Source organism: Bordetella sp., assembly GCF_057362025.1.
Genome location: NZ_JBMQQZ010000097.1, coordinates 1 through 57,671 on the forward strand (window position 1 = coordinate 1; position 57,671 = coordinate 57,671).

Annotated in this window: 48 protein-coding genes, 1 tRNA gene and 1 pseudogene (1 of these 50 running past the window's edge); 19 read left to right on the forward strand and 31 right to left on the reverse strand. The window is 64.4% G+C overall.

The window, feature by feature from the left end; genetic code table 11:
* The 9 genes and pseudogenes from ACO1P8_RS21625 to ACO1P8_RS21665 form a co-directional block, all read right to left on the reverse strand.
* Positions 1 to 1,179, reverse strand: a pseudogene (locus ACO1P8_RS21625) (phosphoribosylformylglycinamidine synthase); the annotation flags it as partial.
* An 89-nt stretch (positions 1,180 to 1,268) separates the two neighbouring features.
* A complete protein-coding gene (gene greB / locus ACO1P8_RS21630) occupies positions 1,269 to 1,826 on the reverse strand; it encodes a transcription elongation factor GreB (protein WP_094842615.1) in 558 nt (185 codons plus the stop codon).
* A gap of 96 nt (positions 1,827 to 1,922) precedes the next feature.
* Positions 1,923 to 2,771, reverse strand: a complete 849-nt coding sequence (locus tag ACO1P8_RS21635; protein ID WP_486297919.1) for a 3',5'-nucleoside bisphosphate phosphatase — start codon at positions 2,769 to 2,771, stop codon at positions 1,923 to 1,925.
* 40 nt (positions 2,772 to 2,811) lie between these two features.
* The gene (locus tag ACO1P8_RS21640; RefSeq protein ID WP_486297920.1) at positions 2,812 to 3,744 is read right to left on the reverse strand and encodes an alpha/beta fold hydrolase; all 933 of its coding nucleotides are present in this window, start codon (positions 3,742 to 3,744) and stop codon (positions 2,812 to 2,814) included.
* A gap of 116 nt (positions 3,745 to 3,860) precedes the next feature.
* Positions 3,861 to 6,428 carry a DNA internalization-related competence protein ComEC/Rec2 gene (locus tag ACO1P8_RS21645; RefSeq protein WP_486297921.1) on the reverse strand — a complete coding sequence of 856 codons (2,568 nt, stop codon included), beginning with the start codon at positions 6,426 to 6,428 and terminating at the stop codon, positions 3,861 to 3,863.
* Positions 6,429 to 6,762: 334 nt separating this feature from the next.
* Positions 6,763 to 7,101, reverse strand: a complete 339-nt coding sequence (locus tag ACO1P8_RS21650; protein WP_486297922.1) for a DUF4148 domain-containing protein — start codon at positions 7,099 to 7,101, stop codon at positions 6,763 to 6,765.
* Positions 7,102 to 7,330: 229 nt separating this feature from the next.
* Positions 7,331 to 8,140 carry a TatD family hydrolase gene (locus tag ACO1P8_RS21655; protein WP_486297923.1) on the reverse strand — a complete coding sequence of 270 codons (810 nt, stop codon included), beginning with the start codon at positions 8,138 to 8,140 and terminating at the stop codon, positions 7,331 to 7,333.
* 24 nt (positions 8,141 to 8,164) lie between these two features.
* Positions 8,165 to 8,839 (reverse strand): lipoprotein-releasing ABC transporter ATP-binding protein LolD, encoded by a 675-nt coding sequence (gene lolD, locus ACO1P8_RS21660; protein ID WP_486297924.1) that lies wholly within the window; start codon positions 8,837 to 8,839, stop codon positions 8,165 to 8,167.
* Complete coding sequence (locus ACO1P8_RS21665) at positions 8,832 to 10,064, reverse strand: lipoprotein-releasing ABC transporter permease subunit (protein ID WP_486297993.1); 1,233 nt, start codon at positions 10,062 to 10,064, stop codon at positions 8,832 to 8,834. Before ACO1P8_RS21665 ends, lolD begins: the two co-directional genes overlap by 8 nt.
* A 163-nt stretch (positions 10,065 to 10,227) precedes the next feature.
* Between ACO1P8_RS21665 and ACO1P8_RS21670 the strand changes: the two genes are divergently transcribed.
* From ACO1P8_RS21670 to ACO1P8_RS21690, 5 genes are all read left to right on the forward strand, one after another.
* Positions 10,228 to 11,181 carry a hypothetical protein gene (locus ACO1P8_RS21670; RefSeq protein ID WP_486297925.1) on the forward strand — a complete coding sequence of 318 codons (954 nt, stop codon included), beginning with the start codon at positions 10,228 to 10,230 and terminating at the stop codon, positions 11,179 to 11,181.
* Complete coding sequence (gene recJ, locus ACO1P8_RS21675; RefSeq protein WP_486297926.1) at positions 11,163 to 12,863, forward strand: single-stranded-DNA-specific exonuclease RecJ; 1,701 nt, start codon at positions 11,163 to 11,165, stop codon at positions 12,861 to 12,863. The genes ACO1P8_RS21670 and recJ overlap by 19 nt, the downstream gene beginning before the upstream one ends.
* Before the next feature lie 107 nt (positions 12,864 to 12,970).
* Complete coding sequence (locus ACO1P8_RS21680; RefSeq protein WP_486297927.1) at positions 12,971 to 13,432, forward strand: NUDIX hydrolase; 462 nt, start codon at positions 12,971 to 12,973, stop codon at positions 13,430 to 13,432.
* Between the two features lie 156 nt (positions 13,433 to 13,588).
* Positions 13,589 to 15,310 (forward strand): Hsp70 family protein, encoded by a 1,722-nt coding sequence (locus ACO1P8_RS21685; protein ID WP_486297928.1) that lies wholly within the window; start codon positions 13,589 to 13,591, stop codon positions 15,308 to 15,310.
* A gap of 10 nt (positions 15,311 to 15,320) precedes the next feature.
* Positions 15,321 to 16,814, forward strand: a complete 1,494-nt coding sequence (locus ACO1P8_RS21690) for an energy transducer TonB (RefSeq protein WP_486297929.1) — start codon at positions 15,321 to 15,323, stop codon at positions 16,812 to 16,814.
* A 102-nt stretch (positions 16,815 to 16,916) separates the two neighbouring features.
* Here the strand turns inward: ACO1P8_RS21690 and ACO1P8_RS21695 are convergent, their stop codons facing one another.
* Positions 16,917 to 18,224 (reverse strand): MFS transporter, encoded by a 1,308-nt coding sequence (locus ACO1P8_RS21695; RefSeq protein WP_486297930.1) that lies wholly within the window; start codon positions 18,222 to 18,224, stop codon positions 16,917 to 16,919.
* A gap of 365 nt (positions 18,225 to 18,589) precedes the next feature.
* Here ACO1P8_RS21695 and prfB point away from each other — a divergent pair.
* The 3 genes from prfB to lysS all read left to right on the forward strand — a co-directional run bounded on the left by prfB (position 18,590) and on the right by lysS (position 22,034).
* A protein-coding gene (gene prfB / locus ACO1P8_RS21700; protein WP_486297931.1) for a peptide chain release factor 2 occupies positions 18,590 to 19,694 on the forward strand; the annotation gives its coding sequence in 2 pieces (ribosomal slippage) (positions 18,590 to 18,670 and positions 18,672 to 19,694; 1,104 coding nt in all).
* Positions 19,695 to 19,749: 55 nt separating this feature from the next.
* Positions 19,750 to 20,505, forward strand: coding sequence for an SDR family oxidoreductase (locus tag ACO1P8_RS21705; protein WP_486297932.1), 756 nt, complete (start codon positions 19,750 to 19,752; stop codon positions 20,503 to 20,505).
* Between the two features lie 8 nt (positions 20,506 to 20,513).
* Positions 20,514 to 22,034, forward strand: coding sequence for a lysine--tRNA ligase (lysS, locus tag ACO1P8_RS21710; RefSeq protein ID WP_486297933.1), 1,521 nt, complete (start codon positions 20,514 to 20,516; stop codon positions 22,032 to 22,034).
* On the opposite strand, the gene ACO1P8_RS21715 is transcribed toward lysS, so the two are convergent.
* The 11 genes from ACO1P8_RS21715 to uvrB all read right to left on the reverse strand — a co-directional run bounded on the left by ACO1P8_RS21715 (position 22,000) and on the right by uvrB (position 31,816).
* On the reverse strand, positions 22,000 to 22,923 hold the full coding sequence (locus tag ACO1P8_RS21715; protein ID WP_486297934.1) for a methylglyoxal synthase: 924 nt from the start codon (positions 22,921 to 22,923) through the stop codon (positions 22,000 to 22,002). The genes lysS and ACO1P8_RS21715 overlap by 35 nt on opposite strands.
* 77 nt (positions 22,924 to 23,000) lie before the next feature.
* Entirely contained in the window at positions 23,001 to 23,195 is a 195-nt protein-coding gene (iscX, locus tag ACO1P8_RS21720; RefSeq protein ID WP_094842632.1) for a Fe-S cluster assembly protein IscX, read from the reverse strand.
* Positions 23,195 to 23,536 (reverse strand): ISC system 2Fe-2S type ferredoxin, encoded by a 342-nt coding sequence (fdx, locus tag ACO1P8_RS21725; protein WP_094842633.1) that lies wholly within the window; start codon positions 23,534 to 23,536, stop codon positions 23,195 to 23,197. Before fdx ends, iscX begins: the two co-directional genes overlap by 1 nt.
* Before the next feature lie 25 nt (positions 23,537 to 23,561).
* On the reverse strand, positions 23,562 to 25,427 hold the full coding sequence (gene hscA / locus ACO1P8_RS21730) for a Fe-S protein assembly chaperone HscA (RefSeq protein ID WP_486297935.1): 1,866 nt from the start codon (positions 25,425 to 25,427) through the stop codon (positions 23,562 to 23,564).
* Positions 25,428 to 25,494: 67 nt separating this feature from the next.
* A complete protein-coding gene (hscB, locus tag ACO1P8_RS21735) occupies positions 25,495 to 26,013 on the reverse strand; it encodes a Fe-S protein assembly co-chaperone HscB (protein WP_486297936.1) in 519 nt (172 codons plus the stop codon).
* Between the two features lie 3 nt (positions 26,014 to 26,016).
* Complete coding sequence (gene iscA / locus ACO1P8_RS21740) at positions 26,017 to 26,340, reverse strand: iron-sulfur cluster assembly protein IscA (RefSeq protein ID WP_094842636.1); 324 nt, start codon at positions 26,338 to 26,340, stop codon at positions 26,017 to 26,019.
* A gap of 1 nt (position 26,341) precedes the next feature.
* Positions 26,342 to 26,728, reverse strand: a complete 387-nt coding sequence (gene iscU / locus ACO1P8_RS21745) for a Fe-S cluster assembly scaffold IscU (protein ID WP_486297937.1) — start codon at positions 26,726 to 26,728, stop codon at positions 26,342 to 26,344.
* 78 nt (positions 26,729 to 26,806) lie between these two features.
* Positions 26,807 to 28,018, reverse strand: a complete 1,212-nt coding sequence (locus tag ACO1P8_RS21750) for an IscS subfamily cysteine desulfurase (protein WP_486297938.1) — start codon at positions 28,016 to 28,018, stop codon at positions 26,807 to 26,809.
* 22 nt (positions 28,019 to 28,040) lie between these two features.
* A complete protein-coding gene (gene iscR / locus ACO1P8_RS21755; RefSeq protein ID WP_094842639.1) occupies positions 28,041 to 28,589 on the reverse strand; it encodes a Fe-S cluster assembly transcriptional regulator IscR in 549 nt (182 codons plus the stop codon).
* 403 nt (positions 28,590 to 28,992) lie between these two features.
* Positions 28,993 to 29,484, reverse strand: a complete 492-nt coding sequence (locus ACO1P8_RS21760) for a low molecular weight protein-tyrosine-phosphatase (protein ID WP_066351875.1) — start codon at positions 29,482 to 29,484, stop codon at positions 28,993 to 28,995.
* Between the two features lie 304 nt (positions 29,485 to 29,788).
* A complete protein-coding gene (gene uvrB / locus ACO1P8_RS21765; protein WP_486297939.1) occupies positions 29,789 to 31,816 on the reverse strand; it encodes an excinuclease ABC subunit UvrB in 2,028 nt (675 codons plus the stop codon).
* Between the two features lie 77 nt (positions 31,817 to 31,893).
* Between uvrB and ACO1P8_RS21770 the strand changes: the two genes are divergently transcribed.
* Positions 31,894 to 33,099, forward strand: coding sequence for an amino acid aminotransferase (locus tag ACO1P8_RS21770; protein WP_486297940.1), 1,206 nt, complete (start codon positions 31,894 to 31,896; stop codon positions 33,097 to 33,099).
* Between the two features lie 153 nt (positions 33,100 to 33,252).
* Positions 33,253 to 33,903: a transcriptional repressor LexA gene (gene lexA / locus ACO1P8_RS21775; protein WP_486297941.1), complete on the forward strand. Its 651-nt coding sequence runs from the start codon at positions 33,253 to 33,255 to the stop codon at positions 33,901 to 33,903.
* Between the two features lie 60 nt (positions 33,904 to 33,963).
* Here lexA and lon read toward each other — a convergent pair whose 3' ends face one another.
* From lon to tig, 4 genes are all read right to left on the reverse strand, one after another.
* Positions 33,964 to 36,414, reverse strand: coding sequence for an endopeptidase La (lon, locus tag ACO1P8_RS21780; protein ID WP_486297942.1), 2,451 nt, complete (start codon positions 36,412 to 36,414; stop codon positions 33,964 to 33,966).
* A gap of 176 nt (positions 36,415 to 36,590) precedes the next feature.
* Positions 36,591 to 37,889, reverse strand: coding sequence for an ATP-dependent Clp protease ATP-binding subunit ClpX (clpX, locus tag ACO1P8_RS21785; protein WP_486297943.1), 1,299 nt, complete (start codon positions 37,887 to 37,889; stop codon positions 36,591 to 36,593).
* Between the two features lie 97 nt (positions 37,890 to 37,986).
* Positions 37,987 to 38,643, reverse strand: coding sequence for an ATP-dependent Clp endopeptidase proteolytic subunit ClpP (clpP, locus tag ACO1P8_RS21790; RefSeq protein ID WP_094842645.1), 657 nt, complete (start codon positions 38,641 to 38,643; stop codon positions 37,987 to 37,989).
* Positions 38,643 to 39,953: a trigger factor gene (gene tig, locus ACO1P8_RS21795; protein ID WP_486297944.1), complete on the reverse strand. Its 1,311-nt coding sequence runs from the start codon at positions 39,951 to 39,953 to the stop codon at positions 38,643 to 38,645. The genes clpP and tig overlap by 1 nt, the downstream gene beginning before the upstream one ends.
* A gap of 219 nt (positions 39,954 to 40,172) precedes the next feature.
* Here tig and ACO1P8_RS21800 point away from each other — a divergent pair, with 219 nt between their 5' ends.
* On the forward strand, positions 40,173 to 40,751 hold the full coding sequence (locus ACO1P8_RS21800) for a TIGR00645 family protein (RefSeq protein WP_486297945.1): 579 nt from the start codon (positions 40,173 to 40,175) through the stop codon (positions 40,749 to 40,751).
* 151 nt (positions 40,752 to 40,902) lie between these two features.
* Here the strand turns inward: ACO1P8_RS21800 and ACO1P8_RS21805 are convergent, their stop codons facing one another.
* Both ACO1P8_RS21805 and ACO1P8_RS21810 read right to left on the reverse strand, forming a co-directional pair.
* Positions 40,903 to 41,109 carry a cold-shock protein gene (locus ACO1P8_RS21805; RefSeq protein ID WP_086065757.1) on the reverse strand — a complete coding sequence of 69 codons (207 nt, stop codon included), beginning with the start codon at positions 41,107 to 41,109 and terminating at the stop codon, positions 40,903 to 40,905.
* 624 nt (positions 41,110 to 41,733) lie between these two features.
* A tRNA-Leu gene (locus ACO1P8_RS21810) sits at positions 41,734 to 41,820 on the reverse strand.
* A gap of 44 nt (positions 41,821 to 41,864) precedes the next feature.
* On the opposite strand from ACO1P8_RS21810, the gene dapC reads away from it, so the two are divergent.
* The 5 genes from dapC to ACO1P8_RS21835 are packed head-to-tail and all read left to right on the forward strand — an operon-like array spanning position 41,865 to position 47,895.
* Entirely contained in the window at positions 41,865 to 43,064 is a 1,200-nt protein-coding gene (gene dapC, locus ACO1P8_RS21815) for a succinyldiaminopimelate transaminase (protein WP_486297946.1), read from the forward strand.
* 20 nt (positions 43,065 to 43,084) lie between these two features.
* A complete protein-coding gene (gene dapD / locus ACO1P8_RS21820; RefSeq protein WP_486297947.1) occupies positions 43,085 to 43,906 on the forward strand; it encodes a 2,3,4,5-tetrahydropyridine-2,6-dicarboxylate N-succinyltransferase in 822 nt (273 codons plus the stop codon).
* On the forward strand, positions 43,906 to 45,045 hold the full coding sequence (gene dapE / locus ACO1P8_RS21825; RefSeq protein ID WP_486297948.1) for a succinyl-diaminopimelate desuccinylase: 1,140 nt from the start codon (positions 43,906 to 43,908) through the stop codon (positions 45,043 to 45,045). Before dapD ends, dapE begins: the two co-directional genes overlap by 1 nt.
* A gap of 7 nt (positions 45,046 to 45,052) precedes the next feature.
* Positions 45,053 to 45,949 (forward strand): 50S ribosomal protein L3 N(5)-glutamine methyltransferase, encoded by an 897-nt coding sequence (gene prmB / locus ACO1P8_RS21830; RefSeq protein WP_486297949.1) that lies wholly within the window; start codon positions 45,053 to 45,055, stop codon positions 45,947 to 45,949.
* Positions 45,946 to 47,895 (forward strand): ABC-F family ATP-binding cassette domain-containing protein, encoded by a 1,950-nt coding sequence (locus tag ACO1P8_RS21835; RefSeq protein ID WP_486297950.1) that lies wholly within the window; start codon positions 45,946 to 45,948, stop codon positions 47,893 to 47,895. The genes prmB and ACO1P8_RS21835 overlap by 4 nt, the downstream gene beginning before the upstream one ends.
* 97 nt (positions 47,896 to 47,992) lie before the next feature.
* Here ACO1P8_RS21835 and ACO1P8_RS21840 read toward each other — a convergent pair whose 3' ends face one another.
* A complete protein-coding gene (locus ACO1P8_RS21840) occupies positions 47,993 to 50,278 on the reverse strand; it encodes a UvrD-helicase domain-containing protein (protein ID WP_486297951.1) in 2,286 nt (761 codons plus the stop codon).
* Complete coding sequence (locus ACO1P8_RS21845; protein ID WP_486297952.1) at positions 50,275 to 51,483, reverse strand: DesA family fatty acid desaturase; 1,209 nt, start codon at positions 51,481 to 51,483, stop codon at positions 50,275 to 50,277. The genes ACO1P8_RS21840 and ACO1P8_RS21845 overlap by 4 nt, the downstream gene beginning before the upstream one ends.
* A gap of 338 nt (positions 51,484 to 51,821) precedes the next feature.
* Here ACO1P8_RS21845 and ACO1P8_RS21850 point away from each other — a divergent pair, with 338 nt between their 5' ends.
* Complete coding sequence (locus ACO1P8_RS21850; RefSeq protein ID WP_486297953.1) at positions 51,822 to 52,145, forward strand: hypothetical protein; 324 nt, start codon at positions 51,822 to 51,824, stop codon at positions 52,143 to 52,145.
* On the opposite strand, the gene ACO1P8_RS21855 is transcribed toward ACO1P8_RS21850, so the two are convergent.
* Positions 52,117 to 53,478 carry an RsmB/NOP family class I SAM-dependent RNA methyltransferase gene (locus ACO1P8_RS21855; RefSeq protein ID WP_486297994.1) on the reverse strand — a complete coding sequence of 454 codons (1,362 nt, stop codon included), beginning with the start codon at positions 53,476 to 53,478 and terminating at the stop codon, positions 52,117 to 52,119. The two genes, ACO1P8_RS21850 and ACO1P8_RS21855, sit on opposite strands and share 29 nt — an antisense overlap.
* Before the next feature lie 163 nt (positions 53,479 to 53,641).
* Entirely contained in the window at positions 53,642 to 54,256 is a 615-nt protein-coding gene (gene purN / locus ACO1P8_RS21860; protein WP_486297995.1) for a phosphoribosylglycinamide formyltransferase, read from the reverse strand.
* 121 nt (positions 54,257 to 54,377) lie between these two features.
* On the opposite strand from purN, the gene ACO1P8_RS21865 reads away from it, so the two are divergent.
* Positions 54,378 to 55,346 carry a bifunctional riboflavin kinase/FAD synthetase gene (locus ACO1P8_RS21865; protein ID WP_094842657.1) on the forward strand — a complete coding sequence of 323 codons (969 nt, stop codon included), beginning with the start codon at positions 54,378 to 54,380 and terminating at the stop codon, positions 55,344 to 55,346.
* Positions 55,336 to 57,671, forward strand: the 5' portion of a protein-coding gene (gene ileS / locus ACO1P8_RS21870) for an isoleucine--tRNA ligase (RefSeq protein ID WP_486297954.1). The gene runs 529 nt beyond the window's last position; only the first 2,336 of its 2,865 coding nucleotides appear in the window; the start codon lies at positions 55,336 to 55,338; its stop codon lies off the right edge, out of view. The genes ACO1P8_RS21865 and ileS overlap by 11 nt, the downstream gene beginning before the upstream one ends.

Here is a 57,671-nt window from a genome sequence, read left to right on the forward strand (position 1 = left end):
GTTGAACGCGGCGCCGCCGAGCGGGCCGTCGATCATGATGGAGAGCGGGGACGCGATGCGGTCCGGCAAGCCATGATGGTCGGCTTCCCAGGGCTGCGGCGCGTCATCGAAACGCAGATGGGAAACGGTAAAGCCCGTCAGTCCGGCCTTGGGTTTGGAGCCGCGGCCCGTCGCGCCCTCGTCGCGGATTTCGCCCCCCGCGCCCGTCGATGCGCCCGGAAACGGGGCGATGGCGGTGGGATGGTTGTGGGTCTCGACCTTCATCAAGGTATGGACGAGGGCGTCGCGGCGCTTGTACGTTAACGCATCGTCCGCCGTACCGGCGACGCCCGCATGGAAGCGTTGCGCCGCCCCCCCTTCCATGATGGCTGCGTTATCGGAATACGCCACCACGGTGCCGCCCGGCTGGGCGGCATGCGTGGCGCGGATCATGCCGAACAAGGTCTTGTCCTGCGGCTGGCCGTCGATGACCCATTGGGCGTTGAAGATCTTGTGCCGGCAATGTTCGCTGTTGGCCTGTGCGAACATCATCAGCTCTACATCCGTCGGATCGCGTTCGAGCCGGGCGAAGGCCTCGGCAAGATAGTCGATTTCATCGTCGGAAAGCGCCAGCCCGAGGGCGGTGTTGGCCTGCTCCAGGGCGGTGCGGCCCTGCGCCAGCACCGGCACGGTGCGCATGGAACGCCCTTCCACCGGCGCAAACAGAGCCTGGCCATCGAACTGGGCGTCCACCACGGTTTCGATCATCCGGTCGTGCAGGCAGTCGGCCGCGCGGGCCAGCATGGCATCGTCGAAGGCCTTCGCCCCCAGCAGGCCGCGTTCCGGCGTCAGCATATAGCGCACGCCCCGCTCGATGCGGCGCACACCGGCGAATCCGCAGTTGTGCGCGATATCGGTGGCCTTGCTGGCCCAGGGCGAAATCGTCCCCAGGCGGGGGATGACCCGCAGCACCAGGGCCTTGGCCGGCTCGGCCCCATCGTAGGGATCGCCGTAGTCGAGCAGTTCCGCCAGCCTTTGCTGGTCCGCCGGGGCGAGCGCCGTATCGCACAGCACGAAATGCTCGTAGCGGGCCGCGATGTCCGCCACCGGCAAGCCGGCCTGTTTCAGGTGGGCGAGCAGGCGCTCGCGACGAAAAGAGGACAGGACAGACGAACCGGGAAGGTACTGAACGATGGACACGATGGGCGCCGTAGAAGGAGGGGCAAAACCAGGATTTTACCCGTTACGGCCACCGCTTTCGCCGGGTAGGACGGTTTTGTCCCGCGCCCTCAGGCGGCGTCCGGATATCGCACTTCCAGGATCTCCAGCGACTCCACGCCCCCTGGTGTGCGCAGCGTCACGGTATCGCCCTCGCGGGCCTTCAGCAAGGCCCGGGCCACCGGCGAAATCCAGCTGATCTTGCCGGCCAGCGGCTCGGCCTCGTCCACGCCGACGATGGTGACCTCGTGCTCGTCGCCCGCCTTGTCCATATAAAGAACCGTGGCACCGAAGAACACCTGGTCCCGGTTGGGCTGCACCGCCGGGTCGACCACCTCTGCAATGTCCAGGCGCCGCGTCAGGAAGCGCATGCGGCGGTCGATTTCACGCAGGCGCTTTTTGCCATACAGGTAATCGCCGTTTTCCGAACGATCGCCGTTCGAGGCCGCCCACGACACCACTTGCACGACCGACGGGCGCTCCACGTTCATCAAATGCACCAGCTCGTCGCGCAGGCGGGCATAACCCTGCGGCGTGATGTAGTTCCGCGTGCCGGGCGGCAGGGCCTGCGCATGCGGGATGTCGTCGTCTTCGTCCTGTTCGGACTCTTTCACAAAGGCTTTATTCATGGCGGACTCGGATGCCTGGTCGCAAAACGGTATGCGCGGGGTATCGATATGGCGTACGGCGATTGCGATGGAGCGCCTGGCAGGGACGCCGGTGTATCAAACCCAGTCGTGCCAGACTGGCTTCAGGTCGGCCGGCAGAGGCGGAAGGCGCCCCAGGTCGACGCGACTTTCGTGCGGACTGTGGAAGTCCGACCCACGCGACGCCAGCAATGCGCGCTCCCGGGCGACCTCGGCATACCGCCGGCATTCGTCGGCGGTATGGCTGCCGGTGGTGACCTCGATGCCCTCGCCGCCCAGTGCCTGGAATTCGTCGAAAAACGCGGCAAACTGCAGCGGCGTGTACTTGTAGCGGCCGGGATGGGCGACGACCGCGCGTCCGCCCGCGTCGTGGATCCAGCCGATCGCCTCGGACAGGGTTGCCCACTGGATGGCGACCTGGCCCGGGCAGTCATCGCCCAGGTATTTATTGAAGACCGTCTGGACATCGGGGCAAAAGCCGGCTTCCACCAGGTAGCGCGCGAAGTGCGTGCGACTGATCAGCTCCGGATTGCCGGCGAACGGCAAAGCCCCCTCGAAGGCGCCGGGCATGCCCATCGCCGCCAGTTTTTCGCCTATCCTGCGGGCGCGGTCCGCGCGGCCGGCCCGGGTGCGGCGCAAGCCTTCGCGCAAGCCTTGATGCTCCGGGTCGAATCCCAGGCCGACGATGTGGACCGTCTGGCCGGCCCAGGTGACGGAGATCTCCACGCCGGTAATGAACCGCATGCCGATCTCCCGCGCCGCGGCCGCCGCCTCGGCCTGGCCGCCGACCTCGTCGTGGTCGGTCAGCGCCCAGACGTCCACACCGTTGGCGTGCGCGCGCAGCGCCACGTCGCGAGGCGACAAAACGCCGTCTGAAACGGTGGAATGGCAGTGCAGGTCGACGTTGAGAGCGGGAGTGGGTTGCATGGAGCTATTGTAGGCGCCCAGCTCGCCTCGCTCCAGAGAGTCAGGCCGGTTCGCGTAGAAAAGCTGCGACCGGGTCGATCTGCGCATCATCCATCAGGGTCGGCGCATGCCCGACGCCGGGCACCTCTACCGCCCGGGCGCGGGAATTACGCCGCACCATCTCGGCGGCGGTTTCGGCACTGAGCAGATCCGATTGCTGCCCCCGCATGACCAATATAGGACAGTCGATGGCCTCGTAGGAATGCCACAGCAACTGTTCGCCGGCCGCCATGGCGGCGTCGTCCTGTGCCGCGAAAGGCATGGCCAGGCCCAGGTCGTAATGCTTGATCCAGCGGTTGCCTCGCTGCAGGAATACGTGGCGCGCCAGCTCGCGCCACTGCTCATCCGTATGGGTGCCGAAGGATGCCGCCACCTGCCGAAGGTAAGCCACCGCGTCGTCAAAGGAGGCAAACTCCTGCTCTTCCCCCACGTATTGCCCGATCCGCGCCAGCGCATCGGCGGCCAGTCGGGGGCCGACGTCGTTCAATACCATCTTGTCCACGCGCAAGCCGGCCTTGCCCAGCCGGTCGCCGCCAGCGCCCTGGCGTGCCTCGCGCATCCGCGTGGAAATGGCGGCCGAGCCTGCCAGCACCATGCCGATCAGCCCGCCCATCGAGGTGCCGACCCAATGCAGCGTCCCAGGGCGCAGGCGCGCGATCAGCGTCACCATGTCGGCCACGTATTGGGGCACGGTATAAAAGGTAGGGTTGAGCAGCCAATCGGAGGCGCCCCGCCCCACGACGTCCGGGCACACCACACGGTAATCGCCGGACAAGCGGCGCGCCAGGGTGTCGAAGTCGCGCCCGGTACGCGTCAAGCCATGCACGCACAGCAATACCCTGTCGTTGGCAGGGTCGCCCCATTCCCAGTACGCCATGCGATGCATGCCCGCCGGACTGGCACAGGTGACGAAATCGAGACGCGGATCTTGCATGGGCGCTCCAGAGGTAAGCCGGGCCAGGCCGCCGGCCACGACTATGTTATCCCAGGACCTGGAGGCTGCTTCGCCGCCGGGCGCGCGTGCAGGCCTGGCGCCATCCTGACCCGGATCTACATTGCCGCGTGCCAATAGCGACCCGCCGCCTCGCGTTGCCCGTGCACCGCCAAACCCTGCTCACGGGAGGCCGCGATGACGGCGCCATGACGATCCGTACGCCAGAAAGTCGCCCCGGCGCGGCGCCAGCGACGCTCGACCGATGGCGCCGGATGGCGGAAGCGGTTCATGTAGCCCACCTGCGCAATAACGTGATCCGGCTGCGATGCCTCCACCAGCGCGACGCCGGACGAGGTGCTCGAACCGTGATGGGGGGCCATCAGCACATGGATGTGGGGCACGGTATAGGCAAACCGACGCTCCTGCGCTGTACCGACATCCCCGGGAAGCAGCGCGGCATGGTGCCGTCCCTGCACCAGCAGCACGCAGCCCCCCGCGTTGGAGCCCTTGCCGGATCGCCGGCGTGTCGCGCCGCGCGCCGACGGCCCTGGGACCGCGGCCGTGGACGCTGCCGGCCTGCCGCCTTTCCCGCCCTCTGCCCTGCCGATTGGATGCAGGAACGAAAAGCGCACACCATCGGCCTCCCATGCCTGGCCAGCTTCGCAAAGACGGCGGTCCGCGGGCATGGGAGCCTCCGCGGCGGTCCCGCGCACACGCGCCTCGCGGCGCAGGCGTGCGCGCAGATCGAACGACGTATAAACCTCGTGTACCGGCACCGCGCGAAGCAGGGAATCCAGGCCGCCGGCATGATCCTGGTCCCCATGGGAAATCACCAGCGTATCGATGCGATCGATCCCGCGCGCGCGCAAATAGGGCAACACGACCCGTTGCGCGCCGTCGGTACCGTTGCGGTGCAGCGGGCCGGCGTCGAAAACCAGCGTGCGCCGTGCCGTTTCGATCACGATCGCCCCACCCTGCCCGACATCCAGCGCCGTCAGGCGCCATTCGCCTTCGGCCGGACGCGCGGGCCGCCAGCAAAGGGCAGGCACAAGCAGCAGCCAGGCCCAGCGGCGCGAGGCCATGCCCGAGGGCAGCAAGGCCCATGCGATCCCGCATGTGGCCAGCGCGAGCAGCACTGCGGGCGGCGCCGCCACATCCAGCACCGCCCATTCGTGACCTGCCAGCCACGCTATCCACCGCATCGCCATGTCGAACACCCAGTGCGCGGCGTGGCCGGCCCAGGCCGCGACGCCCTCCGCGCCGGGCATCGCGCACAACGCGGCGCACAGCAGCGCCAGCGGTGTCACCAGCAAGCTCACGGCCGGAATGGCGACCGCGTTGGCCAAGGGCGAGGCCAATGCGACCTGCTGCGTCAGGAAGGCCAACACGGGAGTCAGGCTGAGCGTCACCACGCATTGCAGGCGGCCGGCCAGCACCCCGCCGCGCAGCCACCCGCGCCAGCGCGATGCCCCGGTGCTCGACGCGTCCTCGACCCTCGCAGCCGATGAGGCCTGGGCAGCCTGCCCCCAGGCCAGTACGGCTGCCACGGCACCGAAAGAGAGCCAGAAGCCCGGTGCGATAGGCGCCCAGGGGTCGAGCGCGACCACCGCGCACGCGGCCGCCAGCAGCGTCGCGCCCCACGGCAGCGGCAGCCGCAACAGCGCGGCGGCCCCCGCTACCGCCAGCATGAAAAACGTGCGTCGCGCCGGGATGCCCCACCCTGCCAGCAGGCAATACAGCCACGCCACCATCAGCGCCGCCGCGATTCCCACCAGTTGCGATGGCCATCTTTCCGCCAGATACGCGCCGCGCCACCGCAACCGGCGCCAGCACCAGCCCACGATACCGCCCGCCAATCCCGCCACCAAAGTCACATGCAGGCCGCTGATCGACACAAGGTGCGTGATGCCCGTCGCATTGAACACCCGCCAATCCTCGCGCGATACGCCAGCTTGATCGCCCAACGCCAACGCGACGACGACGGGCCCATAGCGTGCATCGTCCAAAACGGCCCGCATCCGCTCGCGCAATACATGCCGGGCGCGATGCACCGCGACCATGCCGACCTGCCAGCCATCGTCCGATAGCAATCGCGGCGTGCCCCGCACGGTAGCCGTCGCGCGCACATTGCGCTGGAACATTCGCGCCTCGCCATCGGCGGCGTGCGGATTAAGCGCGGCGTGCGGACGCTTCATGATCAGGGCCGCGCGCCACTGCTGGCCGGGCATGACGGATTGCTGTTCCGCGGTAGCCCCGCGCATGGGCAATGGCCACGAAACCCGTATATGCCCCGGCATGGCCGCAGAGCCCGCGTCCAGGACGCGCGCGTCGAACCGGACCGCGTCGGCCGATAGTTCGGCCAGCGAAACCACCCTGAACGCTACCCGGAAGACCTGGTTTTCGTGATCCGCGGCGAGTGCATCTTCAAGACGCGCACGTCCACGCTCGACCGCGTACAAGGCACCGCCGCCGGCCGCGCAGGCACAGAGCAGGGCCGCGCAGACGCAACGCCGTGCGGGCGGATTCCCGCCGGACCTCGCGGCCGCGACACGGTATCGAAACCAGGCAAGCATGACGATTGCCACGGCCAGCGGCAATGTGGCGTGCGGCGGAGGCAGGGCCGGCAATGTCTGCACTCCCGCCACCGCGGCGATGAAGGCCACCATGGCCAGGCGGCCTTCCATCCGCATCTCCCGCAACTGCACGGCAAGATGCTATCCGGAGCCGCGGCGCGGAATCGAATAGGCGGGACCAAAACAGCACCATGCCGCCATCCCGTAACGGATCCGCGCCCTCCTTCGCACCAATACAGACGGCCCCGCTTACGCGGGGCCGGGTACTGCACGAGAGGACTTACAGCATCCCCGCCTCTCATCGGGGAACCACACGGACAGCAATCCGCATGGCCAGGACTTCCTGGTCAGGCACACAGGCGTGCCTGACCCGAAAGCAGATGTTGGGTCGACCGAAGCGGCAGGCCGAAACTCACAGGCGCCACCGGTTCATGACCCGGGCGCCTCAGGCGCCTTGGAAGGGCTGGTTATCGATGTCGCCGAAGGCGATGTCCGTGGCGCTACTACGGTGATCCACGCCGGCGGCGACTTGCGCGCGGGTCACGCCGCTGTCCTGCTGGGCGACGAAAGGCGCGTTGTCGGGGTCGCTGTTGCCGGTCAGGCCGGCGGCGCGGGCTTGCGCCAGGTCAGCCAGCACCTGGGTGCGGCTCGCGCTCGCCTGGTCCTGTCCGTAGGTGCCCTGGAAGGGCTGGTTGTCCGAGTCGCCGCGCGGGGTCTGCGCCTGGGCGGCACCGATGGCGGCAAACGACAGAATCAACGCGGTAGCAATAGTCTTGATCTTCATGGCAGTACTCCTGGTCCTGGATAGTTTGGAAAGGGCCGGATACCGTGCTCTACCGATGGGCCGAGGTTCGCGGTAACCGTTGCTGTTTCCCCCATGAGCTGCATTCTGCGCCGCCCACACATAGGTATAAACCCGGATACGCGAAAATCATCTTTCCAAATACCGCAGCAATTCAATGTTGAACTGCTGCATTACGACCAGATTCCTTTTCTTCACACCATGAAGAAGATCAGCCGACAACCGGCACCAGGCGGGGCAACACCCGCAAGGCGGTGGAGGCGGTCCCGGCAGCCACCGCCGTCGCATTCGTGCCGCGCAATTCCGCCAAGGCCTGCGCGACCCCCGCGACCTGCCCGGGGGTATTGCGCCTGTCCGGCTCATGCAGCCATGCGGGCGGAATATCCGGCGCATCGGTTTCCAGTACCAGATGCTCCAGCCCCAGGTGCTGGGCGTGGCGCCTGATCTGCAAGGCACGAGGAAAGGTCATGGCCCCGCCGATGCCCAGCGCGAAGCCCTGGTCGATGAACCCCCGCGCCTGCTGCTCGCTGCCGTTGAAGGCATGCGCGATCCCGCCGCGCAGGTTGGGATGGCGGCGCAGATGCTTGAGTACGATGTCCTGCGAACGACGGACATGCAGCAACACCGGCAAGCCGAACTCCACGGCCAGGTCGAGCTGCGCCGCGTAGAAACGCTCTTGCTTGTCGCGCGGCTCTCCGCTGGCGATTTCCTTGACGAAGAAATCCAGACCGATTTCGCCGATGGCCACGAAGCGCGGATCGTCCATCGCCGCCTCGACGGCTTGCCGCAGGAAGGAAAGATCGTCATCCCAGGCAGCGCCCACGTACAAGGGATGGATGCCTAGCGCATAGGCGCCTCCCGGCATCGCATGCGCCAGATCGCGCACGGTCTGGAAGTTGGCACGGCCGATCGCGGGTATCACCACGGCGCGCACGCCGGCCTCGGCGGCCTGGGCGATTACCTGGTTACGATCGTGGTCGAATTCCTGGGCGTCGAGATGGCAGTGGGTATCGATCAGCATGGGCGCTCCTGCGAACCGCTGCCACTACACCAGACGGCCCTGCTCCATGGCGAGTTGCCTATCGGCGCGTCCGGCCAGTTCGCGGTCGTGCGTGACGATAGCAAAGGCCGTACCCGATTCCTTGTTTACCCGCGTCAGCAATTCGAACATGCTGTGGGCAGTGTTGCGATCGAGATTGCCCGTGGGTTCGTCGGCCAGTACGCATACCGGGCGCGTCACCAGCGCGCGTGCCAGCGCCACACGCTGGCGTTCGCCGCCGGATAATTGGCTGGGGAAATGCTGCGCCCGCGCCGCCAGGCCGACCTGTTCGAGCACCGCCTGCGCCTCTTTGCGTGCGCTTTGCCTGTCCAGGCGCCGCACGATCAATGGCATGGCCACGTTGTCCAGGGCGGAGAATTCGGCCAGCAGGTGATGAAACTGATACACGAAGCCCAGGCTGCGATTGCGCAGCGTACTCTTGGCGCTTTCCGCCAGTCCGGTGGCATTCACGCCGTCCACGGTGACCGTGCCGTGCGTGGGCACATCGAGCAGCCCCAGAATGTGCAGCAGCGTGCTCTTGCCCGACCCCGACGCCCCGACGATGGCCAGCATTTCGCCGCGCCGGATCGAAACGCTGACATCGCGCAGCACGTCGATGCGCGCGGGGCCCTCGTCGTACACCTTGGTAAGGTTCTCCGCATGCAGCGCGTACTCAGTCATGTCGCAACACCTGGGCCGGTTGCAGGCGCGAAGCGCGCCAGCTGGGATACAGCGTGGCCAGCAGCGACAGCACCAGGGACGTCAGGCCGACCGTCACGATGTCGGTCATCTCGGGATCCGAAGGCAGTTCGCTGATGAAATAGATCTGGCGCGGCAGGAAATGGATGCCGAGCAGGTGTTCGATGAACGGCACGATGGTCTCGATGTTGTAGGCGATCAGCATGCCGCCCAGGACCCCCAGCAAGGTCCCCACGATGCCTATCAGCGCCCCCTGCACGAGGAAGATGCGTGCGACCTCGCCGGGATTGGCCCCCAGCGTGCGCAGGATGGCGATATCCGATTGCTTGTCCTTCACCGCCATGACCAGCGACGACAACAGATTGAAGGCGGCGACGGCGACGATCAGCGCGAGGATCAGGAACATCATGCGCTTTTCCGTCTGCACGGCCGCGAACCACGTGCGGTTGTTGCGCGTCCAGTCGCTGGCCATGATATACGGCGGCAATTCTTTGGAGAGCTGCGCCGCCACCTGTGGCGCCCGTTGCATATCCTCGATACGCAGCCGCACGCCGGCGGTGCCGCTGTCGCGGAACACCTTGGCGGCATCCTCATCGTCGATGAAGGCCAGCGACGAATCGTATTCGTAATGTCCGGAGGAAAACACCCCGACCACGGTGAACTGGCGCATGCGGGGCGCGAAGCCGGCGGGGCTGATGGAGGCCTGCGGCGCAAGCAGCAACACGGTGTCGCCGACCTGCACCCCCAACTGCGATGCCAGGTCGCGCCCCAGCACCACGCCGAACGAGCCCGGCTTCAGGTCGTCGAGCTTGCCTGCCACCATTTGCCGCGGGATATCCGATACATGACCCTCGGTTTGCGGGTCGATACCCCGCACCTGGACGCCACGCAGGGCCTCTCCCCGCACCAGCATGCCTTGAGCAGCCACGAACGGCGCGGCCGCGCGCACTTCCTTGTTGCGCTCGGCCGCCTTCGCCAGCGCCTGCCATTGCGCCAGGATGTGGTCCGGGTTCCCACCCGGCACGTACAGCTCGATGTGAGGCAGCACCGACAACATGCGATCGCGCACATCCTTCTGGAAGCCGTTCATCACCGAAAGCACGATGATGAGCGCGGCCACGCCCAGGGCGATGCCGGCCATCGAACTGGCGGCGATGAAGGAGATGAACCTGTCGCGACGGCCGCGACGCCGGCGGATACGGGCCATGCCCGCGTAGCGAGCGCCTATCCAGAGTTCGTAAGGTATTTTCAGCACCCGCGCATTATGGCATTAACGGCCGGCGGCGATGCGGACGCCCGAGGACGGTACCCACGTCGGGCATCCGCGCAGATATACGCCCTGCCCGCCCCGCCGCACTACAATCCCCGCCATGCATATTGTCCTTCCCGGCGCGCTGCCACCCAGCGCGTCCATCGCCGCGGAGCTGGCCAAGCGGCTGCCCACGGCGGCTCCCACCCTGCACAACTGGATGCGCCAGGGTACGGGCCGTCAATCGCCCTTCGACCCGCACACCCACGGCTGTACGCCATTCGAGGCCTGGCAGCTGGAGCAAGCGGGCTTCCAACCTGCTCCCGGCCAGCCCATCGGCACCGGCCTGGGGCCCCTGCGCGCGGGCGTCGACGCGCCGGCCGAAGGGCGCGTGTGGATTGCCGACCTGGCCCACATCGCCCTGGGCACCGACCGCGCCAGCCTGGTGCCGGCCGAAGCGCTGGACCTGGACCACGCTGAAGGTGCCGCGCTGTTCGAGACGGCGCGCCCGCTGTTCGACGACACGCCTTTCGACGTCGCGCCATTGCAGCCCTTTCGCTGGCGTATCGGCGTGCCCGACGACATGCCGCTGTCCAGTGCCAGCCCGGCTGTGGTGACGGGGCAGCCGTTGAGCGCCTGGTGGACCCAGGATCCGGCGGCCCGCCCCTGGCGGCGCCTGGTCAATGAAATACAGATGGCGTGGTACGAGCACCCCGTCAACGTCCAGCGTGCCGGCCGTGGACTATTGCCGGCGAACGGCCTGTGGCTGTACGGCGGCGCGTCGCCCTGGACCAGGCCCGCCGCCATGCCGTCCCCGCCCAGCATTGCCGACGACCTGCTTTCCGCCTTCCAGGCGGAGGACTGGGGTACGTGGCTGCAAGAGCTGGAACGCCTGGACGCGGAGGTCCTGAAGCCGCACGCCGACGTCCGGGGCGGCACATCGCCAGCCCTGGCGCTTACCCTGCTGGGCCGCGACCGGCGCGCGACGCTTACCGTGCAGCCGCGCACCGCACTTCTGCGCTGGTTACCCACACGCGAACAATCCTGGAGGGCCTGGTGGTCTCCCCCCGTCTGACCGTACGCAACGGCGATCCCGCCGCCTGCCGGGCGCTGGAAGCCGCCGGCATCCATCCCTTGCTGGCACGCCTGTGGGCCGCCCGCGGCGTCATCCATCCGGACCAGACCCGCCTGGCCTGGCCTGCCATGCTGCCCCCGGCCCACCTGACCCGCGCCGATCACGCCGCTGCCATCCTGGCGGACGCCATCGAGCGGCGGCTGCGCCTGCTTATCGTCGCCGACTATGACTGCGACGGCGCCACCGCCTGCGCCGTGGGGCTGCGCGCACTACGGGCCATGGGCGCTGTGGTCGACTTCCTGGTGCCCAACCGCTTCGAAACCGGCTACGGCCTGTCGCCGGCGGTGGTTGAACTGGCCTGCCGCCATCCCGCGGGCAAGCCGGACCTGATCGTCACGGTGGATAACGGCATCGCAAGCGTCGATGGAGTGGCCAGTGCCAATGCCGCCGGTATCGGCGTCCTGATCACCGACCACCATCTGCCCGGCGACCGGCTTCCGGATGCCCTGGCCATCGTCAACCCCAACCAGCCGGGATGCGGGTTCCCGTCCAAGAACCTGGCGGGGGTCGGCGTCATTTTCTATCTGATGCTGGCCCTTCGTGCCGAACTGCGGCGGCGCGGCGTCTATCCGCCCGATGGCGGGCCGCGTCTTGACGCGCTGTCCGACCTGGTCGCCCTGGGCACCGTCGCGGACGTTGTCAAGCTCGATGCCAACAATCGCCTGCTGGTCACGCAAGGCCTGCAACGCATCCGCAGCGGGCGTATGCAGGCCGGCCTGCGCGCGCTGTACGCGGTGGCCGCGCGCGAGCCCCGCACCGCCAACGCCTTCGACCTGGGCTTCGCGCTGGGCCCGCGCATCAACGCGGCCGGCCGCCTTTCGGACATGAGCCTGGGCATCGCCTGCCTGACCACCGACGACGAAGCGCGTGCGCTGGAAATCGCCCGCGAGCTGGACGCCATCAACCGCGATCGCCGCAGTATCGAGGCCGCCATGCGCGAACAAGCCATGGCCGCGATGCAGGAGCCGGAAGCGACCACGGGCGCTACCGTCTGCGTCTACGACGATACCTGGCACCAGGGCGTAGTCGGCTTGGTCGCATCGCGGCTGAAGGATCAGTTCTGGCGCCCCACGCTGGCGTTCGCGCCCGCGGGCGACGACGAACTGCGGGGGTCCGGACGGTCCATCCCGGACGTCCACTTGCGCGACGCGCTGGACCTGGTATCCAAGCGCGATCCGACGCTGATCCGCAAATTCGGCGGCCACGCCATGGCCGCTGGCCTGACCGTCGGCCGCACCGACTTTCCGCGTTTCGCGCCGGCCTTCGAGGCTGCCGTGCGCGAACTCACCGGCCGCGACAACTTCGAACCGGTCCTGGAGACCGACGGCTCGCTCGAATCCGGCTATGCCAACGCCGACGTCGCCGGATTGCTGCAACAACAGGTCTGGGGATCGGGTTTCGCCGCCCCGCTGTTCCTCGATACCTTCCAGATCCGTGCCCAACGCCTGCTCGGCGACAAGCATCTGAAGTTGACGCTGGAACGTGGCTATCAACGCTTCGACGCTATCTGGTTCGGCCAGACACGCCTGCTGCCGGACACGGTGGACGTCGCCTACCGCCTGGAGCAGAATCTCTGGAACGGCCGCGTTTCGGTGCAATTGGTGGTCGAACACGCCGCATAAGACCGGGGCGTCGCACGGCGCCAGGACAACAGCCCCGCTGACCGGCCATGGCCGCGCGATCGCGCGGAACACGCTGACCTCGCGAGCAACGCCCCCCGGACGCCCCCATGCCGAAAACCAGTGCAGGAATCCTGATGTATTGCCGGTCCGGGCCCGATCTGTCCGTACTGCTGGTGCATCCCGGCGGACCTTTCTGGGCCAGCCGGGACGCCGGCGCATGGACGATACCCAAGGGAGAGCTCGACCCAGGCGAGGAACCCCTCTCGGCGGCGCTGCGCGAATTCACGGAAGAACTTGGCCGCCACCCGGGCGGAGACCCCTGGCTGCTCGGTGAAATCCGCCAACGCGCCGGCAAGCGTGTCATCGCTTATGCCCTGGAAGGCGATTTCGACGTTGCAACGCTAAGCAGCAATAGATTCGAAATGGAATGGCCGCCCCGCAGCGGACGGATGCAGGCATTTCCGGAAGTAGACCGGGCCGCCTGGATGTCCCTGGACCAGGCCGCCGCCAAAATCCTCCCCAGGCAGCAGCCCCTGCTGGACCAGCTCGCGCGGCGGACCCGCCCGTAGCGCTGCCGTGCGCGCGGATGTGCCGCGTCTCGCAGTCAGGCGCCGCCTCTCGTTGTTTATCCGCCGCAGTCGGAACCGGACGCCTCCCGCACTTCCCCATCATCCCGCTTTGGTTTATATATTAGAAAAATTTTATTTCACTAAGAAACATACGCGATGATAGTCGGTATCGATCTGGGCACCACCCACAGCCTGGTCGCCTGCTGGAAGGACGGCGCGCCGCATCTCATTCCCAACGCCCTGGGCAGCGTCCTCACACCATCCTGCATCAGCCTGGACCAGGACGGAACTGTCCTGGTTGGCCGCGCGGCACGCGAGCGCCTGCAGAGCCATCCCGACCGCAGCATCGCCGTGTTCAAGCGGCACATGGGCGGCAATAAGGAGTTCAGGCTGGGCTCCCGCTCCTTCCGGCCGGAGGAACTGTCCGCCCTGGTGCTGCGCGCCTTGAAAGCGGACGCGGAAGCCGCGATGGGCCAGGCGGTGACGGAAACCGTGATATCGGTGCCCGCGTACTTCTCCGATGGGCAGCGCAAGGCGACCCGCACGGCGGCACAGCTTGCCGGCCTGCATGTGGAACGCCTCGTCAACGAGCCTACCGCGGCCGCGTTGGCCTATGGCCTGCATCAACGGGGCAGCGAATCGCGATTCCTCGTGTTCGATCTGGGCGGCGGCACCTTCGATGTATCGATCCTGGAATTGTTCGAGGGCGTCATGGAGGTCCGTGCCACCGCCGGCGACAATTTTCTCGGGGGCGAGGACTTTTCCAACGAAATCGTCCATTGGTTCCTGCAGGCCAGCGGCCTACCCGACAAGGCGCGGCGCGACGGGCATTTCATGCAGCATCTGGCGGCGCGGGCAGAGGCGCTCAAATGCACGTTAAGCACCGAACCGCAGGCCGAACTCGCCGTTCATTGGCAAGGTCGGGACTACACGGCCGCGCTTTCCGAGGACCACTATCGACGCCTTTGCGAACCGTTGCTGGCCCGGCTGCGCCTACCGCTGGAACGCGCCCTGCGCGATGCGGGCTTGCGCGCGGGGGACGTGCAGGAAGTGGTCCTTGCCGGAGGCGCGACCCGCGCTCCCATGATCCGCAATCTGGTGACCCGCATGTTCGGCCGTTTCCCATCCGCGCACTTCAATCCGGACGAAGTTGTCGCCATGGGAGCGGCAGTCATGGCCGGCATGAAGGCGCGCGATGAAAGCCTGCGTGAAGTCGTCATGACCGATGTTTGCCCGTACTCCCTGGGCGTGGAAGCCAATCGGGACTTGCCCAGCGGCGAGAAGGCCCACGGGCAATTCATTCCCATCATCGAACGCAATACCGTCGTGCCGGTCAGCCGCGTGCATGGTTTCGCACCGGAACGCGATGGCCAGCATGTCCTGGAACTGCGGATTTTCCAGGGCGAATCGCGGCTGGCCCGGGACAATATCGAAATCGGCAAGTTGTCCGTGCCGCTCGAAGGAGGCCCGCGCGGGGATGGCGCGGTCGAAGTCCGCTTTACCTATGACGTAAACGGTCTGTTGGAAGTCGAGGTGACTCGTCTCAAGACGCAGCAGCTCTACCGTTTGGTTATCCGCAACAACGATACCGACCTGACCGAACAGCAAATCGAAGCGCGTTTCCAGGCCTTGGCCGAATTGAAAGTACATCCACGCGACAAACTGGAGAACCGCACACTGATTGCGGAAGCAGAACGCATCCATGAGTTCCTGCGCGGCGCCAGCCGCGAGCGCATGGCTGCCGAAATCGGCGAGTTCGAGGCGGTGCTCGCACACCAGAACGAACGCTCGATCGTGTCCGCGCGCGAGCGCCTGCGGGACGCCATCGAATACTTCGAGCGCGCCGGGGTCTTCGAAGGCGGCACCGAACCGTGTTGAGGAAACCGACATGTTCGATGTGCTGGGCATTGTCCCGACCTCCGACACGCGAGCCATCCGCCGCGCGTATGCCGCCGCCCTTAAACAGATCGACCAGCAAAGCCAACGCGACGCGTTCGAACAGCTGCGTGCCGCCTACGAATGGGCGCTGAAGTGGGCGGAAAGGCATTCCGCGACGCCCGCCAGTCCCGCGGACGGAAAGGACGCGGGCGCCGACACCATACGCCCATTGCCCGCGGCAAACGCGCCGCCTGCCCCGGTCGTTCCGCCCGCGACAGGCGATACCCGGCTATTCGCTGACGACGCCACGGGTCTCCCCGGGCACGCGTCGGGAACGCGCCCCCCGCTCATCGACTTTTCCTTGCGGTCTCCCATGCAGTCGATGGCGCTACGCCAGGCTGCCGCGGAAGAAAGCCGCAATGCCCTGCGCCGGCGGACGAAGGCGATCGACCACTGGGTCGCCGAATTGATGCGATCGCCCGCGCAGGACATTCCGGAACAATGGCGGCGCGCCATGGCCGACCCGGATTTACAGCATTTGGAAGCGACGGGGGTGTTCTCGGATGCCTTGCTGCGGGCCCTCGCGGCGAATCCGGAGGGCAAAATGACCCTGTACCGGGAGGCCGCGGAACGCTTCGACTGGGCCCAGATCGGGCCGGCTGACGACAACAAGCCAGAGCGGCAATGGCTGCAGCAGGTTATCCACGAAGGCGGTATCCTGCGCCGGCAAACCCCGCGCGTGCGCAAGGCCCATGAACGCGCGATCGCCGAGATGCTGCGCAGTCCGGAGCCGAGTCGCCGCAAGGCGCGCAAGTTTGGGCCGCACGTACAGACGATGTGCGTTCGCATGCAATCCTGGCTGACGCTGCAGGTGCCGCGCGGCGTACAGCGCAGTTGGCAAAGGGTGATCGCCGAGACGCCACGCTACGGATTCTGGGGATCCATGCGAAGGCGATTGGCATGGGCCTGGATGCTGCTGGTCGCCTGCAACCTCGTCTATCACTTGTTCACACAGGAGGACACGCGCGGCAGCTCGCGTCCGCGCGGTGGACCGGACTCCAGCCATGCCGTCTCGTCGGCACGTGCCCCCTACAAGGAACAGCCCAACCTTGCATTCAGTAAAAAGGAACCTATTGCGCCCGATGGCAGGCAACCGCCGGAGCCTTCCTTCGATGGGTCGGCCGCCGCGGCCACAGGCCTCGCACACTACACAATCGACATCCCGGGCGACCATGGAAAACCGCCCGGCCGCCTGTCGCTTACCTTTCCCTTCCCCGCATATCCACCCATTGCACGCCGCCTGCAAGAAGAAGGGGAAGTGCACGTCCGCGTGCTGATCAACCACGAGAAAAAGCTGATCGCCACCTTGGCGCGGTCATCCGGCCACGCCGACCTGGACCAGGCGGCGCTGCAAGCCGCGCGAGGCATACGCGTAACCGGGGATGCGCCTCCGCCGACGGGGATCAGCGCAGTGATACCGTTCACATTCAACCTGCGGCGCTAGCATTACGGCTGCGCTGCCGACCTGCCGCGCGGCGCGCGCATGCTTGCGGACAGCACGGGCCGGCAGGCCAGGGCCAGGGCCAGGGCCCTGGCCACGGGCCGCTTAGCGATTCACCAGCTTGGCGGGCTGCGCCAATGCCACCAGCGCACCCACGCAGAGGCATGCGGCGAGCACATAAATGCCGCTATTGGTCGAACCCGTCGTGTCCTTCAACCAGCCCACCAGATACGGGCTGATGAAGCCGGCCAGATTGCTGACGGAATTGATCAGCGCGATACCGGCGGCGGCAGCCGTACCGCCCAGCACGGCGGTCGGCAGGCTCCAGAACAGGGGCAGCACCGTGCAGATACCCACATTGGCGACCGTCAGCGCGGCGATCGCGATCCAGGTATTGCCCGCGTACAAGGCAGAGAACACCAGCCCCGCCGCCCCGATCAGGGATGGCACCGCGAGATGCCAGCGGCGTTCATGCTTGCGGTCCGAGCTGCGTGAAATCAGGACCATGCCGAGCACTGCGAACAGGTTCGGCACCGCCGTCAGCAAGCCTATGGTCAACGGATCCTGCACGCCGGTATTGCGAACCAGCGTAGGCATCCAGAAGCCGACCCCGTACAAGCCCATCACGAAGGAAAAATAGATGCTTGCCATGACCCAGACGCGCGGCTTGGTCATGGCCTCGCGAATGGGCGGATCCTGCTTCTCTTTTTCCTCGGCCTCGATGTTGCGTGCGAGCGTCGCGCGTTCGCTTTCGGTCAGCCATTTCGCCTGGCTGACACGGTCGTCCAGGAACACCAGCACGATCAGGCCGATGATCACCGACGGGATGCCTTCCAGGATGAACAGCCATTGCCAGCCGGCCATGCCATGGTCGCCATGGAAGGTATGCATGATCCAACCCGAAATCGGGCCGCCGATCAGGCCGGACAAGGGCACGGCGGTCATGAAGAACGTAGTGATCCGGCCGCGCCGCGCGTGCGGAAACCAGTACGTCAGGTACAGGATGATGCCGGGAAAGAAGCCGGCCTCGGCCAGGCCCAGCAGGAACCGCAGGAGGTAGAACATGCCCGGCGTGGTCACGAAAATCATGGCCGACGAGATAATGCCCCAGGTGATCATGATGCGCGCGATCCAACGGCGCGCGCCGACGCGATGCAGGATGATGTTGCTGGGCACTTCGAAAATGAAATAGCCCAGGAAGAAAATCCCCGCGCCCAATCCGTAGACGGTGTCGCTGAACTGCAGATCCTGCAGCATCTGCAGCTTTGCGAAGCCGACGTTCACGCGATCCAGGTACGCGACCACGTAGCAAAGAACCAGAAAAGGCACGATGCGCAGCGTCACCTTGCGGTAAAGCGGGTCTTCCGCGCTGGCAGTTGATGCCGAAGCACCGGGATTGATGACCGTTTCCATTCGTCTCCTCCGTATCGGATGGTTGTACCGCCGGGTGGCGGCCCGCGCTTGTCGTCACGACGCGCGCCGGCATTATGCAGCCGCGCGGCAAGGCGTGCGCGGCTCTGTAAATCCCGCAGCCTAGACGGCGGAAACTGACTTAAGCCTGAACAGAATTCAGCCACGGGGACGCATCCTTCGCCACATGGCCGGCGTGGCCCCCGATCAGGTGCCGTCCACCCCCGATGGCTCGCGCCAGCGCCATTCCAAATGGGTGGACGACACCTGAAGTCCAGGCTTATCCCCCGGCATTCCGCTGGCCGCGGGTGGTTCCGAGGCAGGCAGGCTAAAATGTCAGGTTTTCGAAATTCAAGCCAGGAAGCACCATGGAAGCCGAACGCCAGAACCAGATCGCCGCCCGACTCGCCGACTACGCCGAGCGCGAAAAGGCTCTCCGGAGGTATCTTTGACTACGATGCCAAGTCCGAGCGCCTGCAAGTCGTAAACGCGGAACTCGAAAACCCCGACGTCTGGAACGATCCCAAGCATGCCCAGGACCTGGGCCGCGAAAAGAAAAGCCTGGAAGATGTCGTGGAAACGCTGTCCGCGCTGGGCAGCGGCCTGGCGGACGCAGCCGAACTCTTCGAACTGGCGGCTGGCGATGAAGACGACGCCACCCTGCTTTCCATCGAAGCGGATGCCGACGCCTTCCAGGAGAAACTGGAAGGCCTGGAATTCCGCCGCATGTTCTCGAATCCGGCCGACCCGCTGAACTGCTTCCTGGATATCCAGGCCGGCGCCGGCGGCACCGAGGCGCAGGACTGGGCATCGATGCTGTTGCGGCAGTACCTGAAATACTGCGAACGCAAGGGCTTCAAGGCCGAAGTCCTGGAAGAGTCGGAAGGCGAAGTCGCCGGCATCAAGTCCGCGACCATCAAGATCGAGGGCGAATATGCCTTCGGCTACCTGCGTACGGAAACCGGTGTGCACCGCCTGGTACGCAAGAGCCCATTCGACTCTTCGGGCGGCCGCCATACCTCCTTCGCCAGCGTGTTCGTGTATCCCGAGGTCGACGACTCGTTCGAAATCGACATCAACCCGGCGGACCTGCGCGTCGATACCTACCGGGCCAGCGGCGCCGGCGGCCAGCACATCAACAAGACCGACTCCGCGGTTCGTATCACGCACATGCCGACGGGCATCGTCGTGCAGTGCCAGAACGACCGTTCGCAGCACCGCAACCGCGCCGAAGCCATGCAGATGCTGAAGTCGCGCCTGTACGAACTGGAAATGCGCAACCGGATGGCCGAGCAGCAAAAGCTGGAAGACTCCAAGACCGATGTCGGCTGGGGTCACCAGATCCGCTCCTACGTGCTGGACCAGAGCCGGATCAAGGACCTGCGCACCAACGTGGAAATCTCGAATACCCAGAAGGTCCTGGACGGCGACCTCGACCCGTTCATCCAGGCCAGCCTGAAACAGGGCGTCTGACCCCTGCCGCTCCGCTTCTCCCACCCACTGACGCACGCGTATAAAAGGCCATCCCATGACCCATTCCGTAGTCGTTCTGACCGGCGCTTCCCGCGGTATCGGCGCCGCCCTGGCCCGCCAACTGGCGAAATCCGGCACACGCCTGATCACCCTGGCGCGCCGCCAGGATGCCGAACTGGCGGCTTATGCTTCGGCCCAGGGCGCGGAACTGGAGCAGATTGCCGTCGACCTGTCCGACACCGCTGCGGCCACCGCGGTAGCGGCGCGGGTGGCCGGAGGCCTGCCGCGCGACGCCAGGCGCTACGTGCTGATCAATAACGCCGGCACCGTCGCCCCGGTCTCGCCGGTCGACGACCTGAACGATGCCGCCGCCATCACCCAGGCCCTCAACCTGAACGTCATCGCGGTCATGCTGCTGACGTCGCGCTTCCTGGAGGCGACACGCGGCCTGCCGGCCGACCGGCGCGTCCTGAACATATCTTCCGGCGCCGGGCGCAATCCCACCGCCGGCTGGGGCGTTTACTGCGCGACCAAGGCCGCGCTGGACATGTACACGCGCGTCGCCCGGCAGGAAGAGGATACCCACGGGGCGAAGTTCGTTTCGCTGGCGCCCGGCGTCGTCGATACCGACATGCAGGGTGTGATCCGCTCCAGCGATCCCGCCGCCTTCCCCGCCCTGCCCCGTTTCAAGGACCTGCATGCCGGCGGCAAGCTGGCCGCGCCGGCCGATGTGGCCGCGCGCATCGCCGCCTATCTCGAACGCGAAGACTTCGGCACGACCGAAATCGACGACATCCGCAATTACAACTGACCCGCATCATGACCGATACTTCGACCGCCCCCGTCGCGCAGGACGAAAACCGGCTGATCGCCGAACGGCGAGCCAAGCTGGCCAAGCTGCGCGAAAGCGGCCCCGCCTACCCGAACGACTTCACGCCGGACGCCCGCGCGGCCGACCTGCACGCCCAATTCGATGGTTCCGACCAGGACGCCCTGGCCGCCCTGGGCAAGGTCGCCAAGGTGGCCGGCCGCATGATGCTCAAGCGCGTCATGGGCAAGGCCAGCTTCGCCACGGTGCAGGATGCGACCGGCCGCATCCAGATCTACCTGGATCGCGGCGTGCTCGGGGAAGACAGCTATACGGCTTTCAAGCAATGGGATATCGGCGACCTGATCGCGGTCGAAGGCACGGTTTTCAAGACCAACAAGGGCGAGTTGTCCATCCACGCGACGCAGGCTCGGTTGTTGTCGAAGTCCCTGCGCCCGCTGCCGGACAAGTTCCACGGCGTCGCGGACACGGAACTGCGCTATCGCCAGCGCTATGTCGACCTCATCATGACCGAGGACACGCGGCGCACATTCGAGGCCCGCAGCAAGACCATGGGCGCGATCCGCCAGTACATGCTGGATGCGGGCTTCCTGGAAGTCGAAACCCCGATGCTGCACCCCATCCCGGGCGGCGCCGCGGCCAAGCCTTTCGTGACCCACCACAACGCGCTGGACATGGAAATGTTCCTGCGCATCGCGCCCGAGCTCTATCTCAAGCGCTTGATCGTCGGCGGTTTCGAACGCGTGTTCGAAGTCAACCGCAACTTCCGCAACGAAGGGGTCAGCCCGCGCCATAACCCCGAATTCACCATGATGGAGTTCTACGCCGCGTACACCGATTACCGCTGGCTCATGGACTTCACGGAGCAATTGATCCGCCAGGCGGCGGTAGCCGCCACGGGCAGCGCGGTATTGACCTACCAGGGGCGCGAGCTGGATCTCGGCCAGCCGTTCGATCGCCTGACCATCTGCGAGGCCATCCTGAAGTACGCGCCGGACTATACCCAGGCGCAATTGGACGACGTGGCCTTCCTGCGCGCGGAACTGAAGAAGCTGAAAGTCGACGTGGACTCCGCCCCGCTGTCCCGCGCCGGCCTGGGAGCGCTGCAGCTCGCGCTTTTCGAGGAAACGGCCGAAGCGCTGCTGTGGAATCCCACCTACATCGTCGACTATCCGGTGGAAGTCTCGCCGCTGGCGCGGGCATCCGACTCGCGTCCCGGCATCACGGAACGCTTCGAGCTATTCATCACGGGCCGTGAAATCGCCAACGGCTTCTCGGAACTGAACGACCCGGAAGACCAGGCCGAACGCTTCCGCGCCCAGGTCGAGGCCAAGGACGCCGGCGACGAGGAAGCGATGTACTACGATGCCGACTATATCCGCGCGCTCGAATACGGCATGCCGCCCACTGGCGGTTGCGGCATCGGCATCGACCGGCTGGTCATGCTGCTGACCGACAGTCCGAGCATACGCGACGTCATTCTGTTCCCCCACCTGCGGCGCGAAGACTGATCCCAGCAGCATCGCGCAGCGCGACGGCCTGCACCCAGCGCCGCGCCACCGCCGGTGACGTCGCGCACGCGGCCACCCGCGTCACCACGCGCACCGCCCGCTCGAGCAGCTGGATATCGGCCTCGTGCTGGCGTGCGACATGCGGGTCCTCGAAGAAAATCACCCGCTGGCACTGGCGCTCCAGTACGAGCTCCGCGATCTGCGCGTCCCCGCCCAAAGGCCCGCTAAGGTAGCGATGCGTCCACGGCCGGTCCCTGGGCCAACCGCGCGACCACGCCAGGTCGTTCAAGCGGCCACCTGTCGTGCCCGTGGCGACCCGCCTGCGAAAGCGTGACAGGATATCGAAGTGCTCGTCCGCGAAGGCCACCATCTCGTCCTTCAGCGCATCGTGCGCGACCAATGCCAGGGTCTGCGCCGCAAAATCGAAAAGCTCGGACGCGCCTGGATCCGGGGCCAGCCCCGCATGCAACCGCTCTACTTCCACCCACTCGCGCGCCCCGGCCAGCGTGGAGATAAAAGGCTTGCCGTGCGTCACGCACTGGCGCTTCAGGGCTTGTGCCTCCGGAAACACGGAAGACGGGTCGACCGGATCGATAAGATAGATCGCCCCATCGAAAGGGACGGTTCCATCGCGGCCTTCCGTTACCCGGGCAACCAGCTTCATCAGCCCGCCCTCGCGGCCGTAGGGATAGCGGATCAGGCCGGCATAGCCCTGGAGCATGCCCTCGCGGGAGATCGCGTCATGAGTGCGGCCGACGGTATACAGGTGCATGCCCAGCTCGCGGATGCTGGCCGAACAGGCGCGCAGCCAATCGAAGAGTATGGCGTCGGGGGTCTCGTGATGCAGCCTGTTGGCGGCCAGGCCGAAATGCAGGATGGAATTGGACATGGCGGACAATGGAAAACGGGGCAGCTACGGATAATACCGCCGCCGCCCCGCTCTTACCGTGTCAGCCGTGTAGAACGTCAGGCCGCTTCGTCGATCCAGGCCTGCTGGATCGCTTCCAGGATTTTCTCGCCACAGTGCTTGGGATCGTCGTCGAAATCCGGCAGGGCCAGTACCAGGTCGCGCAGCGCCGTGAAACGAACCTGGGCCGGATCGATATCTGGATGCCCATCGGCCAGCGCCGCCGCGATATCGTGAATATCGGTCCACTTCATCAGTGGTTCTCCTTGGCGTGATTGATGGTGTACCGCGGGATCTCGACCGTGACGTCCTGGCCGGCAAGCTTGGCCTGGCAGGACAGGCGCGAGGTCGATGTCAGGCCCCAGGCCTTATCGAGCAAATCCTCTTCCATGTCACTGGCCTCACCCAGCGATTCGTACCCCTGGCGCACGATCACGTGACAGGTGGTACACGCACACGACAGCTCGCAGGCATGTTCGATCTCGACCTCGTGATCCAGCAGGACACGGCAGATCGACACCCCACTGGGGGCATCCTCGATGACTTTACCTTCGGGACAGACATCGGGATGCGGCAATACGGTCAGTTTCGGCATGATGGCAACAGATATAAACGACCCGTCAGGTCAACTCATCGAGCTTGCGGCCGGACAGCGCCCGGCGGATGCTGCGGTCCATGCGGCGCGCCGCGAAGGACTCCGTCGATTCGGATAATTCATGCACCGCGGCGCGCACCTCGTCGACGTTCTCACTGTCGCGCGCGGCCTCGGCGCGTTCCAATGCCGCATCCACACGCTCGCGCTCCGACGGATCCAGCAGATCACCGTCGACGGCCAGCGCCGCGCGTACCGATTCCGCCAATTGGCGGGCCTCTACCTGCTGTTCGCGCAGCATGCGCGCCCGCGCATCGGCATCTGCCTGGTCGATGCTGTCGGCCAGCATCCGTGTGATCTCATCGTCGGAGAGCCCGTAGGAGGGCTTCACCGTCACGGAGGATTCCACGCCCGTGCTCTGCTCGCGCGCGGTCACGCTAAGCAGGCCATCGGCGTCGACCTGGAAGGTCACGCGGATGCGCGCGGCGCCCGCCACCATGGGCGGAATACCGCGCAATTCGAACCGCGCCAGCGAGCGGCAGGCGGATACCAACTCCCGTTCGCCCTGCACCACGTGGATGCTCATCGCGCCCTGGCCGTCCTTGAACGTGGTGAACTCCTGAGCGCGCGCGACGGGGATCGTGCTGTTGCGCGGGATGATGCGTTCGACCAGTCCTCCCATCGTTTCCAGCCCCAAGGACAGCGGGATGACGTCCAGCAGCAGCCAGTCCTCGCCCGGCGCGCGATTGCCCGCCAACAGGTTGGCCTGCAGCGCGGCACCCAGCGCCACCACTTGATCGGGATCGAGATCGGTAAGCGGCGCCTGGCCGAACAGCTCGCCCACGGCGCGGCGTACCACCGGCATACGCGTGGCGCCCCCCACCATGACCACCCCTCGCACCTGTGCAGTCGTCAGGTCGGCATCGCGCAACGCGCGGCGCGCACAGGCCAACGTGCGCTCGATCAAGGGCGCGGCGAGGCTCTCGAATTGGTCGCGCGTCAGCGGCGCGTCTACCGCGGTTCCATCCTGCAGTTGGAAACTTACCGTGGTTTCCGTCGCGTCGGACAAACGTTCGCGGGCCGCTCGCGCGGCCACTGACAAGGCGCGCCGGTCATGGCGGGACCAGCGATCCGAATCCGCCACGGCTGCCATGACGCGCTGGGCAATCAAGGCATCGAAATCGTCGCCGCCCAGGGCGGTGTCGCCGCCAGTGGCAACGACTTCGAAGACGCCCTTGGTCAGCCGCAGTATGGAGACATCGAACGTGCCGCCTCCCAGGTCGTACACCGCATATACGCCTTCCGAGGCATTCTCCAACCCGTAGGCGATGGCGGCAGCCGTGGGTTCGTTCAGCAAGCGGAGTACATTCAGCCCGGCCAGGCGCGCCGCATCGCGGGTGGCTTGCCGCTGGGCATCGTCGAAGTAAGCGGGGACCGTGATCACCGCGCCAACCAGGTCGTCGCCCAGCGCCGCCTGTGCCTGGGCGCGCAGGCGCGCCAGGATCTGCGCCGACGCTTCCACCGGGCTGACATCGCCCTGCGCGGTGCGCAGCCGCACCATGCCCGGCGCATCGACGAAATCGTAGCCGGCTCCGGATGCACGTGCCTCGTCGGCCGTACGTCCCATGAAGCGCTTTACCGACACGATGGTATTGGAGGGATCTTCGGCCTGGGCGGCCAGCGCCTCATGGCCGACGACGGGCTCGCCGTGCGCAAGATACCGCACCGCCGAAGGCAACAGCGCGCGGCCATCCTCGTCCCGCAGAACCTCCGGCACGCTGCTGCGTACCGTGGCGACCAGCGAATTCGTCGTACCCAGGTCTATCCCGACCGCAAGCTTGCGTTCGTGCGGCGCGGGGGATTCACCCGGTTCAGAAATCTGCAGTAAAGCCATGGTTGGGATTTATAAGTGTGTGAATGGCGGCAGACCCGCTGTCGGCCCGTCCGGCGATGGAGGACACCTAGTCGGTGGCCTGGGCCAGTTCCTGGAGCAGTTTGCGCACGAACATCCATTCACGGATCTTCGTGGCGGCGCCGGCCGGGTCGTTCTGATCGTCCAGCAGGCAGGACACCTGTCGCTGGAAGGCCGCCTCCGCGTCCTGCAGCTCGGTCCGCAGTGTACTGGCGGCCGTCCCCGCGCCGCCCTGCTCGCGCACCTCGTCCAGCGTCTCGCGCCAGGTCATTTGCTGCATCAGGAAATCGGCGTCCATGGACGTATTGCTTTCCGTCTGCAGATCGACCCCGGCCTGTTCGCAGAGGTAGCGCGCCCGCAGCAAAGGATCGCGCAGTTGCCGGTATGCCTCGTTCGCACGGGCCGACCATTGCATCGCCACCCGCCGTTCGGCCGGGGACGCCGTCGCGTAGCGATCGGGGTGCACCCGGGCCGCGACAGCGCGCCACGCCTGTTCGAGCTCTTCGGCATCGATCTGGAACCGCGCCGGCAGGCCGAACAGCGAAAAATGATCGTCGACGGCTGCCAAGGCTTACACCGTAAAAGACTCGCCGCAGCCGCAGGTCGCCTTCTCGTTGGGATTGTGGAACTTGAACCCTTCGTTCAACCCTTCGCGGGCATAGTCGAGCTCGGTTCCATCGATATACGCCAGGCTTTTCGGGTCGACGAACACCTTCACCCCATGGCTTTCGAAGACCTGATCGGCGACATCCGGCTCATCTACGTATTCCAGCTTGTATGCCATTCCGGAACAGCCGGTGGTCCTGACGCCCAGGCGCAAGCCCACCCCTTTGCCGCGGCGCTGCAGATATCGGCTGATGTGGTTTGCCGCTTGAGGAGTCAGCGTGACGGCCATATCAGCTCCGCGTGTGCTTTTCTTTGTAATCCTTGACGGCCGCCTTGATCGCGTCTTCCGCCAGGATGGAACAGTGGATCTTCACCGGCGGCAGGGCCAGCTCTTCGGCGATCTGCGTATTGCGGATAGTCATCGCCTCGTCCAGCGTCTTGCCCTTGACCCATTCAGTCACGAGCGAACTGGAAGCAATGGCCGAGCCGCAGCCGTAGGTCTTGAACCGCGCGTCTTCGATGACGCCGCTGGCATTGACCTTGATCTGCAGCTTCATCACGTCGCCACAGGCCGGCGCACCGACCATGCCGGTACCGACGGAAGCGTCGCCCTTTTCGAAAGAGCCCACGTTACGCGGGTTTTCGTAGTGATCCAGAACTTTTTCGCTATATGCCATGATTTTTCTCCACTTCGCCAGGCGAAGGCATTTCTAACAGGAGGGCGCCGTGCGGCCGGCGTCCCGCCGGTGTGTCCATCAGTGCGCCGCCCACTGCACGCTGTTCAAATCGACGCCTTCCTTGGCCATTTCCCACAAGGGCGACATATCGCGCAACTTGCCGACCCGCTTCTTCAGCAGATCGACCGTGAAGTCGATTTCCTGTTCGGTCGTGAAGCGGCCGATCGTAAAGCGGATGGAGCTATGCGCCAACTCGTCGTTGCGCCCCAGCGCGCGCAGCACGTAAGACGGCTCCAGGCTGGCGGACGTACAGGCCGACCCGCTCGATACAGCCAATTCCTTCACGGCCATGATCAGCGACTCGCCTTCCACGTAATTGAAACTGACATTCAGGTTGTGCGGCACACGGCGGTCCATGTCACCGTTCAAGTAGACCTCTTCGATCTCCGACAGTCCGGCCCACAGGCGGTCTCGCAACATGCGGATGCGCTCGTTTTCCGTGCCCATTTCTTCGCGTGCCAGCCGGAAGGCTTCGCCCATCCCGACGATCTGGTGCGTGGGCAGCGTGCCCGAGCGAAAACCGCGTTCGTGGCCACCGCCGTGCATCTGCGCTTCGATCCGCACCCGCGGCTTGCGCCGCACATACAAGGCACCTATACCTTTCGGGCCATAGGTCTTGTGGGCGGAGAACGACATCAGGTCGACCTTGAGCTTTTGCAGGTCGATTTCCACCTTGCCGGTCGCCTGCGCGGCGTCGACATGGAAAATGATATTGCGTTCACGGCAGATTTCGCCCAGGGTTTCGATATCCTGGATGACGCCGATTTCGTTATTGACCATCATCACCGACACCAGCACCGTGTCGGGCCGCAAGGCCGCCTTGAACACGTCCAGGTCGATCAATCCGTTATCCAGCACGTCGAGGTACGTAACTTCGAACCCCTGGCGCTCCAGTTCACGCGTGGTATCCAGAACAGCCTTGTGCTCTGTCTTGACCGTAATAATGTGCTTGCCGCGTTCCTGGTAGAAATTCGCGGCTCCCTTGATCGCCAGGTTGTCCGATTCGGTGGCACCCGACGTCCAGATAATCTCGCGGGGATCAGCATTCACCAGTTTGGCGACTTCTTCGCGGGCGCGCTCCACCGCATCCTCCGCTTCCCAGCCTATCGAATGGCTGCGCGAGGCGGGGTTGCCGAAGTTTTCGTACAGCCACGGCACCATTTTTTCCACCACACGCGGATCGACGGGCGTCGTGGCGGAATAGTCGAGGTAAATGGGACGGTTGGTCATGTTCGTACAGCTCCTGGTTTTCTTATACGGTGGCGGACGCGCCTGGCTGCGCCGCGCTGGTACACGGGCTGACAACGCCGGCACCGTTGGTCATGCGGTTGACGCGCACCGTGCCGTTTTGCGCCTGGTTATTCGCTTCCTGAAGCTGGCGGACGCGCTGCTGGTCCACAAGGTCCTGCAAGGACACGGAATCCAGGTAGTCGACCATCTTGCGATTAAGGGTGGCCCAGAGCTCGTGCGTCATGCACTTTCCGGATTTGCCATCCTTGCCGCTCGTACAGTCCTGCTTCCCACCACAACTGGTGGCGTCCAGCGGTTCGTCAACGGCGAAAATGATGTCGGCGACCGTAACATTACGGGCCAGTCGCGCCAGAGAGTACCCGCCACCCGGACCACGCACGCTGTCGACCAGCTCGTGGCGCCGCAGCTTGCCGAACAGTTGTTCCAGATAGGAAAGGGAGATGTTTTGGCGCTGGCTGATGGCCGCCAGCGTAACCGGCCCGCTGTGCTGACGCATGGCGAGGTCGATCATGGCGGTCACGGCGAAACGTCCTTTAGTAGTCAGCCGCATATCGAGGTTTCCTGTTTAGCCAGTAGGCCCGGCAAGCCGGGATCCAATACCTGAGTAATTGCCTCAAGTATAGCCTATTCCCGACTAATTTGCTATGAAACCCTGCGGCCGAGAGGGCCGAGAAGCAGGCCGGCACAAGGGCGGGCCGGGGCGGAACGCCCTGCCGGACGGACCGTTAAAAAACCGCCCGGGGGCGGCTTAGACAAGGGGGAACAACGGCAACGCGAACAAGGCGGCGCGACCGTCCAAGCCCCGCCCGGCGAGGTGGACACTCGAAAAATGGCACCGGACGCGCATACGGCGGCCGCACGAATCCCCACGTAGACGAACAACTGCCCACCGAAAAGGCGGGCAGTCGCTCTACCATGGGATGGCGCCGACCAGAGCTGACGCGACCCGTGAATCAAGCCGCCTGGTATTGGGTGGCGCGCTTGCGCACCAATTCCAGCACGCCCTGACAGGCGTCCTCCAGGTAGTCGAGTACCTTGCCAAAGCCTTCCGGGCCACCATAGTAAGGATCGGGAACCGTGGCTTCCTCGAACTCGTTGGCGAACCGCATCAGTAACATCAGCTTGTGCTGGTAAGCCTTCGGGCACTGCTGCTGCAGCGCAGAAAGGTTTTCCCAGTCCATCGCCAGAATGAGATCGAATTCACGAAAATCGTCGGGCGTGACCTGACGCGCCTCGCAATGCGTGATTTCATAGCCGCGCTTCCGGGCAGCGGCTTGAGCCCGGGCGTCCGGCGCTTCGCCAATATGGAAGGCATGCGTACCGGCGGAATCTATCCGCACGACATCGCCCAGGCCGGCATCATTGACCAGCCGGCGGAACACGCCTTCTGCGCTCGGCGAGCGGCAGATGTTGCCCATGCAAACGAAAAGTACCTTGGTCATCATGCTTGATAGTCTGCGGGAAAACCCGCAAGGAGGCAAGCTTTTTTTCAGTACAAAGGCACTATCCGGACAAAAGTCAAACGACGAAAAAATCCAGCTGATTTAGGGACTTATAGAGCAAACCTAATAATGCTATTGAGCATACCTAAATCAATTCCGGCACCAATTCAATGCTCGGCGACGCGGCGCTGCAACACGAAAATCATGTCCGGCCCATGTCACGACCGTGACAGGGGTGCGACAGCGGTAACGCACATGAATTCCGTTCCGGTGCGCCCACCTTCATAAGGACAACAAAAGGGGACAGTTAGCGCGCACCGTCCAGCAGCACCCGCTCCTTCAACGCATTCAAGGCATCGCGGGCCGCGGCGGCTTGCTCGAATTCCAAATTGCGGGCGTGATCCATCATCAGCTTCTCCAGGCGGCGGATTTCGCGCGCCAGCGCTTTTTCGTCGGTCAACAATTCCGCAGGCAGCGCGTCCTCGACCGTCGAGTGATGGACCGGTGCCACGACACCATCGATCAGTTCCCTGACGGCTTTCTGCACGCCCTTGGCGGTAATCCCATGCGCCAGATTGAACTCCTCCTGCTTCTTGCGCCGGCGTTCGGTTTCGCCGATGGCGCGATGCATGGAATCGGTTATCCGGTCCGCATAGAGAATGGCCCGGCCATTCAGGTTCCGTGCCGCCCGTCCGATCGTCTGGATCAGACTGCGCTCCGAGCGCAGGAAACCCTCTTTGTCGGCATCCAGGATGGCAACGAGCGACACCTCCGGGATATCCAGCCCTTCGCGCAACAGGTTGATGCCCACCAGGACATCGAACGTGCCAAGCCGAAGGTCCCGGATAATCTCGACACGCTCCACGGTATCGATATCCGAATGCAGATAGCGCACCCGGACGCCGTGTTCGGCCAGGAAGTCGGTCAGGTCTTCGGCCATGCGCTTGGTCAGCGTCGTCACAAGCACCCGGTCGGACTGCGCCACGCGCAGCTTGATCTCGCCCAGCAGGTCGTCCACCTGCGTATGCGCGGGACGCACTTCGACGATAGGATCCACCAGACCGGTCGGGCGCACCACCTGCTCGACGACATTGTCGGAGTGCTCCTTCTCGTAGGCCGACGGGGTCGCGGACACGAACACGCACTGGCGCATGCGCGCTTCGAATTCCTGCAACTGCAACGGCCGATTGTCCAAGGCGGAGGGCAAACGGAAGCCGTACTGCACCAGGGTTTCCTTGCGCGAGCGGTCGCCGCGGTACATCCCGCTCAGCTGGCCGATGGTGACGTGGCTTTCGTCGATGAACATCAGTGCGTCGCCCGGCAGGTAGTCGATCAGCGTAGGCGGCGGCTCGCCCGGAGCAGCACCGGACAAGTGACGGGAATAGTTTTCGATTCCCTTGCAAAAGCCGAGTTCCTGAAGCATTTCCAGATCGAAACGTGTGCGTTGCTCCAGACGCTGAGCCTCCACGAGCTTGCTTTGCGAGGTGAAGAACTGCACGCGTTCGCGCAGTTCTTCCTTGATCGTTTCGATGGCCCGCAGCACCGTATCGCGCGGAGTGACGTAATGTGACCCGGGATAAACGGTAAAACGCGGGACCTTCTGCCGCACCTTTCCTGTCAAGGGGTCGAACAGCACCAGGGTTTCGACTTCGTCGTCGAACAACGTCAGGCGCAGCGCAAGTTCCGCGCTTTCCGCCGGGAAGATGTCGATGGTTTCGCCTCGTACTCGGAATACGCCGCGTGTGAAGTCCGCATCGTTGCGCGTGTACTGCATGGCCACCAGGCGCGCCAGGATTTCGCGTCGCGAGATACGGTCGCCGGCTCGCAAAATGAGCACCATGGCATGGTAATCGCCCGGATTGCCGATACCGTAGATGCACGAAACCGTTCCGACGATGACTGTGTCGCGCCGCTCGAGCAGGCTTTTGGTGGCTGACAGCCGCATCTGCTCGATATGCTCGTTGATCGACGAGTCTTTCTCAATGAACAGATCGCGCGTCGGCACATAGGCTTCGGGCTGATAGTAGTCGTAGTAGGAAACGAAATACTCGATGGCATTCTTGGGAAAGAATTCGCGCATTTCGGCGTACAACTGCGCGGCCAGGGTTTTATTGGGCGCCAGAACAAGCGCGGGACGCCCCAGCCTGGCGATCACGTTCGCCATCGTGTACGTCTTCCCCGAACCGGTCACGCCCAGCAGGGTCTGGTACATCAAGCCGTCCCGCACGCCGTCCACCAGCGCGCCGATCGCGCCGGGCTGATCGCCTGCCGGGGGATAGGGCTGGTAGAGCTGGAACGGGCTGTCCGGAAATTCGACGAATCCAGGTGCGGTCATGCTAGACTGTCTCAGGGTAAACCCCCCATTATCCGCCGCATGTCCGGCCGCGTCCACCTACCCTTCTTCACGATCCGATGACCTCCCTTTTCCAAAACGTCGAATTGGCCCCGCGCGATCCCATCCTCGGGCTGAATGAGCAGTACAACGCAGATACCCGGCCGGGCAAGGTGAATCTGGGCGTAGGGGTGTACTACGACGATAACGGGCGTATTCCGCTTTTGTCCGCGGTGCGCAAGGCTGAAATCGCCCGCATCGAAGCAGCCGCCGCGCGCGGCTACCTGCCGATCGAAGGCATCGCAGCGTATAACAAAGGCGCGCAGGCGCTGCTGCTGGGCGCGGATTCCCCCTTGTCGGCGGCGGGCCGCGTGTTGACCACGCAAGCCCTGGGCGGCACGGGCGCGCTGAAGATCGGCGCCGATTTCCTGCATCAACTGCTGCCTCAGTCGAAGGCCTACATCAGCGACCCCAGCTGGGAGAACCATCGGGCACTGTTCGAACGGGCCGGTTTCCAGGTGGAAAGCTACCCGTACTATGACCCCGCAACCCACGGCCTGAACTTCGAAGGCATGCTTGCCGGCCTGAAGGCGATGCCGGCGCGCAGCGTGGTCGTCCTGCACGCCTGCTGCCACAACCCCACCGGCGTGGATCCCACGCCGGAGCAATGGCAGCAAATCGCCAATGTCGTCAAGGAGCGCGACCTGGTTCCCTTCCTGGACATTGCTTACCAGGGATTCGGAGCAGGCCTGCAGGAAGACGCCGCGGTCGTGCGTCTATTCGCTGGCATGGACATGACGGTGTTCGTCAGTTCTTCGTTCTCCAAGTCCTTCTCGCTGTATGGCGAACGCGTCGGCGCGCTCACGGTGATCTCGGGCAGCAAGGACGAAGCGACACGCGTGCTCAGCCAGCTCAAGCGCGTCATCCGCACCAACTACTCGAATCCGCCCACGCATGGCGGCACCGTCGTCTCCACCGTCCTGAACACGCCGGAACTCTTCGCGCTGTGGGAGCAGGAGCTGGGCGGCATGCGCGACCGCATTCGCCTGATGCGACGCCAACTGGTCGAAAAGATCAAGGAACAGGGTGTGCAGCAGGATTTCAGCTTCGTCCTGCAGCAGCGCGGCATGTTCTCGTATTCGGGTTTGACCGCGGCCCAGGTCGATCGCCTCCGCGAGGAACACGGCATCTATGCGATCTCCAGCGGACGCATTTGCGTCGCGGCGCTCAACAGCCAGAACATCGATGCCGTCGCCAAGGCGATCGCGGCGGTACTGAAAGGCTGAAACCCGCAGCTTGCGAAAATGGAATGGGGCCTGAGGGCCCCATTCTTTTTTTGCGGGCACCAAGCCCGCGAACCGCGATAGCCCTTGCGTTTTAAAGCTGCGTCCCCCAAAATGCGGAGCTGTATATCCATACAGGGAAGCAGGAACCCGCAAATGGCCAGCAAACTTACCGAACGCCAACAGCAAATCCTCGACCTCATACGCCAAGCGGTCGCCAGTACGGGGTTTCCTCCCACTCGCGCGGAAATTGCCCAGGCGTTGGGGTTCCGCTCGCCGAACGCGGCGGAAGACCACCTGAAAGCCCTGGCCCGCAAAGGCGCGATCGAGCTGACTGCCGGTGCGTCCCGCGGCATCCGCCTGAAGGAGCTGCGCCACGAAAGCGGGCAAGCCATGCTGCCCATCCCTTCCCTTGCCCAGCTCATGCTGCCGCTCGTAGGGCGGGTAGCGGCAGGCAGCCCCATCCTGGCCGCCGAACATGTCGAACGGGACGTGGGCGTGGACCCCGCCCTGTTCCCGCAGCGTCCGGACTATCTGCTCAAAGTGCGGGGGATGAGCATGCGCGATATCGGCATCCTCGACGGCGACCTGCTGGCCGTCAAAAAGGCCAGCGAAGCCCGCGACGGCCAGATCGTGGTAGCCCGGATCGACGAAGACGTCACGGTGAAACGGCTACACCGCGAAGGCGGCCGCATCGAACTCCTGCCGGAAAATCCGGATTTCCAGCCCATCGTTGTCCAGCCCGGCCAGGAGTTCGCCCTCGAGGGCATCGCGGTTGGACTGATTCGTACCCAGGCGCTGCACTGAAAAGCAAAGGGCCTGCCAGCTTGCGCTGCAGGCCCTTGCGATCAAGGCACGACGACGAGATCAGTGCTTGATGACCGGGTCAACGGATTCCGTCGCCGGCGCCGGCGTCACGAGCGGCTTGTCCTTGGCTTCCTCTTCCGAAATCGCCTCGGGCATGCGTTCCAGTGCGCGTTCCAGCACCTTGTCGATCCAGCGAACCGGCACGACCTCCAGCTGATTCTTCACGTTATCGGGAATCTCAGCCAGATCCTTGACGTTTTCCTCGGGGATCAACACAGTCTTGATGCCACCGCGATGCGCGGCAAGCAACTTTTCCTTCAAACCGCCGATGGCCAGCACTTCCCCGCGCAGCGTGATTTCGCCTGTCATGGCCACGTCCGCACGCACCGGGATGCCCGACAAGGCCGACACCATGGCAGTGGTGATGGCGATACCGGCGGACGGACCGTCCTTGGGCGTCGCGCCTTCCGGCACGTGCACGTGCATATCGCGCTTTTCGAAAACGCTGTCGGCAAATCCCAACCGGCGAGCGCGCGACCGCACAACCGTACGTGCCGCCTCGACGGATTCCTTCATCACATCGCCCAGGGAACCCGTGCGCTGGATGGCGCCTTTACCAGGCATATCGGCGACTTCGATGGTCAGCAGATCGCCGCCCACCTCGGTCCAGGCCAGGCCAGTAACCTGGCCAACCTGGTTTTCTTTCTCCGCCATGCCGAAGTTATAGCGGCGCACGCCCAGGTAATCGTTCAGATTTTCCGACGTCACGGCGATAGGCTTCGTCTCGCCCTTATCGTCGGCCTTCGACTTGGCATCACGCTCAGTCAGCAGTTGCTTGACCACCTTGCGGCAGATCTTGCCGACCTCGCGCTCCAGCGCGCGCACACCGGCTTCCCGCGTGTAGTAGCGGACGATATCGCGCAACGCCGATTCGTCGATCGTCAGCTCCGCTTCCTTCAGGCCGTTGTTCTTCAACAGCTTGGGAATCAAATGGTCGCTGGCGATGTGGACCTTCTCGTCTTCGGTATAGCCGGACAGACGGATGACTTCCATCCGGTCCAGCAATGCCGGCGGGATGTTCAGCGTGTTGCTGGTCGCAACGAACATCACATCCGACAGATCGAAGTCCACCTCGACGTAGTGATCCTGGAACGTATGGTTCTGTTCCGGATCCAGCACTTCCAGGAGGGCGGACGAAGGATCGCCGCGGAAGTCCATGCCCAGCTTGTCGATCTCGTCCAGCAGGAACAAGGGGTTGCGGACACCCACCTTGCTCATGTTTTGCAAGATCTTGCCGGGCATCGAGCCGATATAGGTACGACGGTGGCCGCGGATCTCGGCTTCGTCGCGCACGCCGCCCAACGCCATGCGGACGAACTTGCGGTTCGTCGCCTTGGCGATGGATTGCCCCAGCGAAGTCTTGCCCACGCCCGGAGGACCGACCAGGCACAGGATGGGCGCTTTTACCTTGTCGACGCGCTGCTGGACGGCCAGGTATTCAAGGATGCGTTCCTTGACCTTGTCCAAGCCGTAGTGATCGTCATCGAGTACGGTTTCGGCATTCCCGATAGAGTTATTGACCTTGCTCTTCTTGCGCCACGGCAGGTTGATCAGCGTGTCGATATAGTTGCGCACCACCGTTGCCTCGGCGGACATCGGCGACATCAGCTTGAGCTTCTTCAGCTCGGCATCGGCCTTTTTGCGCGCTTCCTTGGGCATCCGCGCGGCGACGATTTTCTTCTCGAGTTCCTCGATGTCGGCGCCCTCTTCGCCTTCGCCCAGTTCTTTCTGGATGGCCTTTACCTGTTCATTCAGGTAGTAGTCGCGCTGGCTTTTCTCCATCTGCTTTTTGACGCGGCCGCGAATCCGCTTCTCGACTTGCAGGATGTCGATTTCGGTTTCCAGCTGCGTGAGCAGCCCTTCCAGGCGCTCTGCCGTGCCGAAGATTTCCAGCATTTTCTGCTTCTGCTCGAGCTTCAGCGGCAGATGCGCGGCAATGGTGTCGGCCAGCCGACCGGCATCGTCGATTCCGGCCAGGGAAGTCAGGATCTCCGGCGGAATTTTTTTGTTCAGCTTCACATACTGCTCGAACTGCGCAACGATGGCGCGGCGCAGGGCCTCGGTCTCCGAGCCCTGGATGGGGTCGAGCTGGATGGGCACGACTTCACACGTAAAGTGCGATTCGACATCGTCCACCCGGGTGATACGAGCACGCTGCGCGCCTTCAACCAGCACTTTTACAGTACCGTCGGGCAGCTTCAACATCTGAAGGATGCCTGCCACGCAGCCGATTTCGTAGACGTCCTCCGGAGAGGGGTCATCCTTGCCGGCGGACTTCTGGGCGACCAGCATGATGCTCTTGCCGGCCTCCATCGCCACTTCAAGTGCGCGTATGGAACGGGGGCGTCCGACGAATAGCGGGATGACCATGTGCGGGAACACCACGACGTCGCGCAGCGGCAACAACGGGAGGTCGATGGGTTCGGAAGGCAGGGTCTGAGTGCCAGACATAAAGAATTCCTTGGGATGACTCAACGTATCGGCGATGCGGCGGAAAATGCGGTGGCGAGGTCCCGTCTAATCGTCAGCTACGTCTGATATGGGAACAATAGCCGAAAAATCAAGCTTCCGGCTGTCGGCCGCGAAAACCCCGAAAGACCCGCCTCCCGAGGCGGGTTTTCGCGGAATCAGGCCGCGGCGTCCCTGACTTCGCCCCGATCCGGCTTCGATGCCTGCGCGGCATCATCCGCATAGATGAGCAAAGGCTGACCATCGCCATCGATGACGTTCTCGTCGAGCACGACGCGACTGACATTGCCGAGCGAGGGTAGCTCGTACATCGTATCCAGCATCGCGGACTCGAGGATGGACCGCAGTCCACGCGCCCCCGTCTTGCGCTTGAGGGCCTTGCGGGCAACGGCGCGCAAGGCGGCGGGACGCACGTCCAATTCCGCGCCTTCCATGGCAAACAGCTTCTGGAACTGTTTGACCAGCGCGTTCTTGGGTTCGGTAAGGATTTGCACCAGGGCAGCCTCGTCCAGCTCGCCGAGGGTCGCCACCACGGGCAGACGGCCGACGAGTTCAGGAATCAGGCCGAACTTGATGAGGTCCTCCGGCTCCGCTTCGCTGAACAATTCGCCCACGCCGCGCTCGGACTTGGCGCGCACCGACGCGGAAAAGCCGATGCCGGATTTCTCCGTACGATCACGGATGACCTTCTCCAGCCCGTCGAAGGCGCCCCCGACGATGAACAGGATATTGGTCGTATCGACCTGGACAAAATCCTGGTTCGGATGCTTGCGGCCGCCCTGGGGGGGCACGGACGCGACCGTGCCTTCGATCAACTTGAGCAAAGCCTGCTGGACGCCCTCGCCCGATACGTCGCGGGTGATGGAGGGGTTGTCCGATTTGCGAGAGATCTTGTCGATTTCGTCGATGTAGATAATCGCACGCTGCGCCTTTTCAACTTCATAATTGCAGTTCTGGAGCAGCTTCTGAATGATGTTTTCCACGTCCTCGCCGACATATCCGGCTTCGGTCAGCGTGGTCGCGTCAGCCATGACGAAGGGCACATTCAGCATGCGCGCCAAGGTCTGCGCCAACAATGTCTTGCCCGAGCCGGTCGGCCCCACCAGGAGGATATTGCTCTTGGAGAGCTCGACTTCGTCGCCCTTGAGCTCGCCGTGGCGGATGCGCTTGTAGTGGTTATATACAGCAACTGCCAGCGTGCGCTTGGGAGTGTCCTGGCCGATCACGTACTGGTCCAGGAACTTCTTGATTTCAGTCGGGGTGGGCAATTCCGAGCGAATGGCGGCACGCGCCGTCGCCTGCGCCTCTTCCCGAATAATATCGTTGCAAAGATCGATGCATTCGTCGCAGATGAACACGGAGGGGCCCGCGATCAATTTGCGGACTTCGTGCTGGCTCTTGTTGCAAAAAGAGCAATGCAGCACCTTCGCGTCTGCCGATCCCTTTTTTTCAGGCATATATATCTCTGGTGACGATGGGCGCCGCGCCTGCGCGCACCACCCATCCTACGCTGGCTTGAAATAGCGGCGGGAAGGAACCGGATCCGGGGACGCCTTAGCGATCCTCGGAACGCGAGGCCAGTACCTTGTCCACCAAGCCATACGATACCGCATCTTCCGCCGACATGAAGTTGTCGCGCTCCGTGTCCTGTTCGATGCGCTCTACCGGCTGGCCCGTGTTGTCCGCCAGGATGCGATTCAAGCGGGAACGCAGGTCCAGGATCTCGCGTGCCTGGATCTGGATATCGCTGGCCTGGCCCTGGGCGCCGCCCGACGGCTGGTGAATCATGATGCGGGAGTTGGGCAGCGAATAACGCTTGCCCTTCTTCCCCGCGGCCAGCAGGAACGCGCCCATGCTGGCTGCCAGCCCCGTGCATAGCGTGGACACATCCGGCTTGATGAAATTCATCGTGTCGTAGATGGCCATGCCCGCATAAACGGAACCGCCAGGCGAGTTGATGTAGAAGGAAATGTCCTTATCCGGATTTTCCGACTCCAGGAACAGCAATTGGGCCACCACCAAGTTGGCCGAATTGTCATTCACCGGGCCCACCAGGAATACGACGCGTTCCCGCAACAACCTGGAATAGATGTCGTATGCCCGTTCGCCGCGCCCGGACTGCTCGATCACCATGGGGATGTACCCCAGGGCGGTCGGCGTCACGGACGAGCCGCCGTGCATCGACGCGTAGAAATCCGTAAATCTGTTCATCAAGCCATCCCCATCAACTGATCGAAAGGCACCTGCTCATCCGTGACCTTGGCTTTTTCCAGCACATAGGAAACGACATTGTCTTCCACGACGAGCGCTTCGATTTCAGCGCGGCGCTGCCGGTCGGCCAGATAATAGCTGACCACCTGCGCCGGCTCCTCGTAATTCTGGGCGAATTCCTCGATGCGTGCGCGGACCTGTTCCGGCTTGGCCTGCAATTGGGCGTCCTTGACGAGCTCGGACACCAACAGGCCCAGACGCACGCGGCGTTCGGACTCGGTGCTGAAAGCTTCGGGCGGAATCGGCACGGAATCCGCGTTCGGCAGGCCGCGCTGCTTGAGTTCTTCACGGGCAGCCGCCACACGGCTGCTGACGTCGCTGTCCACCAGCGCGGTGGGCACATCGAACTTGGCCGCTTCGGCCAAGGCATCCATGACGCTGTTCTTGGTGCGCACCAGCAAGCGGGTCTTGGCTTCGCGCTCGACGTTCTTGCGGATGTCGGCCTTCAGCTTTTCCACATCGCCTTCGGACTGGCCAAGCGACTTCGCGAATTCGCTGTCCACGGCCGGCAGCACGGCTTCGGCCACTTCCTTGACCGTGATGGTGAACTCCGCCGTCTTGCCGGCGACTTCCTTGCCTTGATAGTCGGCCGGGAAAGTCAGCGGAAACACCTTGGTGTCGCCCGCTTTCAGCCCCTTCGCCGCGGCCTCGAACTCGGGCAGCATGCGGCCCTGGCCCAGCACGAACGGGAACCCTTCGGCCTTGCCGCCTTCGAACGGCACGCCGTCGATTGTGCCGGCGAAGTCCAGCGTGACGCGGTCGCCGTCCTGCGCGGCACGGCCTTCGCGCGCCTCGTAGGTTGCGCGCTGCTTGCGCAGGACCTCGATGGTCTGGTCCACCTGGGCGTCGGTCACCGGGCTGTCATAGCGAGTCACCGACAGGCTGGCCAGGTCCGGCACGGAAACTTCGGGATAGACCTCGAACGTGGCGGAGAACGCCAGCGCGTCTTCCGCGACGCCTTCGGTCTTCGGTTCGATGGCGGGAGCGCCGGCGATACGCAACTTGGCGGAATCCACGGCCTGTTCGAACGCACGGCCCACCTGCGTGTTGATAACGTCATAGCGAATGCCGGGGCCGTGGCTGCGCTCCAGCATGGCCATGGGCACTTTGCCGGGACGGAAGCCGGGCACCTTGGCGGTGCGCGCGACGCGCTTCAGCTGCGCCTGGACTTCTTTTTCGACGTCCGCCACGGACACGGACAGATCGACGCGGCGCTTCAGGCCGGAGAGGGTTTCAACCACAGGCTGCATTGAAAAGACCTATTTTGCGAGTGAAGGGAAGATGGGAATCAACCGGTCATTTTACCGGAAAGTCGTTTGCCCTCTTTCAAGCCGCCGCCGCGGCGGGGGACGGATAACTTCGGGCGTTGATTCCACGTGATGGATAAGCATGCGGACGCCGACGCGGCAGCACGGAAAGGCTGCTGTCAGCTTGATAAAATTCGATCCCGTTTCGCATCCCGAGTCTTCATGCCCATGCAACCACGCGCCCCTGGCGACACTCCTCCCCGCCTGAGCACCATGGCGGCCCTCATCTTCAGCTCCCGCTGGCTGCAGTTGCCCTTGTATCTCGGCCTGATCGTCGCGCAAGGTGTTTACGTGCTGCTGTTCCTGAAGGAACTCTGGCACCTGGTCAGCCATGCGACGTCCTTCGGCGAGCAACAGATCATGTTGATCGTCCTCGGCCTGATCGACGTCGTCATGATTTCAAACCTGCTGGTCATGGTAATCGTGGGCGGCTACGAGACCTTCGTCTCGCGCCTTAGGCTGGAAGGGCATCCGGATCAGCCGGAATGGTTAAGCCATGTGAACGCCAGCGTGCTCAAGGTCAAACTTGCAATGGCCATCATCGGCATTTCGTCGATTCACCTGCTACGCACCTTCATCGAGGCCGGCGCGCTGGGCACCGCGGACGTCAAGTACACGGAAAGCGGCGTCATGTGGCAGACGATCATCCACTGCGTGTTCATTCTTTCGGCCATCGGTATCGCCTACGTGGACCGGCTCCTGGCGCCGCCGTCGCCGGCCAAGGACTACGCCGCGCATTGAATTCGGATGCGGACACAGGCTGCAAAAAGAGAAAGGCGTGTCCGACCGACACGCCTTTCTTTTCTTTTTCCCGACCCCGTCCAGTGCGGGACGACGGAATGCGCGGGGATCGCAGCAGTGACCACGGCCGCCGCTGGCTCGGCGCGCAGCCCTACTTCAGAATCTGGATATTCATGGCGGCAGGCCCCTTGGCGCCCTGGCCTACTTCGTAAGTGACGCGCTGGTTTTCCTGCAGCGTCTTGTACCCTTCCGTGCGAATCTGCGAGAAGTGCACGAACAGATCCTTGCTGCCATCGTCGGGAACGATAAAGCCGTATCCCTTTTCCGCGTTGAACCACTTGACGATGCCGGTTGCCATATTTGCCACCACCTGAGCTGATGAATAGAAAAAGATTTCGCTAGATTATCAAGGAAGGGAAACCGGCAACTACAGTACCTATGACGGCGACAGATAGAATTAAGACCACGTCGCTTGAATATCTCGCTGATCGAGTGTAATCGGGATTTTTTTTCCGGGTCAACCACGGCCCGCCGAAAATAAGCAGTTGTCGTGACCTGCGGCGAACCGCCGTCGCAACGCGGCGCACGCTTGGCTTAATCACCACAACTTTAGGCTTTGTGCGATCGTGGAACCTTGACGAATGTCATATATCGGCAATTCGTGGAACGGGATAAAGCACAGCTACCCGAAAGAATCCGGCGGCCCGCATCGACCGCGGACCAACCCCCGCGAACCAACCATATGGCGGCGCCGGCCAGCCCCCGGGGCGGGTGGATCGAAAAGCCGGCCCGCACTTGCAACGCTTCTGCCGGCCGATGGTGGCCGGGACATGCAACCTGGCCCCTGGTAGGGACGTGCAGCCTAGCCTTGCGGGACTTGCACCCTGGTCTTGGCCAAGGTCTGCCACTCGGCCCGCAACCCGTTGATTCTTATGGCTTTAAGTCCAACGGACAAATCCACGAAATCAACGGGTTCAAAGAGTGGTGCGAAGGAGGGGACTCGAACCCCTACACCTGTTACGGCGTCAGGACCTAAACCTGGTGCGTCTACCAATTTCGCCACCTTCGCAAGCGGAGCCCGATATTGTAGCTTGCTTGTTAAAATCGCGCCCCATGAACCCCCGCCTCGATGCACTGCACCCCTACCCCTTCGAAAAACTCCGCCGCCTGATGGCTGATGCGGGCGCGCCGCCCAGCGGCCTGGCGCCCATCAACCTATCCATCGGCGAACCCAAGCATGACACGCCGGCCCGCGTCGCTCAGGCCATGGTGCAGGCCCTGCCCGGCGGGCTGGCATCCTATCCCACGACGAAGGGCGAGACGCGTCTGCGGGAGGTCATCGCGCAATGGCTGGCCAAGCGCTACGGCATTGCCGCACCCGATCCCGAGACCCAGGTCCTGCCCGTGCTCGGGTCGCGCGAGGCGCTGTTCGCCTTCGCCCAAACCGTTATCGACCCTACGGGCGACGACGTGGTGATCTGCCCGAATCCGTTCTATCAAATCTACGAAGGCGCCGCGCTGCTGGCCGGTGCCCAACCGTATTACGTCAACGCCGATCCCGACCGCAACTTCGGGGCGGACTGGAGCCAGGTTCCCGAGGAAGTTTGGCGCAAGGCCCGCATGGTGTACGTATGCTCGCCCGGCAACCCCGCGGGCAACGTCATGTCCATGGACGATTGGCGCGAGATCCTGGAATTGAGCGACCGCTACGGTTTCATCGTGGCGTCCGACGAGTGCTATTCGGAGATCTACCTGAACGAAACCCAGCCTCCACTGGGCGGATTGCAGGCCGCGCACGCACTGGACCGTACCGACTATCGCAACCTGATCGTCTTCTCCAGCCTGTCCAAGCGATCCAACGTGCCGGGCATGCGCTCGGGTTTCGTTGCCGGCGACGCCAGCCTTGTCGCCCGCTTCCTCCTTTACCGGACCTACCACGGCAGCGCGATGAGCCCTGTCGTGTCGGCCGCCAGCATCGCGGCCTGGACCGATGAGACCCATGTGCGAGAGAATCGCAGGCTTTACCGCGAGAAATTCGATGCGGTCGTGCCCATTCTGCAGCGCGCGATGAGCGTCACGCGGCCCGCCGCGTCGTTCTATCTATGGGTCGCCACGCCGATACCCGATACGGATTTCGCGCGCGAGCTGTACGCCAGCACCGGGGTAACGGTACTTCCGGGCAGCTATCTCGCCCGCGACGCCCACGGCCGCAATCCCGGGCTGAACCGCATCCGCATGGCGCTGGTCGCCCCGTTGGCGCAGTGCGTCGACGCCGCCGAACGCATCGCCAATTTCGCCAAGATTGCTGTCTAACCCCTCAACCGTTGAAAAACATGACTCTCGACCTTCAAACAACCATCGAATACGCCTGGGAAGCCAGAGCCTCCCTGACGCCCACCGATGCCAGCGCGGAAATCCGCGAAGCCGTCGAACACACCATCGATGCCCTGGACACGGGTCGCCTGCGCGTGGCGGATAAAGCGACGGGCGAATGGCTGGTGCATCAATGGATCAAGAAGGCGGTCCTGCTTTCGTTCCGTCTGCAGGAAAACGCCGTCATGGGCGAAGCCCCGCTGCAGTTCTACGACAAGGTGCCGCTGAAGTTCGCCGAATATGGCAACGCCGCGTTCCAGCACGGCGGCTACCGCGTAGTGCCGCCCGCCGTGGCGCGTCGCGGCGCCTTCATCGGCCGCAACGTCGTCCTGATGCCGTCGTACGTGAACCTGGGCGCCTATGTGGACGAAGGCACCATGGTCGATACCTGGGCCACCGTAGGATCGTGCGCGCAGATCGGCAAGAACGTCCATTTGTCCGGCGGTGTCGGCATCGGCGGCGTGCTGGAGCCGCTGCAGGCCAATCCCACCATCATCGAAGATAACTGCTTCATCGGCGCGCGCTCCGAAATCGTGGAAGGCGTCATCGTGGAAGAGAACTCGGTGCTTTCCATGGGTGTCTACCTGTCGCAAAGCACCAAGATATTCGATCGCGCCACGGGCAAGGTCACCTACGGGCGCATCCCGTCGGGTTCGGTGGTCGTGCCGGGGTCGCTGCCCGCGGCCGACGGCTCGCACAGCCTGTATTGCGCCGTGATCGTCAAGCGCGTGGATGCCCAGACCCGTGCAAAGACCAGCATCAATGATTTGCTGAGGGCGTAATGGCTGCAACCGCCGTACTCGACCTGGTCAAGGATCTGATCGCCCGCCCCTCGGTCACGCCGGCGGACTTCGACTGCCAACGGATGCTGGCGCTGCGGCTGGAACAGAGCGGTTTTCGCTGCGAAAGCATTGTTCGCAACGGCGTAACCAATCTGTGGGCGCGCCGCGGGACGACCGGTCCGCTGGTGGTATTCGCCGGACACACCGACGTGGTCCCCACCGGCCCGCTGGAGAAATGGGAAAGCGATCCTTTCGTACCGGTCGAGCGCGACGGTTTCCTGTATGGCCGCGGCGCGGCCGACATGAAAAGCTCCATCGCGGCGTTCGTGGTGGCGGTCGAGGAATTCGTGGCTACCCACCCCTCGCATGCCGGTTCCATCGCGCTGCTGCTGACCTCCGATGAAGAAGGCCCATCGGTGGACGGCACCGTGCGCGTGTGCGAATGGCTGCAAGAACGTGGAGAAACGCTGGACTACTGCATTGTAGGGGAACCCACCTCGACCGATCGCCTGGGCGATGTTTGCAAGAACGGCCGGCGTGGCTCCCTGACGGGCCGCCTGAAGGTCAAAGGCATGCAGGGCCACGTCGCCTATCCGCATCTGGCGCGCAACGCCGTTCACGACGTTGCGCCGGCGCTGGCCGAACTGGTCTCCATCGAATGGGACCAGGGCAATGCCTACTTTCCTCCGACGACATTCCAGGTCTCCAATATGTCCGCCGGCACGGGCGCAACCAATATCGTGCCCGGCGAAGCGGTCCTGGTGTTCAACTTCCGTTTTTCCACCGCGAGTACGCCGGACAGCCTGAAGTCCCGTGTCACGACCGTGCTGGACGAGCACGGCGTCGATTACCACATCGATTGGGAGCTGGGCGGCGAACCCTTCCTGACCCCAAAGGGCACGCTCAGCACCGCGCTCACCGACGCCATCCGCGCGGAAACGGGACTGGAGACGGAACTGTCCACTACCGGCGGTACGTCCGATGGCCGTTTCCTGGCCAAGATCTGCCCGCAGGTCATCGAATTCGGTCCCTGCAACGCGACCATCCACAAAGTCAACGAACGCATCGAGCTCGACTCGCTCGTTCCCCTGAAGAACATTTATCGCCGCACGGTCGAAAACCTGCTGCTCGCGGTGTGACCGCCCAATGTCCTTATCCAATCGCCCCGAATTGCTCACCGTCCGCGACCTTATCCGCTACGGCGTTTCCCGGCTGAACGCCGGCCAGGTCAGTTTCGGCCACGGCAGCGACAATGCCTGGGACGAAGCCGTGTATCTGGTGCTGCACACGCTGCACCTTCCCCTCGATACGCTGGATCCCTTCCTGGACGCGCACGTTCTGGCGGAAGAACGCGAACAAGTCCTGGCGCTGCTGGACAGGCGCGTGCGCGAGCGCGTGCCGGCCCCCTACCTGACCAACGAGGCATGGCTGCGCGGACGCCGCTTCTATGTCGACAACCGCGTCATCGTGCCCCGCTCGCCGATCGCCGAACTGCTGGACGACAGCCTCTCACCCTGGGTGGCGGACCCCGAAACAGTCGAGTATGTCCTGGACATGTGCACCGGCTCGGGCTGCCTGGCGGTGCTGTCCGCACTGGCATTCCCTTTCGCGCACGTCGATGGCGTCGACATTTCTGCCAGCGCACTGGAAGTCGCAATGCACAACGTGGGCGCCTACAACCTGCATGACCGTGTCTTCCTGCATTGCAGCGATCTGTTCCAGAAACTGGCGCCACGCCAGTACGACGTGATCATCTGCAACCCACCCTACGTGAATGCGGACTCCATGCATGCCTTGCCGCAGGAGTACCGGCACGAGCCGCATCTGGCCCTGGCTGGCGGCGATGACGGCATGGACCTGGTCCGGCGCATCCTGACCGAGTCCCCTGCCTACCTGGCACCCAAGGGTCTGCTGGTACTGGAAATCGGCCACGAACGCGCGCATTTCGAAAGCGCATTTCCTGAGCTGGAACCCGTTTGGCTGGATTCGTCCGAGGCCTCGGACCAGATCATTCTGCTGACCCGCGAGCAACTGGCGCCGTGATACGCGGATCTGGAATCACCCTGCGCCGCGGGACCAAGGTCCTGCTGGACGACGCGGACTTCGTCGTCAACCCGGGGGAACGCGTCGGCATCGTCGGCAAGAATGGCGCGGGCAAATCTTCCCTGTTCGCATTGCTGACGGGCACGCTCGACGTCGACGCCGGCAACCTTACCCTGCCTCCCGATTGGCGCATCGCCAGCGTTCAGCAGGAACTGCACGCCGACGACCGCCCCGCGCGCGAGTTCGTCATCGATGGCGATACGCCCCTGCGAGAGCTGCAGGCCCGGCGTGCCGAGCTCGCCGATCACCAGGGTACCGAGATCGCCGAAACCGAAGCCGCGCTGATTGAAGCCGGCGCCTGGAGCGCGCCGTCGCGCGCCGAACAACTGCTTGCCGGGCTGGGCTTCAAGCCAGCGGAATGGACCCAGCCGGTTGCCAGCTTTTCGGGCGGCTGGCGCATGCGGCTGGCGCTGGCGCGCGCGCTGATGGCGCCGTCCGACCTGCTGCTGCTCGACGAGCCGACCAACCACCTGGATCTGGACGCCATGCTGTGGCTGGAAAAATGGCTAACGGCATATCCCGGCACGGTATTGCTGATTTCTCACGATACGGAGTTCCTGGATGCAGCGGCCAAGGCCATCCTGCATTTCGACCATGGCAAGCTCGTGCGCTACCGTGGCGGCTACCAGGATTTCCTCGAGCAACGCGCCGAACGCTTGCGTCAAACCCGCATTGCCTGGGAAAAGCAAAGCCGGGAAACGGCCCGCTTGCAGGGATTCATCGACCGTTTCAAGGCCAAGGCATCCAAGGCCAAGCAGGCGCAAAGCCGAGTGAAGGCATTGGCGCGCATGCAGACGCTGGCGCCGCTGCACGCCGAAGCCGGCATCGACATCCGCATTCCATCACCGGACCATATGCCGGATCCGTTGCTGGTGCTGGAGAAGCTATCGGCGGGGTATACGGATGACAACGGCCGGCCGGTCGATATCCTGCGCGACGTGACGCTGATGGTGCGCGCGGGCAGCCGTGTGGGTATCCTGGGGGCCAACGGCGCGGGCAAGAGTACGCTGGTGAAGACCTTGGCCGAGACCCTGCCCGTGCGATCGGGCGAGCGGCGAGCCTCGCGCGGCCTGTCGATCGGCTACTTCGCGCAACACCAGTTGGATATGCTGGATCTGAACGCCACGCCGCTTCTGCATTTGGCGCGCATCGCACCCGACGCGCGCGAACAGGAATTGCGCAACTACCTGGGCGGCTTCGGTTTCTCCGGTGACGCAGTGACGGGGCCTGTGGGCCCCATGTCCGGCGGCGAAAAAGCGCGTCTGGCGTTGTCCCTGATCGTCTGGCAGAAGCCCAACCTGCTTCTGCTCGACGAACCCAGCAACCACCTGGATGTGGAAACGCGCGAGGCCCTGGCCGCGGCGCTGGCGGAATTCGCCGGCAGTATGCTGCTGGTTTCCCACGACCGCCACCTGTTGCGCACCACGGTGGACAGCTTCTGGATCGTCGCCGATGGCATCGTACGTGAATTCGAAGGCGACCTGGAGGACTATCGGGACTGGCTGGCCGCGCGGGGCACGGAGGAAAAAGCCGAAGCCGCGCGTGCCAACGCGAGCGATACGCCGCCGCCCGCAGACCGCAAGCAGCAGCGCCGTCTGGAGGCCGAACAACGGCAACGCATGGCGGCGGCCCGCAAGCCGCTGGAGGCCAAGCTGGCCAAGGTGGACGCTGAAATGGAAACCGTGCGGGCGCGCCTGGAATCGCTGGACGCATTGATTGCCGATGCCGACCTGTACTCGGACGCTCGCCGCGCGGAACGCCAGAAAGTCATGAGCGAACACGGCGAACTGGGCAAACGCATGGCGACACTGGAAGAACAGTGGCTGGGTTTGCACGAAGCCATCGAAGCGGCGGAGAAAACCGTCTCGGTTTCCTCGCCACCCTGAAAGCAAGCGGGCGCCCATGGACGCCCGCCTGTTTCCGGTATCGCATCGCCCTCGGCACGAAACGATCCGGCCGGGCGGCCCCGCGCACCGTGTCGGATCAACCCGCGATGACGTCCAGTTTGGCGATACCCAACGCCAGGGTTTTGGCGCCGACATCCCGGAACTGGATCTGGGCCTGCGCATCCTGGCCGGTGCCGCTCAGGCCAATGATGGTGCCATCGCCGAAACGGGCATGCCGGACGCCCTGGCCAATGCGGTAATGCCGGTCGCCGACCGTCACACCCGAAGTCACCCCACGGGGCTGGCGCGGTGCGATGGCGCTTACGGGTTTGCGCCCGAATGCGTCCCGGGGAGCCCCGCCCCATACCGATCCCCCGCCAAAATGGTCGTCCGCAGCGCCTGCGCGCGGCGTCAGCCACTTCAAATGCTGTTCCGGGATCTCTGCCAGGAAACGTGAACGCATGGCGTAGCGCGTCTGCCCATGCAGCATGCGGCTTTGGGCCAGGCTCAGGTACAGGCGTTCGCGCGCGCGCGTGATCGCGACATACATCAGGCGCCGCTCTTCTTCCAGGCCCGCCTGTTCCAGCACGCTGTTTTCATGCGGGAACAAGCCTTCTTCCAGGCCGGTGATGAAGACCGCATCGAACTCCAGCCCTTTGGCGGCGTGAACCGTCATCATCTGCACAGCGTCCTGCCCTGCCTGCGCCTGGTTGTCACCCGCTTCCAATGCCGCATGGGACAGGAAGGCGGCCAGCGGCGTCAGGTTGTCCGGGACGGGGTTGATGTTCGCCTCGAGCGCCGGATCCGCTATCGCGTCGCGCTGGGCGGGCACGCCCGCTGGCAAGCCGTCGAAATTTTCCTCGGTCGAAAACACCGCAGCGGCCGTGACAAGTTCGTTCAAGTTCTCGATGCGCTCGGTGCCTTCCTTTTCGCCACGGTAATGTTCGATCAGCCCGCTGGCCTCGAGCACATGTTCGACCATCTCAGGCAGGGGCAGTTCACGGGTGTCATCGGCCATGCGGCCGATCAATGTCGCGAACTGTGCCAGATTGGAGCCGCCCTTTCCCGCGACGCGGGCCACGGCACCGTAGAGGCTGGTGTCATGGGCCCGAGCCGCATCCGCAAGTTGTTCCAGCGTGCGTGCGCCTATGCCCCGCGCGGGGAAGTTGACCACGCGCATCCACGACGTATCGTCATGCGGATTGGAGATGAGCCGCAAGTACGCAAGGGCGTGTTTGATTTCCTGGCGTTCGAAAAAGCGCAGGCCGCCATAGACCTTATAGGGTATTCCAGCCGAAAACAGGGCATGCTCCAGCACGCGCGATTGCGCGTTGCTGCGGTAGAGCACGGCGATCTCGCGGCGCGCCCGCCCCTCGTTGACGAGGGAGCGGATTTCGTCGACGACCCACTGCGCTTCCATGCCGTCGGACGGTTGCTCGATGACCCGTACCGGCTCGCCTTCGCCCTGTTCGGTCCACAGATTCTTGCCCAGCCGGCCGCTGTTATGGTCGATCAGCGCGTTTGCGGAATCCAGGATATGGCCGTAGGAACGATAGTTCTGTTCCAGCCTGATGACCGTGCCCTTCGCGTAGTCGCGTTCGAAGTCGGACATGTTGCCGACATTCGCGCCCCGAAACGCATAGATGGACTGGTCATCGTCCCCGACCGCGAAAATATACGCGCCACCGCCCGCCAGCATCCTTAGCCACTTGTACTGCAGCGTATTGGTGTCCTGAAACTCGTCGACCAGGATGTGCCGGAACCGGCGCTGGTAATGTTCGCGTACCGGCGCATTACGCGAGAGAAGCTCGTATGCGCGCAACAGCAATTCGGGAAAGTCGACCACCCCTTCCCGTTGGCACTGCGCTTCATACAGTTGATAGATTTCGATCAGGCGCCGTCGGTGGCTGTCCCAGGCTTCGAGGTCGCCCGGTCGCTCGCCCTCTTCCTTGGCGCCGTTAATGAAGCGCTGGACATCGCGAGGCGGATATTTCTCGTCATCGATGCCGTTGGCCTTGAGCAGCCGCTTGATCGCCGCCAATTGATCCGCGGTGTCGAGGATCTGGAAGGCTTGCGGCAGACCGGCATCGCGGTGGTGAGCCCGCAGCAGCCGGTTGCACAGGCCGTGGAATGTGCCAATCCACAAACCGCGCGTATCGATGGGGAGGATGGCCGAAATGCGTGCCAGCATTTCGCGCGCGGCCTTGTTGGTAAAGGTGACCGCGAGCAGCGCATAGGGGCTGGCCAATCCGTTCTGGATCAGCCATGCCATGCGGGTAGTGAGGACGCGCGTCTTGCCGCTACCCGCCCCGGCCAAGACCAGGGCGTGCTGCGGTTCCAGCGTGACTGCGGCGCGTTGTTCCGGATTTAACTTGTCGATCATGCCGCGTAGCGGCGGAGTCGGTCGGCGAACTGCTCCAGCCCTTCAATGCCGCTCTGCTGGGCCCGTTGGCACCAGGCCTGCAGATGGCTCAGCAATTGTTCGCTGCTCGCGCTGGAGCTTTCCCACAGGCGTCCCAGCTCGCGCCGCATCTGTACCAGCGTCGACAACGACTGGCTGCCGGCGATGGCCTGGTCCAACTGGGCGACCTGCTCCGGCTGCAAGGCATCTTCCGAGCGATGAAGCCAGCGACGAACGCGGCGCAGGGTCGTCCAGCGGCATTCCGCGCCATCCGGGTTGCGGGAGGTCTTGAGCTTGGCCAGTTCCTGGCGGGCAGCGCTCTTGATGATGTCGCCGTAGCGCGCCATCACTTCGTAGCGGTGGGTAATCACGCCCTGCAGGGTGCTGAGGTCCACCATCGGCTTGTGGGATTCCAGCTTGAGCTTGGGCGCGACTTTCTTCACCTTGGCCAGGCCGACGAATTGCAGGATACGGATATAGCCCCAGCCGATGTCGAACTCGTACCACTTGGCGGAGAACTTGGCCGAGGTACCGTAGGCGTGGTGGTTGTTGTGCAGCTCTTCCCCGCCGATGACGATGCCCCACGGGAACACATTGGTGCTGGTGTCGGGACTGGCGTAGTTGCGATAGCCCCAATAGTGGCCGATGCCATTGACGACGCCCGCCGCCCAGAACGGAATCCAGGCCATCTGCACCGCCCAGACCGTCACGCCGACGGCGCCGAACATGGCGATATCCAGGGCGAGCATGATCATCACGCCCATCAGGCTGTGGCGCGCATAGACATTGCGCTCGAGCCAGTCATCCGGCGTGCCGTGGCCGAACTTCGCCATGGTCTCTGCGTTGGTGGCTTCTTCGCGATAGAGCTCGGCGCCGCGGAACAGTACTTTCCAGATGCCGAACAGCATGGGCGAGTGCGGATCGCCGTCGCGTTCACATTTCGCGTGGTGCTTGCGGTGTATGGCGACCCATTCCTTGGTGACCATGCCGGTGGTCATCCAGAGCCAGAAGCGGAAGAAGTGCATGACCGCCGGATGGAGGTCCAGACCGCGGTGCGCCTGGCTGCGATGGAGGAACACCGTGACGCCGACGATGGTGACGTGCGTTGCAACCAAGGTGAAAATGACGATCTGCCACCAGGAAGCGTGCAAGAAACCGCCGGCGGCGAAGGAAAGGATGTGATCCATATAGGGCGTAGAGACCTCAGCTAAGAGCCAGCTTCGGAGTTTAGCCTACCTTGCGCCGTTATGACAGCACCCAACATTGACCCAACCCACTTGAAATTCCGGCAAAATTGTTGTTTTCCCCCACTACTGTGCTCATCTTGACCGCTTTTTCAACGCCTCGCCCGGCACCGGCCCCTTCCGGCGCCTTTCACGCCCTGTCCGAGGACCTGGGCGACCTGCCCAGGCCCGCCCTCAGGGCGCGAGGGCGTTTCTTTTGCGCCACAGCCATCGCGCTCTTCCTTACTTTCCCGGTCGGCGGCGTCCGCGCAGCGGATGCGCCCGAGCGCCTGACGTGGTCCGTGCCAACCGGAAAAACCGTTGTGCTGGCCGAATACTACGAAATCCAGGAATCCGGCTGCCGCGCCATGCGCGCCCCGCCGGTCATCGTGAAGACGCGCCCGACGCTGGGCAAGCTGGTGGTGAATACGACCACCGGTCAAGCAAGCCGCTCGGCGAAGTGCCGCCACGTCCAGGTGCCGGTAACGCGCGTCCTGTACCACGCCGGCGAAAGGCCGGGACAGGACGCTTTCGCCTGGGAGATTTTCTTCCAGGCACGGAACCTGGGCACACGGGCGGTCCAGGGAAGCGCGACCGTCACGCCTGGCCGGCCGACGGATCGCTGACCGGCGCCTGCCCGGCCAGCGGTTGTGGGTCAGCCTCGGCCCGGTCGGCCGCGTCCGCTTCGGCGGGCGGCTCCAGGGGGACAGGCTCACTCGAGACGGCAGCCTGTTCGGCCGTCGCGCCGCCCTTGCGCCGCTCGAACACGGCCGCGAAAAAGCCATCGGTGCCGTGCACGTCCGGCCGCAGCTGCATGTAAGGGCCTTGCAGGTTCAGCCCCTCGCAGCGCGCGCCGACGAGCGCGGCGGCGTCCAGGCGTTCGAACTCGGGGTGCGTGGCGAGGAAGATCTCGGCCTGGGCCTCGTTTTCCTCCACCAGCAAGCTGCAGGTGGCGTAGACCAGCCGCCCGCCCGGCGCGACACAGCGGGCCGCCGCGGACAGGATGCGGGTCTGCAGGACGCCCAGTTCCTGCAATGCCTCCGGGTGCTGGCGCCATTTCAGGTCAGGATTTCGCCGCAAGGTGCCGATGCCGCTGCAGGGCGCATCCACCAACACCCGCTGGGCCTTGCCGGCCAGGCGTTTGACCCGGGTGTCGTTTTCGCTGTCGATGACGACCGGCACCACATTGGAAAGGCCGCTGCGCGCGAAACGGGGTTTGGCGCGCGCCAGGCGCGCGGCCGACACGTCGAAGGCGTACAACCGGCCCGTCGACCGCATCAGCGCCCCGATCAGCAAGGTCTTGCCGCCGGCGCCGGCGCAGAAATCGATGATCATTTCGCCGCGCCGTGGCGCCACCAGCAGGGCAAGAAGCTGGCTGCCCTCGTCCTGGACCTCGATTTCCCCGGCCTCGAACTGAGGCCACCGATTGACGGGCGGATGTCCGTCCAGGCGTATCCCCCACGGCGAGAAAGGCATGGGACGCGGCTGGTAGCGCGCGGCCGGGCCGTTGCTCAGGCCTTGCAGGACGGTATCCCGATCCGCCTTCAAGGGGTTGACGCGCAGATCGAGCGGCGCCGGGCGGTTCAAGGCATCGACCAGGGCGTCGGCGTTCTCGAAAGCCCCCAGGCGCTCATCGAGCCAATCCGGCAGGCTGGCGCGCACGGCGCGCGGCAGCGTGGCCGGATCGATCCGCAGGATGTGGTCCAGCCAATCGTTTTCCTGGGGCGTCAATGCGTCGCGCAGGACTTCCCGCCCCTGCGTGGCGGCCAGACCCTGGATGGCCAGCCGGCGCGCGGCGGCCCCGACGCCGGTTTCGGCAAAGCGCCGATAGCGCCGGAGATTGCGCAGGACGTCGTAGGCCGCCTCCGCCACTTCCGCGCGGTCGCGCCCGCCCAGCGCGGGATGCGCGCGCAGCCAATGTGTCAGGACGCCGTCCGCGGGATGCGCCCACTGCAGCATCTCGCCCAGAACCTGCTGCACCTGGCCCAGCCGGATGGCAGCAAACGACGGGCGCGGACGATCCGCCTCGCCGGCGCGCGGCGCCATGGATCTTGCGCCGGCGCGATGCGGTTTCTTCATGTCTATTCCCTGACGGGCGTTCGCCCATCGATAAAAGATCGGTTTACGTTCCGGCGGTATCGCCGGCGGACCCTATGAACAGGCGCGACGGCTCGCCCTCTACCTGGACGCGATGGTCCGCCGTCAGGCTGACACGCCCCTCCACGAGCCAGCGCACCGCCGCGGGAAACATCTGGTGCTCCATGCCCAGGACGCGCTCGGCGAGGCTTTCCGGCGTATCGCCGCTTAGCACAGGCACGCAGGCCTGCGCGATGATGGGCCCATGATCGAGCAGGGGCGTGACGAAATGGACAGTGCAGCCATGCACCTGTACCCCCGTAGCCAGTGCCTGGCCATGGGTGTGCAGGCCCGGAAACGCCGGCAGCAAGGACGGATGGATATTGACCAGGCGGCCCGCGTAGCGGCTGACGAAGCCGGGCGTGAGCACGCGCATGAATCCCGCCAGGATCACGTAATCGGGCCGATAGCGGTCGATCTCCTGGGCCAGGGCGGCGTCGAACGCCTCGCGCCCGGGGAAATCGCGGTGATACACAGATGCAGCCGGGATGCCGGCTTCGCGGGCCCATTTGAGGCCAGCCGCATCGGGCCGGCTGGCGATGACCGCGGAAATATCGGCCGGCCAGTTTTCGCGGCGGCAGGCCTGGACCAGGGCCTGCATATTGCTGCCGCGGCCGGAAATCAGAATAACGAGCCGCCGACGACCCGAAGATAAAGCTGCCAAGGTGTATGTTCCAGAGGAAATAAAGAGCAAGCGCGGGCAAAATTGTAAACTCTCGTTCGTGAAACCCGCGCTGCACATCTTCCGCTCCCTTCCCCCGCCCGGCGCCCGCCGCCCCTGCGCCCTGACGATCGGCAACTTCGACGGGGTGCATCGGGGACACCAGGCCATGCTGGCGCGCGTGCGCGCCGCGGCCCGTGAACGCGGCCTGACACCGGCCGTCATGACCTTCGAACCGCATCCGCGCGAATATTTCGCCGTGTTGAATCAACGCCCGGAACTCGCGCCGACGCGTATCACCGGCCTACGCGACAAGCTGGACGCCCTGGCGCGATTCGGCATCGAACAGGTGGTCGTCGAGCGATTCAACGCCCGCCTGGCGGAAATGTCGCCCGAAACCTTCATCGACCGGTTGCTGGTGCGCGGCCTGGGCGCCCGATGGATCCTCGTCGGCCCGGACTTTCGCTTTGGCCACAAACGCAGCGGGGACATCGAGCTGCTGCGCGACGCCGGCAGAACCCACGGTTTCGACGTGGAAACGCTTGCCGACGTCACCGACGCACATGGGCACCGCATTTCCAGCTCCGAGGTCCGCACCGCCCTGGCCGTGGGCGACCTGGCGCGCGCGCAGGATCTGCTGGGCCACCCCTACCACCTCAGCGGCCACGTCGTGCACGGCCGCAAGCTGGGCCGCACCCTTGGCTTTCCCACCCTCAACGTACGGGTAACGCCGCGCTGCGCGGCCCGCTCGGGCATCTACGTGGTACGGGTGCACGGGCTGGGCGATACGCCCCTACCCGCCGTCGCCAGCCTGGGCGTACGCCCCACCGTGGAGGACGGCGGGCAGGTGCTGCTGGAAGCCCATGTGCTGGACGCCGCCGCCCTGGATGCATACGGTAAACTCGTGCGGATCGAATTCCTGCAACAGCTGCGGGACGAAGAAAAGTTCCCGGATCTCCCTTCCCTGACAGCCGCCATCGCCGAAGACGCGCGAAACGCGCGCGCCTACTTTGCCGTTCATGGACTATAAAAAGACGCTCAACCTGCCCGATACCTCCTTTCCGATGCGGGGCGACCTTGCGAAGCGCGAGCCCGCATGGATTGCCGAATGGGAGGAAAACCACGTTTACCAGGCCATCCGTGCCGCCAGCAAAGGGCGGCCGCGCTTCGTCCTGCATGACGGACCGCCCTATGCCAACGGCGACATCCACATCGGCCACGCGGTCAACAAGATCCTGAAGGACATCATCCTGAAAAGCCGGAACATGGCCGGCTACGACGCCCATTACGTGCCGGGCTGGGACTGCCACGGCATGCCGATCGAAATTCAGATCGAAAAGAAATACGGCAAGAACCTTCCCGTCGCGGAGATGCAATCCAAGGCGCGGGCCTATGCGCACGAGCAGATCGAGCGGCAGAAGAAGGACTTCAAGCGCCTGGGCGTTCTGGGGCAGTGGGACCGGCCCTACATGACGATGGCCTTTCGCAACGAGGCCAATGAAATCCGCGCCTTGGCGCGCATCATGGATAAGGGCTATGTGTTCCGCGGCCTGAAACCGGTGAACTGGTGTTTCGATTGCGGCTCGGCGCTGGCCGAGGCGGAAGTCGAATACGCCGACCGCGTGGACCCGGCGGTTGATGTAGCCTTCCCCTTCGCCGACAAGGCAGGCCTGGCGCGCGCATTCGGATTGGCGTCCGTGGACGATGGCGCCATTGTGATCTGGACGACCACGCCCTGGACGATTCCTTCCAACCAGGCGCTGAACCTGCATCCCGAAATCGAGTACGCGCTGGTGCGTGTATCCGCTGCCCTGCCCACCGGTCCGCTGCTGCTGCTGGCGACCGAACGCGTGCAAACCTGTCTGGAACACTGGGGCCTGCAGGGTGAAATCGTGGCCTCCACGCGCGGGGAAGCGCTGGCCGGGCTGACGTTCCATCACCCTCTTGCACGGGTCGATGCCGGCTACAACCGACTGTCACCCATCTACCTGGGCGACTATGTCACCCTGGATACCGGCACGGGCGTGGTGCATTCGGCGCCCGCCTACGGCATCGAGGATTTCGTGTCGTGCAAGACGCACGGCCTGGCCGATGCGGACATGCTCAGCCCCGTGATGGGCGACGGTCGGTACGCCTCCACGCTGCCGCTGTTCGGCGGCCTGAGCATCTGGGACGCCAATCCCAAGATCGTCGAAACCCTGCGCGAGGCCGGTACGCTGCTGCACAGCGAAAAGCACAAGCACAGCTATATGCACTGCTGGCGGCACAAAACGCCGATCATCTACCGCGCCACCAATCAATGGTTCGCCGGCATGGATATCACACCGCGCGAGGGCGGCCCCACCCTGCGTGAAGCCGCGCTGGCCGGTATCGAAGCGACGCGTTTCTATCCCGCCTGGGGCCGCGCGCGCCTGCACGCCATGATCGCCAACCGTCCCGACTGGACCTTGTCGCGCCAGCGCCAATGGGGCGTGCCCATGGCGTTCTTCGTGCACAAGGAAACCGGTGCGCTGCACCCCCGCACCGTCGAACTGCTGGAGCAAATCGCGCAGCGGGTCGAACAGGGCGGCATCGAAACCTGGCAGTCGCTGGATCCGCGCGAACTGCTGGGCGACGAAGCCGACATGTACGAGAAAAGCCGCGACACGCTCGATGTGTGGTTCGACTCCGGCACCACGCACTTCACGGTACTGGGCGGCAAGGACGCGACGCAATCGGGTTCGCATGGCGAAGAACTGGCCTGGCCGGCGGACCTCTACCTCGAGGGCTCGGACCAGCATCGCGGCTGGTTCCACTCCTCTCTGCTGACGGGCTGCATGCTTTACGGCCGCCCTCCGTACAACGCGTTGCTCACGCACGGCTTCGTCGTCGACGGCCAGGGCCGCAAGATGAGCAAATCGGTGGGTAACGTCATCGCGCCGCAGAAGGTCTCGGACTCCCTCGGCGCGGAGATCCTGCGCCTTTGGGTGGCGTCCACGGACTACTCCGGGGAATTGTCCATCTCCGACGAGATCCTCAAGCGGGTGGTCGAAAGCTACCGCCGCATCCGCAATACCTTGCGATTCCTGTTGGCCAACCTGGCCGACTTCGACGCGGTGTCGATGACAGTGCCCTATGCGCAGCGCCTCGAGATCGACCGCTATGCGCTCGCCATGACCGCGCAAATGCAGCAGGAAGTGCTGGGCCACTACGAAAAATACGACTTCCATCCCGCGATGTCGCGCCTGCAGACCTTCTGCTCCGAAGACCTGGGCGCGTTCTACCTGGATATCCTGAAGGATCGCCTGTACACGACCGGCACCACCAGCGTGGCGCGCCGATCCGCGCAAAGCACGCTGCTCGACATCACGCAGAC

Coding starts and splice junctions, on each gene's coding strand:
- greB (WP_094842615.1), bottom strand. CDS start 1,826: ATGAATAAAGCCTTTGTGAAAGAGTCCGAACAGGACGAAGACGACGAC.
- ACO1P8_RS21635 (WP_486297919.1), bottom strand. CDS start 2,771: ATGCAACCCACTCCCGCTCTCAACGTCGACCTGCACTGCCATTCCACC.
- ACO1P8_RS21640 (WP_486297920.1), bottom strand. CDS start 3,744: ATGCAAGATCCGCGTCTCGATTTCGTCACCTGTGCCAGTCCGGCGGGC.
- ACO1P8_RS21645 (WP_486297921.1), bottom strand. CDS start 6,428: ATGGAAGGCCGCCTGGCCATGGTGGCCTTCATCGCCGCGGTGGCGGGA.
- ACO1P8_RS21650 (WP_486297922.1), bottom strand. CDS start 7,101: ATGAAGATCAAGACTATTGCTACCGCGTTGATTCTGTCGTTTGCCGCC.
- ACO1P8_RS21655 (WP_486297923.1), bottom strand. CDS start 8,140: ATGCTGATCGATACCCACTGCCATCTCGACGCCCAGGAATTCGACCAC.
- lolD (WP_486297924.1), bottom strand. CDS start 8,839: ATGACTGAGTACGCGCTGCATGCGGAGAACCTTACCAAGGTGTACGAC.
- ACO1P8_RS21665 (WP_486297993.1), bottom strand. CDS start 10,064: ATGGCCCGTATCCGCCGGCGTCGCGGCCGTCGCGACAGGTTCATCTCC.
- ACO1P8_RS21670 (WP_486297925.1), top strand. CDS start 10,228: ATGCATATTGTCCTTCCCGGCGCGCTGCCACCCAGCGCGTCCATCGCC.
- ACO1P8_RS21680 (WP_486297927.1), top strand. CDS start 12,971: ATGCCGAAAACCAGTGCAGGAATCCTGATGTATTGCCGGTCCGGGCCC.
- ACO1P8_RS21685 (WP_486297928.1), top strand. CDS start 13,589: ATGATAGTCGGTATCGATCTGGGCACCACCCACAGCCTGGTCGCCTGC.
- ACO1P8_RS21690 (WP_486297929.1), top strand. CDS start 15,321: ATGTTCGATGTGCTGGGCATTGTCCCGACCTCCGACACGCGAGCCATC.
- ACO1P8_RS21695 (WP_486297930.1), bottom strand. CDS start 18,224: ATGGAAACGGTCATCAATCCCGGTGCTTCGGCATCAACTGCCAGCGCG.
- ACO1P8_RS21705 (WP_486297932.1), top strand. CDS start 19,750: ATGACCCATTCCGTAGTCGTTCTGACCGGCGCTTCCCGCGGTATCGGC.
- lysS (WP_486297933.1), top strand. CDS start 20,514: ATGACCGATACTTCGACCGCCCCCGTCGCGCAGGACGAAAACCGGCTG.
- ACO1P8_RS21715 (WP_486297934.1), bottom strand. CDS start 22,923: ATGTCCAATTCCATCCTGCATTTCGGCCTGGCCGCCAACAGGCTGCAT.
- iscX (WP_094842632.1), bottom strand. CDS start 23,195: ATGAAGTGGACCGATATTCACGATATCGCGGCGGCGCTGGCCGATGGG.
- fdx (WP_094842633.1), bottom strand. CDS start 23,536: ATGCCGAAACTGACCGTATTGCCGCATCCCGATGTCTGTCCCGAAGGT.
- hscA (WP_486297935.1), bottom strand. CDS start 25,427: ATGGCTTTACTGCAGATTTCTGAACCGGGTGAATCCCCCGCGCCGCAC.
- iscA (WP_094842636.1), bottom strand. CDS start 26,340: ATGGCCGTCACGCTGACTCCTCAAGCGGCAAACCACATCAGCCGATAT.
- iscU (WP_486297937.1), bottom strand. CDS start 26,728: ATGGCATATAGCGAAAAAGTTCTGGATCACTACGAAAACCCGCGTAAC.
- ACO1P8_RS21750 (WP_486297938.1), bottom strand. CDS start 28,018: ATGACCAACCGTCCCATTTACCTCGACTATTCCGCCACGACGCCCGTC.
- iscR (WP_094842639.1), bottom strand. CDS start 28,589: ATGCGGCTGACTACTAAAGGACGTTTCGCCGTGACCGCCATGATCGAC.
- ACO1P8_RS21760 (WP_066351875.1), bottom strand. CDS start 29,484: ATGATGACCAAGGTACTTTTCGTTTGCATGGGCAACATCTGCCGCTCG.
- uvrB (WP_486297939.1), bottom strand. CDS start 31,816: ATGACCGCACCTGGATTCGTCGAATTTCCGGACAGCCCGTTCCAGCTC.
- ACO1P8_RS21770 (WP_486297940.1), top strand. CDS start 31,894: ATGACCTCCCTTTTCCAAAACGTCGAATTGGCCCCGCGCGATCCCATC.
- lexA (WP_486297941.1), top strand. CDS start 33,253: ATGGCCAGCAAACTTACCGAACGCCAACAGCAAATCCTCGACCTCATA.
- lon (WP_486297942.1), bottom strand. CDS start 36,414: ATGTCTGGCACTCAGACCCTGCCTTCCGAACCCATCGACCTCCCGTTG.
- clpX (WP_486297943.1), bottom strand. CDS start 37,889: ATGCCTGAAAAAAAGGGATCGGCAGACGCGAAGGTGCTGCATTGCTCT.
- clpP (WP_094842645.1), bottom strand. CDS start 38,643: ATGAACAGATTTACGGATTTCTACGCGTCGATGCACGGCGGCTCGTCC.
- tig (WP_486297944.1), bottom strand. CDS start 39,953: ATGCAGCCTGTGGTTGAAACCCTCTCCGGCCTGAAGCGCCGCGTCGAT.
- ACO1P8_RS21800 (WP_486297945.1), top strand. CDS start 40,173: ATGCCCATGCAACCACGCGCCCCTGGCGACACTCCTCCCCGCCTGAGC.
- ACO1P8_RS21805 (WP_086065757.1), bottom strand. CDS start 41,109: ATGGCAACCGGCATCGTCAAGTGGTTCAACGCGGAAAAGGGATACGGC.
- dapC (WP_486297946.1), top strand. CDS start 41,865: ATGAACCCCCGCCTCGATGCACTGCACCCCTACCCCTTCGAAAAACTC.
- dapD (WP_486297947.1), top strand. CDS start 43,085: ATGACTCTCGACCTTCAAACAACCATCGAATACGCCTGGGAAGCCAGA.
- dapE (WP_486297948.1), top strand. CDS start 43,906: ATGGCTGCAACCGCCGTACTCGACCTGGTCAAGGATCTGATCGCCCGC.
- prmB (WP_486297949.1), top strand. CDS start 45,053: ATGTCCTTATCCAATCGCCCCGAATTGCTCACCGTCCGCGACCTTATC.
- ACO1P8_RS21840 (WP_486297951.1), bottom strand. CDS start 50,278: ATGATCGACAAGTTAAATCCGGAACAACGCGCCGCAGTCACGCTGGAA.
- ACO1P8_RS21845 (WP_486297952.1), bottom strand. CDS start 51,483: ATGGATCACATCCTTTCCTTCGCCGCCGGCGGTTTCTTGCACGCTTCC.
- ACO1P8_RS21855 (WP_486297994.1), bottom strand. CDS start 53,478: ATGCTGCAGTGGGCGCATCCCGCGGACGGCGTCCTGACACATTGGCTG.
- purN (WP_486297995.1), bottom strand. CDS start 54,256: ATGCAGGCCCTGGTCCAGGCCTGCCGCCGCGAAAACTGGCCGGCCGAT.